Source organism: Myroides albus (genome assembly GCF_009711045.1).
Classification (GTDB): domain Bacteria; phylum Bacteroidota; class Bacteroidia; order Flavobacteriales; family Flavobacteriaceae; genus Flavobacterium; species Flavobacterium album_A.
Window position 1 is genome coordinate 57672 of record NZ_WMJX01000006.1, and the last position, 57671, is coordinate 115342.

Consider the following 57671-nt stretch of genomic DNA (forward strand, 5'->3'; position numbering starts at 1 on the left):
TATTGTTGCGGGTACCTCACACATTATTGCGCCTGACCAAGTAAGTAAACGAATTGCAAATGCGAATTTTGGCAATTTTGCACATCTATTTGGAGATCCTTATACTTTAGGGATCATCTCTGGTTATGCAATGATACTATTTGGTGTATTATTCCTAATCGGTTTTATGGTTAGATATGTTGCTGCGATTTTATTTGTCATACTCATTCCAATAACTATAACTATACAGATGGGAAATGGTTTGCTACATGGACCACTTTGGAAGAATATTGCCCTTTTTGGTGGCCTATTATTTTTTATACTTAATGACTTTAAATCCTGTAGTCTAATTTCTTGGAATAGATTTAAGTAACTCAGAGCTTTACAACCACAAAGTTTTAATATTTCTTGACTAAAGACCTTACTACTTACTGATTGTCTCCTTCAAAAGGAATTTAAACTAAAGATAAAATGCCTTCAATTCTTTAAGTAAGAATATATTCATTTTATTTACTTAGGCTTATATAGATTTAAAATTTGAACGCTATTAGTTTTGTTATATCAAATTAATAGTGTTTTTTTATTCAATAGAAATAGAATTTATTATTTAAAAAAACGATAAACAATGTATGAAGATATAGACTTTGACAATTTAGATCGTCCAATATTATTACAATTTTATGCTAATTGGTGTGCTCCTTGTAAAACCCTGTCAAAATATATTAATCACATAGAAGAAGACATTAAAGCTTATGTCGATTTTATAAAAGTAGATATTGATATAGATAAGGTACTAAAACAAGAGTTCTTTGTTCGCTCTGTACCAACACTTATTTTGGTTAATACAAAAGGAGATATCTATTGGCGCCAAACAGGTGTAGTTTCGCCTCAAGAAATTATTAAACACGTCAGTCAGGTAGAAAGGTAGGTACAAGATACAGGTTAGTAGATAGCTTCTAAATTTATGCTTCTAAAGAATAGTTAGACTTAAAACATTGCAGTGTTGATGAGTTTTCCTATTTTTAAGTAAAGTTAAAATCTTAAGTCTGTTTTCAAGTAAGAACAGCATTTTTATTATGAAATATTCAATACATATTTTTGTACTCACCAGTTTAGCTTTTCTTCTTTTTTCTTGCACAAAAAGCTATGAGTTAGAATCTAAGGATGCAGGAGAGCATGGTTACGAGGTTTGGCAAGGAAACTTTATAGTTCAAGATGGTGTACATATTCCTTTGTTATTTGGCGTTGAAGCAAAAGAAGGTACAAGGCAAGTACGCCTATTTAGTGGACCTGAATTAGCGCATTGGAGTTATTGGATTGATAGAGGAGATTCTATTAGTTTTCAATCTGGTCTACACAGCGAGTTTAAAGGTATTAGACAGGGTGATAAAATATCTGGAATCTATATAGATGGTGTTAGAACTAAGCAAGAACGTGCAAAGTTTGAAGTTCAAAAGGTAGAAAAACAAGAAACACCATTTCCTATCATAACTAATCCAAGTGCTATCTCGCCAATAGGTACTTGGGAACTCAATTTTGGACAGCTAAAAGATTTGAGTGATTCAAAAGAATTATTGAGATATAATATAGATAGAGTACAAACTTTTGATTTGTATAGAAACGGGAATGTTGTAATTGGAAAAGCATATGGAGCTGGCGGCATTCAAGGATTTGATGGAGTGATGACTTCCGATGGTTTTATATGCTCATCATTTCACCATTCTGAACCTTTTTTAATTGAGGCTACTTTTATAGACGAAAACACTTTTGATGTTGAAATTACATCAACTACAGATACATATAAAGCTATAGGAAAACGCAAATCACAAACTATTGAGGATACAGAGCATACAGAGTCTGTACTAAGAGGTATTTACTTAACCTTGAAAGGATTCTTTAGATGGTAATTAGAAGAACAAATCTATATTACATAAGGTCAATATAAGAATAGAAAAAAGATCATAGCTTTTAAGGTCTTGACTTATAGGTATTTATTCAACATAAAAGATTGGCTCAATTTAAGATTGGAACAAAATCACCAAAATTAAAGAACCAGATAACAAATTTAAAAAAAGCAGATTAGCATGTTCTATAAGAGCGGTTTGCTTGCACTTACTAGGGGATTCCTTGCACTTTTCTAGGGGTTTACTAGCCTAAAGCACGTTTTTGTCGAAGAAAGGTGCAAGAAACCCCCAAGCAATGTCTTAGTATATCGGAATAAATATTTAGGATGAATATCAATATACAACTAGATGCAATTAACTGTCAGTATAAAATGAATTGACAGTATTCAATATGATTGATTCTGGGTAGTTCGATTTTTTTTAAAACCTTTTTATATCAGATTATCTTAATTCAATTTATTAGATATTTCCCAGCAGAATTATATAAATGAATAGTATAAAAACTCAAAAAGGGGATGTACAAATAAGACATATAAAAAACCCTAACTATTTACTAATCAATAGTTAGGGTTTTTTATATGGATAATAAGTTGGATACTTTAGACTAATTCTTACTGCATTGAGACGCAGCCATTGATTAATGCTTCAATATTTTTATTCATAGCAGTCTAATTCATTTTCTAACTTTAAGTTTTAGTTATTAATTAGTTGTAAATTTTCTATATAGCTTTTATCCGCATCTAAGCCAAAAGCCTTAAATATCTCTCGTTTTATAGCAAGGTTGGCTGGATTTCTTAGATCAAACTGGGTGTCGTATTTTGCGGCTTCACTCTGCCAATATGGGAGATTCGAGTTTGCCTTGATACAGTCTTCAAGGCTATCGGTATCCAAACCAAAGCCCGAATCCTCTTTGCGATACGGATTTTCTTCATAGCCCAGATAAAGGCTGTCATCTTCATGTAGGAGATAGCGATCAAACACTTGCACATCTAGGGTACGAAACAGCATCCCATATTGAAGATAAACTGTTCGTGGTGAGTCACTACTAATACTTTTACTATAAGAAATCAGCATATCGTACTCCTGTGCTTGTAAAGGAAAATGACCAATTATTGGATTTTGTCCGTAGTAAAAATGGTTATCCATGATAATTTGAGAAGGTAGCGCAGGTGTTTGAGCAAGTGTTTGTAAATCTACGTTTTGAGTATTGCTTATTTTATGGTATATCTTGACAAGAAGACATTTTCCCATGAGATTCGTCAATCCAAAGTGCTCGTCACGCTTTATTTTATTGGTTTTAATCTGCTTTTGAACATCAAGGAGGATACGCCCAAAACCCCATTGTTTTCTTCCAATCTTGAAAGTAAAAAAGTCACCCTCAGCATACTTACAGTGCTGTCGATGGGCTTGGCTAAATTGTTTAATCGCTTCTAACTCTTGAGGAGTGGTATCCGCGATCCATTGGTCTAACCACAGCGGTAGGTCTTTTAGCTTTTGATTGGGCAGCTGTTCGCTGTAAAATGAGGTCTGAGTGGTATAGTTTGACAGCGTTAGGTATTCATTCCAAAAGGAAAAATAAACACCAATACCTTTAAAGGATTGAGAGGCCGTAAAATTGAGCTTTTTGCTCTTGCCTTTAGCTGTTTTAGGCAAGAGGATACTTCGATTCACTGCTGTTTTTTCATTAAGACTACGCTCAGTATAGCCTTGTTCTCCCACGCTTATTTCTTTGCGTATCGTATCTCCCTCAAAGTAATAATATTTGTCAAACAACGAAACGCGTTCCCAATGGGGTTCAACTAGTTCAAGGCCTAAATAAGTACGTTGTTCATTTGAAAGTTCAAAAGTTGGAGTATCCATTCTTTTTCGAATTAATATTTTATTTCTTAGACTTTTCGTAAAAATAAAGATAAAAAAGAAGGTATACCAAGGATTAAATATAAAATGAGGAATCTATATATATTAAAATTAGATATAATCTCTCAAAGTGTGTAGTCTACTGTTCATATTAATATAAAATCGCTTCAAAATAAATATGAATGTAAAAGTATCCCCAGAATAAAAGCGTACAAATCCGAGTATAAAAAAAGCCTAACTATTTACTTATCAATAGTTAGGCTTTTGTTTCTGTGGAGTCGCCGAGAATCGAACTCGGGTCCAAACAAGCAATCAGAAAGCTTTCTACACGCTTAGTTTTTTATTAGATTTTCGACCGTTGGCTTGGCAAAAAACAGCCACCAAAAGCTTAGTTTCTAAAATGTCAAGATGCTAGCGAAACAATAGACATCTCTAGGTTTATTTTACGGTTCCCCTTGACAAAGCGCCACAAACCAAGGCTCTTAAGGAGAATTCAGCTCTTCCACCTGGTGGAAACTAAAGGCAATCTTACTATAATTCAGATTAAGCAGCTAAAGCGTAGTTATTTTCGCCGTTTAAAAAGTTCGTTAGATGATATTTACGAGCAACCTAACAACGCTCGACGTGCTTACTAACTAATTCCACTCGCTGTCAAAACCGATCGACCCCATAGTGTTTTAGTTATCTAAACTTGTGCAAAAATACATTGTTTTTTACTGTTTTCAAAGTATTGCCAAGTAATATATTTTATAATAAAACAATTTTCTCACTAATATACTCTATAATAGTTTATTACTTTTTTGGTTATATTATAAAATGTACATTTTTAACTACAAGAATATGGCTTTTTTTAAAAGCAATTAATTATTTATTCAGAAATAATTCTATATTTGGAGAACCAAGAAAACCTATAAAAAACCAAACAAACTATTATTATGAAAATTGGAATTATTAAGGAGCGGAAGAACCCTCCTGATAGACGCGTTGTGCTTTGTCCTAAACAAGCAAAAAATGCCTTAGCAGCATATAATCAGCTTAGTATAGCTATAGAGCCGTCAGATATCAGGATTTTTTCAGATAAGCAATACATGGATGAAAACTTAGAAGTTAATTCAGATATGGATTCATGTGATATATTACTGGGGGTAAAAGAAGTTCCTGTCCAAGCACTTATACCAAATAAAACTTATATCTTCTTTTCGCACACAATAAAGAAACAAGAACACAATCGCAAGCTACTTCAAGCTTGTTTAGAGAAGAACATAAGATTAATGGATCACGAAACATTTGTTGATCAAAACAATAAGAGGATTATTGGTTTTGGTCGTTATGCTGGAATAGTTGGAGCATACAATACATTACGCGCATTTGGACTAAAGTATGAATTGTACAATATCGCAAAAGCGGAAACACTACTACACAAAGAAGATTTAGTTCACCGTTTAAAGAAGCAATTTTTTCCACCTATTAAAATCGTTGTTACCGGATCAGGTAAAGTTGCTAATGGCATTATAGAGATACTCGATGCTATTAAGATAAAAAGAGTGTCTCCAGAGCACTTTTTGAATCAAAAATACGATAGAGCTGTTTATACTCAAATCGGAGTTACTGACTATTATAAGAGAATAGACGGAAGTCCTGCTATCAAAGAAGATTTTTATGCTGATCCTGAACTTTTTGAGAGTGATTTTGAAAAGTACAGTAGAGTTTCTGATATTCTTATCACAGGCCACTTTTTTAAGAAGGGTTCTCCTGCAATACTTACCAAAGAAATGCTAAACTCAGCGCATAATCAAATAAAAGTAGTAGGGGATGTTTCCTGTGACGTAGATCACGGACCTATTGCTTCTACTTTAAGAGCCTCAACTGTTGCAGATCCTTTCTATGGATATCACCCAGGTAAAAATATAGAGGTAGAATTTGATCACCCAGCTGCTATTACCGTAATGGCTATAGATAACCTTCCTTGTGAATTGCCAAAAGATTCCAGTGAGGGATTTGGGGAGATTTTTGTTCGAGAAATTTTACCTGCTTTTTTTAATGGAGATAAAGACCAAATATTGGAAAAATCAACCATAACTAAAGACGGCAAACTAACACAGAAGTTTAGTTACCTTCAAGATTTTGTAGATGATAAAGAATAGATGTTAAATAAAAAGCCTTATGAAGATGTTTCATAAGGCTTTCTTTATTTTATTGAAGTTTTGTTTTACGCTTATTAAATAACGTTGTTGGAATATGTAGATTTATTTTAGTAGAATCATTTAATTCCTTTCTCTTATTTGAAATATTTGTACTGATTTTTAGAATTTTTTCAGACAATTGAGCCAACCACATTAGCTGTTCAATCACTAAAATAGATTCTTCCATTAAGTTTTTTATTTCCTCATCATCTGAATACTTTTTCTTTAATTCATATTCCCTTAAGTTTTTCAGGTATTCAAGACTGACATTATAGCTCGCAAGGATAGAATCTGTCACTAAATTTTCATGCAAATTAGCTACATTATATTGTTCTAAATACTCCACAGACATATCTAAGTTCTTATCAATATAATCCATAACAATATTAAAAGCTTCCGAAGCCTTAGTGGTGTGTTTGTGTTGAACATAGATACCAATAGAGGCTGCTGTTGATAAAAAAGTGTGATTAAGTACTGCTAATTCGTATATTTCAGATCGTAGAGTCTGCTTAGATTTAGGTTCTTGTATCATTCTTTGGAACGATGCCATTAAATTTCCTATTTCAATAAAAGCGTATTTACGAGCTAATTTATAAGGGAGGGTAACTTCACCTTTCTCATTATATAGTAAAGTAATCTCTTTCACATAATCTTTATTTGCTTTTACAGATTTAGAAAGATGTGTATTGACATTTAAAAACTCCCATGAAGGCCATAATAGATAATTTGCTCCAAAAGCTAAAACAGCCCCAATTACAGTATCTACAATTCTATAGAGTAATAAATCCATAAAATTTGGTGTCAATATAGCATAGATGAGTACAACGTACATGGTAATGAAGGTAACACCTACTTTATAATCAGTATGAGAAAACCAATACCCTATAATCATGGTAAAAATTGTTAAGTAGGCAATTACTGATACATTGTCTATAAATAACAATAATCCCAAGGCAAGTAATCCCCCTATAACTGTACCTATAACGCGTTCAAAGGCGCGCTGTTTGGTCAATCCAAAACCAGGTCTCATGATTACCACAATGGTTAATAAAATCCAATATGCGTTTAATAAAGCAAAAGCTTTACCTATAATAAAACCAACTAAAATGGTTAGTGTTAATCTTGTTGCATGTCTAAAGATCGTTGAAGTAAAGTTTAAGTTTTCTCTCAAAGTCTCCCAACGGTAGTGAACTGGAGTAAGGAACTTTTCCAAATCTTTAAACTTCTCTTTTACATCTGTAGTAAAAGCTTTTTCAATTAGAATCTTCTCTAAGATATGGATTTTAGCAATTTGGCTTTGAGCATAATGAAGAACATTAGAATACATCAGTACTGCTTCCATTTTATTCTCAGAGGTATTTTCTGTTGAAAACTCACTTAATTTGTTTTGTAATAATTCAATTTGTTGGTCTAACTTATACTTTGGTTGATACTTTAACCCCATATTTAACGCTTCACCTAACTCTTGAATTGTTAGAGAAAAGTCTTGAGCCAACTTTTGATAATCTTCGATAATATCAATTCTATCTTTAAAATACTCTCTTAATTTTTTGTGATCGAAAGAAGTAGAAGCTGCAATCTCTAATATTTCAACCAGGGTAGAGAATGCAACCAATAGGCGTCTATTATTTGAGGAGTTACTTGAGTTTGCTTTATTTCTGACTAAAAACTCACGTAAGTTTTCGTGTACTTCGTTCAGACTAACTTGAATTTTTAACTGTTCTTCAACTATCTTTTGAGTATCAGCTTTCTCAGACCACAGCATAGCGCGATACTTTAAGTAATCGGCTGTAAGTGTCATACATTCTGAAGTTTGTAAAACTCCATATCTACGAGGTCTAATAAAGTAAAAAATAACTGCAACCAATAAATAAAGCAATCCACCCAATAATAACATTAAACAGTGCATTAGTAAAGCATTTCCCTCATAGTTGTGAGCCAAACCTAAACTTGCTGCTAATAGGCCAGTAAAAGAGAGCATATTGGCACGATGTCCGTAAACGGAAATCATGCTTAAAGAAAATAGAATAAAGATAAAAATAGGGTAGAAGTACCAATGATTATTCGTTAGAGACAGCACAAGAGTAACAGCAGGGACAGTAAAAGCACCTACAAATAATCCGACTACCTTATCCTTTAAATTACTCGGAATATCTACTGGTGCGGTAAGCATGGCTCCCATAGCTGCAGCAAAGGCCCAGTTAAATTCTTTGTAAGGCATTAAAACCAAAAAAGGAATAACTGCTGATATTGTAATTTTTAATGAATCTCCAAGGTGTGAATTGTCTGTATATTTTCTTGCTTTAGTTAGCATAACTTGTTTGAGGTATTATAGCGTGAGTCTACTTTTTCAGTAAGCAAGATAAAACAATTTAAACATCAAAAATAATTTAGAAGATTATTTATTCGCTTATTTTTCCTTAATTTTGCTACTCAATTTTCGAGAAAAATAATAATTATGATATTGTCAGTAGTTGGGTATGGCGATCCTGTCTTAAGAAAAGTAGGAGAGAATATAACCCAAGATTACCCCGAATTAAAAGAGTTAGTGAATAATATGTACGAAACGATGTATTCTGCAAGTGGTGTTGGATTAGCTGCTCCACAAGTAGGACTACCTATTCGCCTATTTGTAATTGACGCAGCTCCTTTTGCTGAATTAGACGGGAATACAGAGGAAGAAGCAGCATTTTTAAAGACTTTAAAGAAAACATTCATCAATGCTAAGATCTTAAAAGAAGAAGGAGAAGAATGGGTGTTTAATGAAGGATGTTTAAGTATTCCAGATATACACGAAGGAGTTAAACGAAAAGAAAGAATCACCATAGAATATTATGATGAAAATTTCGTTAAACATGAAGAAGTATTTGACGGTTTAGCTGCAAGAGTTATTCAACATGAATACGATCACATTGAAGGTGTGCTGTTTACAGATAAACTTTCGACTTTAAAGAAGAAGCTTATTTCAAAAAAATTAAACAATATTTTGGAAGGTAAAATATTTACTGATTACAAAATGAAATTTGCTCAAAAAAAAGGTAGATAAATTAATTGGAAATTAACTAGTAATTAAGATATTTGTGCATCTTAATGTAAAAATTTAGAATAAAATGAGTTTAGAAAAAGTATTAGCTATTTCAGGAAAGCCAGGTTTATATGAGTTATTAGTGCAAACTCGCACAGGATTCGTAGCTGAATCAATAGCAGATGGGAAAAAAAGTACTGTAGGTTTAAGAAACAATGTTAGCTTGTTGTCTGAGATATCTATTTATACATACAATGATGAGATTAAATTATTTGATGTATTTAAAAATATTGCTACAAAAGAAAATAATGGAGAAGCTATTTCTCACAAAGCATCAAACCCAGAGTTAGTTGCTTACTTTAGAGAAGTTTTACCAGAATTTGACGAAGAAAGAGTATATGCTTCAGATATTAAAAAAGTATTAAACTGGTATAATATTCTTCAAAAAAGAGGAATGATTGCTGATGCTTTTAGCGCTGCAGAAAAGAAAGAAGAAGAAGAAGCTAAATAGTTTATTCTAAAATATAAATTTAAAGCTCGTAGATTTTATCTACGGGCTTTTATTTTTTAACTTGCTAGGTATAAAAACAAATTATGAACAATAGAAAAGAACAATTGGCCGCTGTTGAACGCCTTTTAGATATCATGGATGAATTAAGACTAAAATGTCCATGGGATGCTAAACAGACCTTTGAATCATTGAGAAATTTAACAATCGAAGAAGTTTATGAATTAACCGATAGCATTGATCAAAAAGATTATCCAGAGTTAAAAAAGGAGCTTGGAGATGTTTTAATGCACATTGTTTTTTATGCTAAGATAGGTAGTGAGCAAAACTTATTTGATATAGCAGATATAGCCAATAGCGTGTCTGATAAACTTGTTTATAGACACCCTCATATTTATTCTGATGTTGTAGTAGCTGATGAAAAGGAAGTAGAGTCGAATTGGGAAAAGCTAAAGCTCAAGGAAGGAAATAAATCTGTCTTAGGAGGTGTCCCTAAAGGTTTATCGGCAATGGTCAAAGCCTATAGAATACAAGACAAAACAAGTGGAGTAGGTTTTGATTGGCAGAACAAAGAAGATGTTTGGGCTAAGTTTGAAGAGGAAATCGAAGAATTTAAAGTAGAAGAGGTAAAAGGGGATAAAACACAAATGGAAGATGAATTTGGAGATATTTTATTCTCTTTGGTTAACTATGCGCGTTTTGTGAAAATAGATCCAGAACAAGCATTGGCTAAAGCGAATAACAAATTTATTAATCGTTTTCAAAAATTAGAACAACTTATTATCAAAGACAATAAAGTAATAAGTGACTTATCTGCTGAAGAACTAAATCAATATTGGATAGAAGTTAAGAAAATTGGTTTGTAACTTAAGATTCTTAATTTATTAAGTATAATAAACAAATATTAAAGTAACAATAGTATATAAAATAGAAAGTATCATTTTAGATGGCATATTGCTTGTGAGAACTGTAGTAACAGTAAAAACATGAAATTATGAAAAATCTAAACTTATTATCTGCTATTTTGCTATTTTGTTTTTTTAATATGCTTTTTTGTTATGGTCAGTCTGTTGATACCAAAAGGAATATAACTAAAAACTATGATCCCCAAGAAGCGGAGCTTGTTGCTAATTCCTTAAAAAGAAAGTCTAAGTATGCACGTACAAAAAAGCTGATAGCTATTTCTATTAATAAGCTTGACCCTTTCTTTATCAGTAGAAATGGAAGTTTTGCTGAATTAGTTTCAGTAGACGAATTTGGAAATCCAATTTATTATGAATCTACAAATTCTATCAATAGGGGTATTATTGGAATAGAATCTGTCCAACAAAAAGTATTTGAAGGCATTACTCTTTTAGGTCAGGATATGGAAATAGGCTTATGGGATGGGACTTTACCCTATAAGGAACACAGAGAATTTGAGAATATTCCAAATCGGATATTGTATAAAAATGCCTATCCGGATATCTTAGATAATCGCAATCAATTGTGGTCATATCAATACAGACAACAACATGCTACTCACATTGCTGGAACAATAGGAGCCTATGGAGTTAATCCTCAAAGTAAAGGGGTTGGAAGCGATTATATAATTCACGGTTATGATTGGTTAGATGATACCATTGAAATGCATTATGCCGCGCAGAATGGACTACTGGTTTCGAATCACTCTTATGGTTTAAGTTTCTTTAATTATTTCGGTAGTTTTATTTTAGATCCAAAAATAATTGGGGCATACTATGGACAAGCAAGTGATATTGATCGTATAACTTATGCTGCACCCAAGTATCAACCTGTGGTGTCTGCTGGAAATAATAGGGACGAGCATCGAAGAATTAACAAGAAAAATGGATTTGACATTCTTGTAAATAGAGCTGTTGCAAAGAATATAATCACAGTTGGGAATATTGACCGAGAGCTAAACAATGGTCAAATGGATATTGAGATAAGTAGTAGTTTCGGACCTACTAAGGATTTTAGAATCAAACCCGATATCGCTGCTCCTGGAACTAAAGTATATTCAAGTTTATCGCCCAATACAAAAGAGACTTTTGACAAAAAAGACAACCAAGTATATGGAGAACTTACAGGAACATCAATGGCTACTCCTCTTGTGGCTGCAACCATTGGCCTTTGGCAACAATGGTGTATCTTGAATACTAACAACGCTTATGATTCAGCTACAATGCGCGCTATTATGGCCAATAGTGCCACAAAGATGACACATTATAACGGAGAGTTACTTGCCCCAGGTCCTAATCCTATTTATGGATGGGGAATGATAAATGCTGCTAAAGGACTTGATATTTTAGAAAGATCCTATAGCGAAACAATTGTTATCGAAAGAACGCTAAACAACCAAGAAGAAAGCCTTATTTGGATAACAGGTAAGGATATTGTCAAAAACCTTAAAGCAACACTATCATGGACAGATCCTGCAGGAGAAGTAAGCATGAGTGACATATACTACGAAATATACAAGAACGCTTTAGTTAATGACCTGGATATGAGAATTGTTTCTGGTACTAAAGTTTATTCACCTTGGTACCTCAATAAGGATTTTAATAATCTAAAAGCACTTAAAGGAGATAATAACGTTGATAATATAGAGCAAATAGAAGAAGACTTATTACCTACTAAGACCTTCTTAGTTAGAATTACACATAAAGGCACCTTAGTTAATGACCAGCAAAGGTATTCATTAGTTGTAACAGCTGATACACCTTTAAAACTAACAAAAGTAACTTTCCCAATCGGTACAAAAGAAAGTAAAGCAAGTACAATAAAGCCTCTTCATTGGCCTAACCCTGTTGAAACTACGCTAAATATTCAAACTAACCTTGATACAGGCATTCATCAAGTATTAATTTACAACAATACTGGAAAATTAGTACTTAATCAAAACTTACAAGCTATCGATACAGTCTTACAGGTTGATTGTTCTCATTTAATAAAAGGCTCTTATATAGTTAAAGTTATCAATGAGATAGAAACAAAAGAATTCTTGATTATCAAGAAGTGATGTTTCAAAATTGGAAGTTATAAATAAACAAGGAATATAGAACAAAAGAGGCTGTCCATGGACAGCCTTTACTTATTTCTTAGATAAATCAACTTTACTTAATGGAACTATTTTCGTTTTGTATTTCAATTTATGATACAAATAGAAGAATAAGAAGAAAGGAATACCCATATAAGTAATAATAATTCCTTCAAGATCAAATACTCCTTCGAAAATAAGTTTAGAATCTTGCCCTATGATAACAAGTATACATAAGATCACTGCCAAGATAGGACCAAAGGGAAACCACTTAGCTTTGTATACAAGGTTATTTATATCTTTTCCTTGCTTCACATAAGCTCTGCGGAAACGGTAGTGACTAAGAGCAATACCAAGCCATGCAATAAACCCTGTTAATCCAGAGGCTGCTAATACATAATCTACCGCTTTGTCAAAATTAGCTTGCACTAAGAAGATTAGCAACACAACTAACGCTGTAGCACCAAGGGCCAAGATTGGTACTCCGTGTTTATTTGTTCCTTGAAAAGATTTATGAGCCATTCCGTCTTTTCCCATTGCATATAGCATACGAGTTGAAGCGTACATTCCCGAATTGCCTGCTGATAAAATAGAAGTAAGGATTACTGCATTCATCAAAGCGGCTGCAAAAGTCCAATGTGCCTTTTCAAATACCAATGTAAATGGCGATTTTGCAATCTCACTTACATCTGCTCCTAATAGTTGTGGGCTTGTATATGGGATTATCAAACCTATAACAAAGATGGCAAGAATATAGAAAATCAATATTCTCCAAAAGACTTGTTTGATTGCTTTAGGGATGTTCTTCTCCGGATCTTCAGATTCACCTGCTGTAATTCCAATTAGTTCAGTACCTTGAAAAGAGAATCCTGCGATTAAGAAAACACCTAATATGCTTAAAAATCTTCCTGAAAAGCCATCGCCTAATAAAGGAGCTTCTCCTAAAGTAAAATTCTTAAAGCCAATATATTCACCACCCATTATACCGAAGATTGTCAATAATCCGACTATTAAAAAGATAATAACGGTAACTACTTTAACAAAGGAAAACCAATATTCAGACTCACCATAAGCCTTTACTGATAACATATTTAATAATACGATTATACTAAAAAAGATTAGACTCCATCCCCAAGTAGGAATAAAGGTCATCGGTGCCCAATACGAAATAACAATGGCGGCGATAGATACATCAACAGCGACAGTAATAACCCAGTTGAACCAATAGTTCCAACCTAAAGCAAAACCAAGTGAAGGATCCACATACCTGGCTGCATATGTACTAAAAGAACCCGATACTGGTAGATAAGTTGCCATCTCACCTAAAGAGGTCATTAAAAAGTAAACCATTAGGCCAATAGCAGCATAAGCTATCAAAGCTCCACCAGGTCCTGCTGAACGTATAGCTTCGCCACTTGCCATAAATAAACCTGTACCTATACATCCTCCAATGGCTATCATTGAGAGGTGTCTTGCTTTTAATCCTCTTTTTACTGTATTATTAGTGCTCATTATTTAATTTGTTTGCGGGCAAAGTTAAATATTAAAAATTCAATATAACACATAAAATCATAAATATCATTTTGAAAACAAACCATATTATTATTCAAAACGCATATTTAAAGACAAATATCAAAATAGAAAGTAAATTATATTCTACATATTGACTATTAAAACAAAAATAGTTCGGCACGGTGGTGATAATACAGAATAATATTTGCTTTTAAGATTATCTTTAAAATAAACTTTTTTAACCTCTAATTATTAATAATAGAGAAGACACAACATCTCTTATCTGTATTTAAAACTCAATTTGACTTTTAATTCTATTGAATGAGTTCGATAAAAAGTGTGAATAAAATGATAAATTATTGACTTAATAGTATTCAAAGTCATTGAAACTCAAAGTTTATAAGTACTTTGCGTGTTTTAGTTGTATTTAAAAATAGCATTAACAATGCCTTTTATTATTGACTAAAGCTGTTTTTAGGTCTATTAAAATTAGAAGAATAGTTCTAAAAGTTGTATTTTTGCCCCGTTTTATTCTTAACAACACAACAAATTAAAATCTAAATGAAACAAACAAAGTATATTTTTGTTACTGGAGGAGTTACATCTTCACTAGGTAAAGGAATTATTGCAGCGTCCCTTGCTAAACTATTACAAGCGAGAGGGTATTCGGCTACTATTCAAAAGTTTGACCCATATATTAATGTTGATCCAGGAACACTTAATCCTTATGAACATGGGGAGTGCTTTGTTACAGATGATGGAGCTGAGACAGATTTAGATTTAGGGCATTATGAAAGATTCTTAAATGTACCTACATCACAGGCTAATAATGTTACAACAGGGCGTGTATATCTTTCTGTAATAGAGAAGGAGAGAAGAGGTGAGTTTTTAGGTAAGACTGTACAAGTAGTCCCTCATATTACAAATGAGATTAAAGAACGCATGCAGCTTTTAGGCAAATCAGGAGATTACGATATCGTAATTACTGAGATTGGTGGTACAGTAGGAGATATTGAATCGCTACCTTATATAGAGTCTGTACGTCAGTTATTATGGGAATTAGGAGACAATAATGCAATTGTTGTTCACTTGACATTAGTGCCTTATTTGGCTGCAGCTGGTGAACTTAAAACGAAACCAACTCAACACTCAGTAAAAACACTGATGGAAAGTGGTATTAAAGCAGATATTCTTGTTTGTCGTACTGAGCACAACTTAACTACAGAAATACGTCAAAAATTAGCACAATTTTGCAACGTAAAACCTGAAGCAGTTATCCAGTCTATTGATGCAGACACCATTTATGAAGTGCCAAACTTAATGCTTCAAGAAGGTTTAGATAAAGTAGCACTTAAGAAATTAGATCTACCTGAGAAGACTACACCTGATTTAATTAAGTGGAATGAGTTTTTACATAGATTAAAAAACCCAAAACACGTAGTAAATATTGGTTTAGTTGGTAAGTATGTTGAACTACAAGATTCATATAAGTCAATCTTAGAAGCTTTAGTACACGGTGGAGCAGAGAACCAAAGTAAAGTGAATATTATTTCTATTCAATCTGATAATATCAATGCTAATAATGTAAGTGAAAAGTTGAATAACTTAGATGCTGTATTAGTAGCACCTGGTTTTGGTTCAAGAGGAATTGAAGGAAAGATAGAGACAGTAAAATTTGTTAGAGAAAATAAAATACCTTTCTTGGGAATTTGTTTGGGAATGCAGATGGCTGTCATAGAATATGCTCGCAATGTATTAGGATTTGCTGGAGCAAATACTACAGAAGTGAATGAAAGTACTCAGTATCCAGTGATTACTTTTATGGAAGAACAAAAAAATATTACAGATAAAGGAGGTACAATGCGTCTTGGAGGATGGGATTGTAAATTAAAAGAAGATTCTAAAGTATTTAATATCTATGGTGAGAGTTTAATTAACGAACGTCACCGTCATAGATATGAATTTAATAACCAATACTTAGAAGAATTCGAAAAAGGTGGTATGACAGCAGCTGGATGGAATCCTGAAACAGGATTAGTAGAAGTTGTTGAGATAGAAAATCACCCGTTTTTTATTGGTGTACAATTTCACCCAGAATACAAAAGTACTGTGGCAAAACCACATCCTTTATTCGTTAGTTTTGTGAAAGCAGCAATTGAGAACAAGAAATAATATTCTACTCTTAATTCGCTCTTTAGATAGATAATTACAAAAATCATTTGATCAATTACAAATTAAGTAATGGAAGAAAAAAAATTAGATCGTAACAGTATTGTCGGCTTTATTATTATAGCTGGTTTGCTTATTTGGATGATGTTAAACAACATCAATAATGAGAAAGAATCTATTAAAAAAGATGCTGAAGTAGCTCAAAAAGAAGTTGTAGCAAAGGCAGAGTCTGAAAAAATTGAAACTGCTATTTCTACGCATACTCAAAGCGATTCATTAATGAATGAATCTCTTCGTGCAACATTAGGCCAATTTGCATACAGTGCTACGTTACCTTCTGCACAAGGCGGAAATACTGAACTTAAAAGTGAGTTCCTAACTCTTGTAGTAGAGAATAAAGGAGGAGCTTTAAGTAAAGTTATTGTTAATGACGAAAAGAGATTTAGTAAAACATCAGATGAGATTGTATCTCTAATTAGTGATAACAACTCTAATTTCAACTTAGAGATTCACACAACTGATAACAGAGTATTCAATACAAAAGATTTATACTTTGAACCAGAATTAACTAAAGAAGGAGAGAATCAAGTATTATCAATGAAATTAAAAGCATCTGATAATCAATTCTTAGAATATCGCTATGTGCTTAAACCAAGTGATTATATGATTGACTTCTCAATCCGTACTCAAGGTTTAAATAAGATAGTTGATTTAAGCAAGACTCCTCAATTAAACTGGGAATTGAAGTCATTTAGAAATGAGAAAAGTATCTCTTATGAAAATAGATATACCCGTTTATACTACGAGTATGAGAAAGGTAAAGACAATGACTTAAGTCCTACAAGTAAATTAGATGAGAAAACAGTTAAAGATTTAACTTATGTTGCTTACAAACAACACTTCTTTACTTCTGTATTATTAACAGATAAAGCATTTACTTCTGCTAATCTTGTTTCTAAAAATTTAGTAAATGACGAGAAGGTAGATACTGTGTTTACAAAAGCATTTGCTGCTACAATGCCTTTAGAGTATACTAATGGGGAATTAAACTATGATATGAACTGGTTCTTTGGACCATCTGATTACAAGATTTTAAAATCTTATGATAAAAATCTTGATAATATTGTTCCACTTGGTTGGGGGATCTTTGGATGGTTAAACCGTTTCTTATTTATTCCAGTATTTGGATTATTAAGTTCTTTCCTACCATATGGTATTGCAATTATTATTTTAACTGTTTTAGTAAGATTGCTAATTTCTCCATTGACATATAAATCGTATTTGTCTCAAGCTAAGATGAAAGCTATTCGCCCAGAAGTTACTGAGTTGAATGAGAAATACAAAAATGACCCAATGAAGAAACAGCAAGAGACAATGGCTTTGTATTCTAAAGCTGGTGTGAATCCAATGGCTGGATGTATCCCTGCTATATTACAGATTCCAATTTTCTATGCTTTATTCCAGTTCTTTCCGTCTGCATTTGATTTAAGACAGAAATCATTCTTGTGGGCAGATGACTTATCATCTTATGACTCGGTATTGCATTTACCATTTAGTATTCCTTTTTATGGTGACCACGTAAGTTTATTCCCATTATTGGCTTCGATTGCAATTTTTATTTATATGAAAATGACTACAGGAGATCAACAAATGGCTGCACCTACACAAGAAGGTATGCCTGATATGGGGAAATTAATGAAGGTGATGATTTATATTTCTCCAATTATGATGTTATTCTTCTTTAATAACTATGCATCTGGTTTGAGTTTATACTACTTTATTTCTAACTCTATTACAATTGGTATTATGTATGTAATTAAAAACCATATTGTAAAAGAAGACAAGATTAAAGCAATCATTGAAGACAATAAAACAAAAAAACGTCCAAAAGGAAGGTTCCAACGTAAAATGCAAGAGATGATGGAACAAGCTCAAGAACAGCAAAAATTAAAAGAGCAACAAAACAAAAAGAAATAATCAATTATATTTAATATTTTTAACACCTCTGATCAAATTCAGAGGTGTTTTTTTTTATGAAAATTGCAATTGTAGGAATGGGAAACATGGGCAGTACTTTTGCCAATGGTTTTATAAACTCAAGGTTTATTAACCCAACAGATGTATTGATTTATACACGTTCAAAAAAGGTTTTAGAGGATAATAGAAATATTCACAAACTATCTTATCGATATGAATTGGATAGTGGTATCGCTACTTGTGATATTGTAATTTTAGCAGTAAAACCCCAAGACTTTTCTACATTAGCTGATGATTTAAAAAAATTTATACATCAAGATCAGATTATAGTTTCGGTAATGGCTGGAGTCTCAATTGATCGCTTGAAAAAGGATTTACTGGTAACTAAAATAGTACGCTCGATGCCAAATCTGCCAACACAAATAGGAAAAGGAATGACTGTGTTTACTGCTTCAGAAGAGTTGGATAGAAAAGAGTTGTTCATTATACAAAATTTGATAAATACAACTGGTAAATCTGTTTATGTATTAGAAGAGCATAAAATAGATGCGGCAACTGCTATATCAGGTAGTGGTCCTGCTTATGTATTTTATTTTATGGAAGCAATGATACAAGCTGCAATTTCTTATGGTTTTGAACCTTCACAAGCCGAGTTATTAGTAAAACAAACCATATCAGGTGCTCTTGGTTTGTATGAGGCAAACTCGTTATCTACACAAGATTGGATTGCTAAAGTATCTTCTAAGGGAGGGACTACAGAGCAAGCAATTAAATATTTTAATGAAGAAGATATCTTACAAAAGTTAGTAGAAGGAGTTAATAGAGCAAAAGCACAGTCAGAGTTACTGGGCAAACAAACTAAGTAAGAAAAATAGATTTTATCTATAGTTAAATCATAATTATAAGATAAGATAAATTCAAAAGCTTTTTGTATTGCGGCATTTCTTGTAAATTTGCCACAATATTTTTATTATGAAGAAAAGAGTAGTAGTAGGTCTTTCGGGAGGTGTAGACTCAAGTGTCGCAGCTTATTTACTGAAAGAACAAGGGTATGAAGTTATTGGGCTCTTCATGAAAAACTGGCACGATGATTCTGTGACAATTTCTAATGAATGTCCATGGTTAGAAGATAGCAACGATGCTTTAATGGTCGCTGAGAAGCTTGGAATTCCATTCCAAACAGTAGACTTAAGTGAACAATATAAAGAGAAGATTGTAGATTATATGTTTAAGGAGTATGAGAATGGTCGTACCCCTAATCCAGACGTATTGTGTAATCGCGAGATTAAGTTTGATGTATTTATGAAAATTGCATTGAGCTTAGGAGCGGACTACGTAGCTACAGGTCATTATTGTCGTAAGGATGAACAAGTGATAACAAAAGATGATGGTACACAAGAGACAGTGTATAAATTATTAGCAGGAGTAGATCCTAATAAAGACCAATCTTATTTCTTATGTCAGTTATCACAAGAGCAATTAGCTAAGGCATTATTTCCTGTAGGGGAGTTGTTAAAGCCTGAGGTCAGAGAGATAGCAGCCAAGATGAATTTAATCACAGCTGATAAGAAAGATTCTCAAGGATTGTGTTTTATTGGAAAAGTGAGATTACCTGAGTTCTTGCAACAACAGTTGCAAAGAAAAGATGGTCTTATCTATGAAATAGCAAAGGATTCACCAATTTACAATAAAGAACAAGCAGAAGCTGAGGCTGTATCTCTAGAAGAGACGCTGTATAATGAAGCTAAATCTATTGTATATGCTCCTGAGATGGGTAAAAAAGTAGGAGAGCACTTTGGAGCTCACTTCTTTACTATCGGTCAACGTAAAGGGCTAAATGTAGGAGGAACAGCAGAACCCTTGTTTATTATAGGTACTGATGTGAAAGAGAATATCATTTATACTGGACAAGGAAGCGATCACCCAGGGTTGTTTCACAAGGCATTATTTGTAAAAGAATCGGAAATACATTGGATTAGAGAAGATCTGGCATTGCAAGAAGGAGAAACAATGTCTATATTAGCACGTATAAGATATCGCCAACCGTTGCAAAAAGCAACATTACACAAAGTGAAAGAGGGGATGTATGTGCGTTTTGACCAACCGCAATCTGCAATTACAGAAGGACAATTTGTATCTTGGCATATCGAAGACGAACTTATCGGTTCGGGTGTAATTTCGAAACTATAATCAACCAAAATACAATGAAGAATAAAATAGTAGAACTTTTTAATATCCAGTATCCTATTGTACAGGGGGGGATGATATGGAATAGTGGCTATAAATTGGCCAGTGCAGTGAGTAATGCAGGTGGTTTAGGACTTATAGGCGCGGGGTCTATGTATCCAGACGTATTGCGAGAGCATATTCAAAAGTGCAAGAAAGCTACAGATAAACCTTTTGGGGTAAATGTCCCTATGCTATATCCTAATATCCAGGAGATTATGGACATTATTGTAGAGGAAGGCGTGAAGATCGTTTTTACTTCTGCAGGTAATCCTAAAACGTGGACTTCTTTCTTAAAAGAGCATGGTATCACTGTGGTACACGTAGTTAGCTCCTCTAAATTTGCTTTAAAAGCACAAGAGGCCGGGGTGGACGCTGTAGTAGCAGAGGGCTTTGAGGCTGGAGGTCACAACGGTAGAGAAGAAACTACAACACTGACATTAATCCCAATGGTGCGAGAGAAGATTGATATCCCTTTAATTGCAGCAGGTGGAATAGCTACAGGTAGAGGAATGTTAGCTGCTATGATATTAGGTGCAGATGGAGTACAGATGGGAACGCGATTTATAGCATCCGAGGAGAGTTCTGCACATGACAACTTTAAGAATCTACTCTTAAATGTACAAGAGGGAGATACGACTTTAACTTTAAAAGAACTTGCTCCTGTACGCTTAATCAAGAATGAGTTTTATACAGGGTTACAAGAATTATATGCAAGATGTGCTACTGTTGAAGAATTAAAAGAATACTTAGGCAGAGCAAGAGCTAAAAAGGGAATGTTTGAAGGAGATTTAGTAGAAGGGGAGTTAGAAGTCGGACAGATCTCTGGATTAATTCACAAAATCGAACCTGTTGCTGATATTGTAAAGAATGTTATTGCAGAGTTTGAAATAGCCAAAAAAGAAGTAGCTCATTTTTAGTGAGAAATGAATAATAGAGAGTCATACAGTGTTTTTTATTAATAAAAACATTGTATGACTTTTTGCTATTTATTACTAAAATCATATATTTAGGAGCTTAAAAAAATATAACATAAAAAAATCACAACTAAAATATGAGTTATTATAAAATAGAGAATTTAGAACAATACTTTAAACACTATAAAAAATCCGTACGAGAACCTCGTAAATTTTGGGGTAAAATAGCAGAAGAAAACTTTGTTTGGTATCAAGTATGGGACAAAGTATTTGAGTTCGATATGGAAGAATCAAAATTTCAATGGTTTGTCAATGGTAAGCTAAATATTGTCAAAAACTGTATTGATCGTCATTTAGCAAAAAGAGGTGAGAAGCCAGCGATACTATTCGAACCTAATAATCCAGAAGAACAATCTGAAACGATCACCTATAATGACTTATATAATAGAGTGTGTAAAATGGCCAATGTTCTAAAAGAACAAGGAGTTAAAAAGGGAGATAGAGTATGTATCTATTTGCCGATGATTCCAGAGTTGGCAATCTCTATGTTAGCCTGTGCTCGTATTGGGGCTATACACAGTGTTATATTTGCAGGATTTTCTTCTTCTGCTGTATCTAAGCGTATTAACGACGCTGAATGTAAATTCGTAATCACCTCAGATGGAAGCTACAGAGGTAGTAAAACGATACCTTTAAAACCAATTATAGACGAAGCCTTAGAATCTTGTCCAGGTGTAGAGAAAGTTCTTTTAGTAAAAAGAACCGGAGCTGAAATAGCTTTTAAAGAGGGTAGAGATATGTGGTTGGCACCACTTTTAGAAGAAGCATCAATTAATCACGTTGCACAAGTAATGGATGCAGAAGATCCTTTGTTCATTCTTTACACTTCTGGATCTACAGGATCGCCTAAAGGCATGGTACACACTACAGCAGGATATATGGTACAAACTGCTTATTCATTTAAAAACATCTTTGATTACAAAGATGAGGATATATTTTGGTGTACAGCAGACTGTGGGTGGATTACAGGACATTCATATATAATCTATGGACCATTGCTAAACGGTGCAACAACAGTGATGTTTGAAGGAGTTCCTTCTTACCCAACTCCAAGTAGATTCTGGGATATTATAGACAAATATAAAGTAACCCAGTTCTATACAGCACCTACGGCTATTCGTTCATTAATGACAGAAGATTACAGTTATGTAAATTCTCATGATCTTTCAAGTCTTAGAGTTATAGGTTCAGTAGGAGAACCAATTAACGAGGAAGCTTGGCACTGGTATAATGACCATGTAGGAAAGAAAAGATGTCCTATTGTAGATACGTGGTGGCAAACAGAGACAGGAAGTATCTTAGTATCTCCACTGCCATTTATTACACCTACAAAACCTACCTATGCAACTTTGCCACTACCTGGTATACAAGCAGTGTTAATGGATGAGAAAAGAAATGAGATTGAAGATAATCAAGTGGATGGCTCGTTGTGTATTAAATTTCCATGGCCTTCGATGGCACGTACTATTTGGGGAGATCACGAAAGATATAAAGAAACTTACTTTAGTAAATTCCCTGGAAAGTACTTCACAGGTGATGGTGCATTAAGAGATGAAGTTGGATATTACAGAATCACTGGACGTGCTGATGATGTTGTTATTGTATCTGGTCACAACTTAGGTACAGCACCAATTGAAGATGCAATTAATGAACATCCAGCTGTTGCAGAAAGTGCTGTAGTAGGATATAAACATGATATAAAAGGAAATGCTCTTTATGGATTCATCACTTTAAAAGTAGAAGGGGAGACCAGAGATAGAGAGAATTTAACAAGAGAAATTAATCAGTATATCTCAAGTCACATTGGACCTATTGCTAAATTAGATAAAATCCAATTTGTAGAGAGTTTACCTAAAACGCGTTCGGGTAAGATTATGAGAAGAATACTTCGTTCTATTTCTAATGGAGAAACTAAAGAATTTGGAGATGTATCAACATTAATTAATCCAGAAGTTATTCAAAAAATAATAGATAGTAAAAAGTAAATATAAAAAAGCCCTAAGTAATGAACTTAGGGCTTTTTTATGATAATTAAACTCAAACATTAATTCAATTAGATCAAAATAACTAATATTGATACGATTACCAATGCTAAACCTATGAGGTTTTGCTTTGATAGTTTTTCTTTAAACCCAAAATAACCTATTAGCGTTCCCAGTATAATTACTCCAAAGTTCATCCCTGCAAAAACAGTAGTAGGACTTTGAGCGAAAACTTGATGTGCTTTCATATAGAACAAGATATTGATAAAATTGAGTACTCCCAATAAAATACCGTATACTAATGTATTCTTATTCACTGTAAACAAAGAATTTCTTTTGTAAATAGTAATAATAAAATAATAAAGTAAAGTGAGTATTAACGCGCTAAAGAAGACATAAAACAAAGAACTTGTATAAGGAACTTCACTATAAAGTGCTAACTGCTTAAATAAAATATCAATTACTCCAAATCCTATAAAAGTTAATAGAGGAAAAATAATATTCTTTTTATTTTCTGACAATGTTTCAGAAACCGAATTAGGTCTTTGCAATATTAAGTAAACAGAAGCCAATCCTATAAATAAAGCAATATAGCGCTGGGTAGAAATCTGTTCTTTAAAAATAAAAATTGCTGCAAGAATTGGTATAAACAATGACATTCTTTGAGCTATATCAGTTCGTATTATACCAGAATAAAAAATAGATAAGTATTGAACTACAAAAATAGTTGGCAATAATAAACCTAAAAGAATAATAGTTAAAATTGGTAGATTTAAAGAAAGCTGATTAAGTTCTACATTAAAATTAAAATATGATAGCAAGACAGTTATAATATAATTTAGTAAAACCATTTGCATTATATTTGCATTTGTCTTCTTGCTGAATTTGAATAAGATACCTACAGAAACACTTCCTAAGATACTCAATATTAGGTATAACATGAGTTTTTAAATTAAATTCATCAAATTTAGCATTATTCATTACAAATTATACCATAATCTACCTGTTAAAATTAAATTGCAATTATTACGATAATACATATTATGTAAAATAGACTTTTGAGAATACTCCTGACTTCAACTTCTTTCATTTAAAAATATTAAATATCTTAGCAACTTAAAGCTTTTAAACTATGACTAAAAAAGAAAAAGTTCAATTCGTTATTGATACTTTAGATGCTATATATCCTGAAATCCCTGTACCATTAGATCACAAAGACCCGTATACTCTTTTAATTGCTGTATTACTATCTGCACAATGTACTGACGAACGCGTAAACAAGATAACACCAATATTATTTGCAAAAGCTGATAATCCTTTTGATATGATTAAATTATCAGTTGAAGAGATTAAAGAAATTATCCGTCCTTGCGGTCTATCTCCTATGAAATCCAAAGGAATTTATGGATTGTCAAGAATCTTAGTAGAAAAATACGATGGACAGGTACCTGCAGATATGGAAGCATTAGAAGCATTGCCAGCTGTAGGACATAAAACAGCAAGTGTTGTAATGTCACAAGCTTTTAATATACCAGCCTTCCCTGTAGATACTCATATCCATAGACTTATGTATAGATGGAATTTCTCAAACGGAAAAAGTGTACAGCAAACCGAAAAAGATGCTAAGAGATTATTTCCTAAAGACAAATGGAACAGACTACATCTACAGCTTGTTTGGTATGGTCGTCAATATAGTCCTGCCCGTGCATGGAACCTTGAAATAGATATAATTACAAGTGTTATAGGTAGAAAAACGGTGATTAACGATTACTACAAAAAGAAAGCACCTAAGAAAAAATAATCTTAGGTGCTTTTTGTTTAATTTCTATTGTTAATAATTAAACAATTTGTTTTAATGCCATTTAAACTTAAGTTATTAAGACTTTTTGAATAGTTGAGTATAAAATCAATTGTCTTTTGTTTCGGCATTAAAACATCTTGTTTTCTTGAATAGTAGATGTTTTTCATAAGCGAAAATGTTTTATTGTTTATATACTAAACGATAAAACTCATCACTTTATTATTGTTCACTCAAAATAATATTATTCTCATTGATTAACTTTCTCAAATTGAGCAATGCATATCGCATTCGACCTAAAGCAGTATTAATACTAACATCAGTCTGTTCTGCAATTTCTTTGAAGCTTAAATCTTGATAAATTCTCATAAAAACAACTTGTCTTTGATCTTCAGGTAATTCATCGATTAAAGAGCTCAAATCTTTTTCAATTTGTTCTTTTATTAAAACACTTTCAATCGTATCGCCTTCATCTCTAATCATTGAAAAGTAAGAAAACTCATCTGTGTCATTGACAACTTGAGACCTCTTCTCTCTCCTATAATGGTCCATGACAAGATTATGAGCAATTCGAATTACCCAAGGAAGGAATTTACCTTCTTCGTTATATCTTCCTGATTTAAAAGTATGGATGACTTTAATAAAAGTATCTTGAAAGATATCATCTGCAAGTTCAGAGTTTGATACTTTTGAAAAAATGAAACCATATAATTTCGCTTGGTGTCTTTTAATAAGTACTTCCAAAGCATTCTCCGCGCCGTCAACATATAACTTTATAAGTTTAGCGTCTGGCATTTCACTGTATACCATAACAATTTCTTTTAATAGCAATATTTATATTTCTAATCTAAAAGTAATTATGTTTAATAGGCACTGATTGTTTATGATTTCAAAGCAAATATAGAAAAATTTTGTTAAAAAAAATAAAAATAGTTTAAATTTTAATCTTGTAGAAACTATACCTATATAAAAGTACTATTATTTGCTAAATTTCTTCTTCTACTCTACTTTAAATAGTGTAAAGAATCATTTATCTTTGTATTTCTAACTTTCAAAAGTATAATGAAGAATATACAAAAAGATCTTTCATTAGTAGATCCTAAAAAAAATATAATCATAAAAGGAGCACAACTTCACAATTTAAAGAATATTGATGTTGTTATCCCAAGAAACAAATTTGTTGTTATAACAGGATTATCTGGTTCTGGAAAATCGAGTTTAGCTTTTGATACTTTATATGCTGAAGGACAGCGACGTTACGTTGAAAGTCTTTCTTCTTATGCAAGACAATTTCTTGGCCGTATAGATAAACCTAAAGTTGAGTATATCAAGGGGATTGCACCTGCTATTGCAATTGAACAGAAAGTGAATACCACTAATGCAAGGTCCACTGTAGGAACATCCACAGAGATTTATGATTACATGAAATTGCTCTATGCTCGCGTTGGTAAGACCTACTCTCCTATCTCAAATCAACTTGTAAAAAAAGATACAGTTACAGATGTATTAGACTATATCAAAACATTTGAATTAGAAGCTAAGCTATTGTTATTAGCTCCTATTAAGCTTGAGAACGATAGGCTTTTAAGTGAGCATCTAAATATTTTATTACAACAGGGATACGCCCGTATTTTAGTTGATAATAAAATGAATAGATTAGATCAGTTTCTTCAAGATAATTCAGCAGAGAATATTGATCAAACAGCTATTGAAAAAGTCTTTTTAATTGTTGACCGTCTTGTAGTTAAAGAAGATGAAGAGTTTTTTAATCGATTAGGTGATTCTGTAGAATCTGCTTTTTTTGAAGGAAAAGGCGAATGTTTTTTACAAGATTTGTCAAATCAGAAAACACAACACTTTTCTAATCGATTTGAATTAGATGGCATCACTTTCTTAGAACCTAATATTCACTTATTTAGTTTCAATAACCCTTATGGTGCTTGTCCTTCTTGTGATGGATATGGCAATATTATTGGAATAGATGAGGAATTAGTTGTGCCGAACACTGTTTTGTCAGTTTATGAGAATGCTATATTTCCTTGGAGAGGGGAATCGATGGGCTGGTACAAAGATCAATTAGTGAACAACGCTTATAAGTTTGACTTTCCTATACACAAACCTTATTTTGAATTGAGTGAAGAACAAAAACAGTTAATTTGGAATGGGAATGAATTTTTTACTGGATTAAACGATTTCTTTACTGAATTAGAAGAAAAGAATTATAAGATTCAAAATAGAGTACTATTATCACGTTATAGAGGGAAAACAAAATGTCCTCACTGTAAAGGCAAAAGGCTTAGAAAAGAAGCTAATTACGTTAAAGTTGGGCAAAAGACCATATCAGAATTAGTAGATCTGCCTATAAAGCAATTAATACCTTTCTTTAAACAATTAGAATTAAATGCTTATGATGCTCAAGTTGCCAGTCGTTTACTATTGGAAATAAATAATAGACTTGGGTTTTTAAGTAATGTAGGATTAGAATATCTAACCCTAAATAGAAACTCAGCTTCTTTATCAGGTGGAGAATCACAGAGAATTAATTTGGCCACTTCACTGGGAAGTAGTCTTGTTGGTTCAATGTACATTTTAGATGAGCCAAGTATTGGCTTGCATCCAAAGGATACAGAAAAACTTATCGACGTTTTAGAAAACTTAAAAAAACTGGGAAATACTGTAATTGTTGTTGAACACGATGAAGATATAATGAAAGCTTCAGATGAAATTATAGATATTGGCCCCGAAGCTGGTACACACGGAGGGCAACTTGTTGCTCAAGGTGATTATAATTCCCTCTTAAGTTCTGAGGATTCCTTAACTGCAAAGTACTTAAGTGGAAGGTTATCTATTCCTATACCTCTAAAAAGGAAAAAGTATAAGTATTTCATCGAAGTTGTTGGAGCAAGAGAAAATAACTTAAAGAATATTGATGTTACTTTTCCATTAGAGTGTTTGACTATAATCACAGGAGTTTCTGGCTCAGGTAAATCAACTTTAGTTAAGAAAATCTTATTCCCTGCCCTTCAGAAAAAGCTGACTGGAATGAGTGATAAACCTGGACAATTTACTGAGTTAAAAGGAGATTTTTCAAATATAAAAGCAGTTGAATATGTCGACCAAAATCCTATTGGTAGAAGTTCTCGATCTAATCCTGTTACCTATATCAAGGCCTATGACGATATACGAGATTTGTTTTCAAAACAACAATTATCTAAATTAAGAGGTTATCAACCTAAGCATTTTTCTTTTAATGTTGACGGTGGTCGCTGTGAAACTTGTAAAGGAGAAGGAACTGTTACAGTTGAAATGCAATTCATGGCTGATGTTCACTTAGATTGTGAAACATGTCATGGCAAGCGTTTCAAAAAGGAAATCTTAGAAGTAAACTTTGAAGGCAAAAATATAGACGATATATTAACGATGACAATTGACGATGCAGTTGCCTTCTTCGACTTGCACAAGCAAAGCAAGATTACGACTAAACTAAAGACTTTACAAGATGTAGGATTGGGCTATGTTCAACTTGGTCAATCTTCGTCAACCCTATCTGGGGGTGAAGCACAGCGAATCAAATTAGCTTCTTTCCTCTTAGCTGGTACTACACGAGAAAAAATGTTATTTGTATTTGATGAACCGACAACAGGACTTCATTTTCACGACATTAGAAAACTATTAAATTCATTTAATGCTCTAATAGATAAAGGACACTCTATCATTGTGATTGAACACAATCTGGATATGATTAAATGTGCTGATTACATTATCGATATAGGACCTGAAGGCGGTGATAATGGCGGTAATTTAGTTGCTTTTGGAGCTCCCGAAGATATTGCCAAAAATAAGGAATCTATAACAGGTAAATACCTTGCTGAAAAGCTTAAAGCATAAAGATAAAAAAAGAGGGGATTTTTCAATCCCCTCTTTTTTTATAACTTATCTATAATTGCAGCTAACCTTTCAGTCAAACGCTTTCTGCTAAAATATTGCAAGCCCATAGCGTATACTTGTAGTTTATTCTGTTGATATAAATCGAAGTACGCTAAGATTATATCTCTAATTTTATCTTTCTCACTATAGAGTGCAATCTTACCTGTATTGGTCTGTTGTATAATTTCAAAGAAATCTGATTCTTCTGGACCAATAGCCAATATTGGACGCTCAGAAGCCATATATTCAAAAAGTTTTCCTGGAATAATAGACTTAGTATCATCTGAATCAATCTCAACAAGTAATAAAACTTGAGATGATCTCATCTGAAGTAATGAATCTTTATGATTTATATATCCTTGATTATTTGTACATGAATCCAGTTTAAACTCTTTGATCGTTTCTAAAATATCATCACTTACTCGACCAACTAATTTTAATTCAAAAGCATCTTTAAAGGCTTTATTCTCTTTTCTAAGTTCACTTAAAGCTTTCCAAAATACTCTTGGATTTCTATCTGATAGAAATGAGCCGATGTGTGCGATGGTAAACTTTTCATCCAAGGCAACCTTTGGCACATCAGTTATATCATACCCATTAGTGATGATAGAAATAGGTTTATTAGTCTTGGTTTCAAACTCCTTTCGAGTACCTTTGCTGGTTACTATGATGTGATCAGCTGTATTTAAAACCTCAATCTCTAATTGTTCATGAGCAGCCTTCGAGCGCTTTGACAGCTTTAATTCTTTGTGATATCCAATAGTAGTCCAAGGATCTCTAAAATCAGCAATCCACTTAATATTCAAATCTTTCTTTAGCCCCTTGCCAATCAAGTGCATACTATGAGGTGGCCCTGTTGTAATCACTTTAGTTATATCGGGATTATTCTTTAAATACTCTTTCAAATATTTAATTGAAGGTGTAACCCACCCTACTCTTGAATCAGGAATAAACATATTACCTCTAATCCAAAGTAGTATTTTCTCTAATTTAGTTTGATTACGGTGATTTGAAATCATTCCAGCACTCATTGCTTTTGCTTTCTTACTACCAAATAAATCAGCAAATCGATAAGGCTCTTTTATACTATTTCTAAGGATGGTAACCTCCTCCTTAACCTCTTTACTTATTTCTGAATCAATAATAGGATAAGTCGGATTATCCGGAATATACACTATTGGTTCTATATTAAAGTCAGGCAAATATTTTACAAATTTAAGCCATCTTTGAACCCCTGGTCCCCCTGCAGGTGGCCAATAATAACTTATAATTAAAACTCTTTCCTTCATCTTTTTAATCTCTTCTTTTCTGTTGATAAGCAATTAATCCAATTGTTAATAAAATTATGACAATAAAGCTAATTAACGAAATTTTACTCCCTTTTTTAATTACTTCAGGTTCAAATGTAAATTCTATCTCATGTTTCCCTTTTGGAATTTCTAATCCTCTTAAAACATAATTTACTCCCACTAAGTTATTTACTTCTTTTCCATCTATTTTAACAACCCATCCTTTTGGATAGTATATTTCAGAGAAAACAGCAAAACCATCGTGTGAATTATTACTCTGATAAACTATTTTATTTGCTGCGTAACTCACTAAGTTAATTTGACTAAGTGAATCAACTGTATAATTATCTTTTATGGAAACTTGATCAAATGCCGTTGAATTTAAAATAGCATTGGTTTTAGATTTAAAGCCTGAAAGTGCCTTCATTTCCTCATCTGCAGTCTTTACTTTATCAATAGTAGATACAAACCAAGCATTTCCATTAACTTCTTGATTAACTAAAGGTATATCGTTATTATCTTGATCTTTCTGGATGATATACTTAACATTCAACATATTGAGTATCTCCATATTACTTTTACTAATCTGATAATCCATTAATTGCTGCATTCTCATCGGTTTTGCAGCGTGATAACCTCCAAGAGAATTGTGAAAGTACGAAGATCTTGCACTACTAAAGCCACCCTGAACTTCAAAAACTCTAAAATGTGCTGGATCTGACAAAATAGCCTTATCTGCTTCTGTTGGCATAAAAGGTTCTTCCATTTGTCTTTTTGCTACAAATTTCGAGTCATTTACATATTTTCTATCTACTACTACAAGGTCAACAGTAATTAAAAAACCAATGATTATCAAAGCGTAGTTCGCTGCTAACTTTCCTTTATTAACAACAAATAAAACTACAGCAGTTACAAGTACAAAAAACAAGCTTCTAAGTAAATCACTGGTATAAATAGATTTTCTATCCTCTATTAAAGCCCTTACAAAGCTATTGCCATACTCACCGTACATTTGCTTATAAGCAGCGTCATTCAATCCTGAGAAACTCAATGTTCCCTTTATAGCAAATAAAAATAATAACACCCCTCCACTAATAGCTGTGGTATACTTAATTGCTTTTAATTGTTCTTCTTTAGTCACCTTTGAAAAACTGTATAACCCCAACATTGCCAATGCAGGAACACATAGCTCCAAGATAACTTGAATTGAGGAAACAGCTCTAAACTTGTTGTACAAAGGAATATAATTAATAAAGAAATCCGTTAGTAAAGAAAAGTTCTTTCCCCAAGATAGTAGAAGAGATACAAGAGCTCCAGCTATAAAAATATACTTGATCTTTCTCTTTTCAACGAAAAACGCCAATACAAATAAGAAAAAGACTACTGCTCCTATGTATGCTGGGGCAGCGACAATGGGTTGATCTCCCCAATAAGTTGGTGCTTGTTCTGAAAATTGTTTAGCTTCTATTGGATTAGCACCAATTGAAGTTGCAAACTTAAACATACTTGAACTCTCATCTAACTTTTCGGCATTTCCACCGCCAGTTAGACGAGGCACAATAAGATTCAAACTTTCAAACTTTCCATAACTATATTCCGTAATATAGTCATAAGACAATGAATGTGAAGTGTCTATTTTACTTCCATCTGGATTAAAAGTAAGTTCATTCTGACCCCTTGTACTAAACTTTGTATATTCTGAAGTTGCCAATAAATTGGTAGCATTGGCTCCTATACTCAATATACCAGTAACTATAAAAATACCATAGGCAATACCCAGGGATTTAAAATCTTTTGCCTTGATGTATAAAACAGTATAATAGGCTGTAACAATTAGCAATAACAACAATAAGTAATAAGTCATTTGAAAGTGATTTGCATTAATTTCTAATGCAGCTGCAAACACAGTCAATATGGATCCAACTACCCATTTCTTTCGGAATACTAACATTACTCCTGCTAACACCATAGGCATATAAGCAATAGCATGTGCCTTTGCATTGTGCCCAACTCCTAAAATAATGATTAAATATGTTGAAAAACCAAAAGCCAATGCACCTATAAATGAGCGCAGTGGCTTTAACCCCAAGGAAATCATTAAAGTATAAAAACCAATGAAATACAAGAAAAGATAATCTGCTGGACGAGGTAAACTACGCAGTGCAGAATCAATCTTTTTAATATAATTATGTGGATATTTAGCTCCTAATTGATAAGTGGGCATTCCACCAAATGCACTATTTGTCCAATAAGGTTCTTCACCAGTTTTCTTGCGAAATTCAATCTGCTCTTTTGCCATACCCGTATATTGAACAATATCAGATTGACTAATAGTCTTACCGGATAATACTGGAGAAAAATAAGCTAATGAAATAAAAACAAAACCAATAACAATTAGCAAGTGAGGTAATATCTTCTTTATGGTGTCCATCTTTAATTAGGAGTTTAATTTTTTTATGATTCGCTAAATTAAATAAATTAAATGGAGCAATGAAGAATCACCTATAAAATTAGACACAAAAAAAGGTTCTGATAATCAGAACCTCTATTTTTTATCTATCTCTTCAAATTCAATGTATTCGCCTACAATTTTTGTTGATCGAGGCACCTTACCTCCAGTATCATCATTATTTGTTGTTTGATTAGACGAAGTTGAACTATTATTTTGTTGATAGAAATCTTGTTGTCGTTGTTGAAAATTCTCACTTGCTTTCTTTGCCGCCTTAATGACAAGCATCGGAAACAAATATCGCATAGCGAATTTAAATGCATAATAAACTAAGATTATTATACATAATGTTTTTAGAAAACCTGTAAAAGAAGCTGTATCCATAACCTTTTCATTTTTTTCAAAAATAGAAATTATAATAAGACTACTACAAAATATAGTCTTAAAATATTGATAAAACTATTTACTTTATGAGATTAATATAACTTATTCTTCTATCCATTTAGTATATCCTCCGTCAAGTTCATACACTTGTAGAAAACCTTCATTGACCAATGCTTGTTTTGCCTTTGCACTTCGCTTTCCAGATTTACAGAAAATGTAAATAGGCTCTTGTTTATCGAATTGTTTCATTTGATCAATGAAATCTTCTTTTAAGAAGTCAATGTTTTTTGCCTCTCCTATACTTCCCTCACTAAATTCTTTCGCAGTTCGCACATCTATTACATTGCTTTTATTATCTTTAGATATAACTTCAAAAGATTCTTTATTCAATAAAAATTTATCATTATTCTCCTGTGCATAACTAGCAGATAACGATAAACTTGACAGCATTACCGTTAAAAAAAGTGTTTTAATCATCATACATTTGTTAATAGTGGTTTAAAAAAATGACAAATGTCATTGTAATAGGCTTGCTATTCAATTACATTTGTTTCAAATATACTAAAAATGACTATATCTCTTATACAAAAATATAATGTTCCCGGTCCAAGATATACCAGTTATCCCACTGTTCCCTATTGGGATCAAGAGACTTTTAAAAGAAATCTATGGATAGATTCTTTTAAAAAAGCTTTTAGGGAATCAAATGCAAATGAAGGAATAAGTATCTATATACATCTTCCTTTTTGCGAAAGCCTTTGTACTTTTTGTGGTTGTCACAAAAGAATTACGAAAAGACATGAGGTTGAACAACCTTATATTCAGGCTTTGTTGAAAGAATGGGAGTTATATTGTAATGAATTTGACGAAACGCCAATTATAAAAGAGATTCACTTAGGAGGAGGTACTCCTACGTTTTTTTCTACAGAACACTTAACAATGTTAATCAATGGGATTACCTCTAAAGCCAAAATCGCGGATAACCATGAGTTTAGCTTTGAAGGACACCCTAATAACACAACAAAAGGTCACCTTCAAACCCTTTATAATTTGGGCTTTAGAAGAGTTAGTTTTGGCGTGCAAGATTACAACCCTGAAGTACAAAAAGCAATACATAGAATACAATCCTTCCACGATGTAGCAAGAGTTACTGTATGGGCCAAAGAAATAGGATATACTTCTATATCACATGATATAATTTATGGATTGCCATTCCAAAAGTTAGAGCACATCATCGACACAATCGAAAAGACAAAATCGCTATCTCCTGATCGTCTTGCCTTTTATAGCTACGCACATGTACCTTGGATAAAAGGAAGTGGTCAACGTGGATTCAAAGATTCTGACGTTCCTAAGGATGATGAAAAACGCCTTTTATATGAAAAAGGGAAAGAATTACTGCTAAAAAACGATTATGTAGAAATAGGTATGGATCATTTTTCTCTTAAAAGTGATTCTCTCTACAAGTCTTTAAACAATGGCAATATCCACAGAAACTTTATGGGGTATACTTCTTCTAAAACGATGTTAATGGTAGGTTTAGGTGTATCATCTATTAGTGATAGCTGGTATGCATTTGCACAGAATGAAAAGGACATAGAGAAGTATTACCAGCTTTTAGATCAGAATACAATACCTGTGGTTAAAGGTCATATTCTCAATGAAGAAGATTTAATTATACGAAAACATATATTAAACTTGATGTGTTCACTTTCAACGGATCTTACAGAAGATTTAGACAAGGTTGATTTTTCAACGACACTTAGTGAGATGAAAGAGTTTGAAAGTGATAAACTCATAGAAGTAAAAGGAAATACTATTAAAATTACAAGAAAAGGCAGAGCCTTTGTTCGAAACATCTGTATGGCCTTCGATTTGAGGTTACAGGCGAATAAGCCAGATAGACAGTTGTTTTCAATGACAATTTAGTATATTTATAATAGTATTTTAAAGTATCAGATAATGAAAATAGAAAAAATAATCACCTTTTTAGTCCTATTGGTCTTTGTTTATGGAATTTATAGCTTGGATGCTTCCAATTTATGGTCAGTTCAAATCAACTGGTTTTCGCATTTAAGCTTTATCATCTTTGCTGTATACCTTGTGTATTCTTTAAAGAAAGCGGCAAGACAACAAGATCAGGAGAACGCAAAGAAAGGAGAATAAAAATTGTCATTTGTTTATTGCTAAATGTTTATTTCAAAGCATTAGCTATTCAAAAAGAGGGAACCAATGGTTCCCTCTTTTCATTTTGTTATTTACAAATATTTTATAACCACTCCATTAAAGAAATTCCAATTCCTATATTGGTTTGATTCCAATTGTAATCAATCATAGAATCCCCGTAGCCATTGCTAATTGCCAGAAATGCCTTTAAGTGATTCTTTATCGGATATGACCAGGTAAACTCCGTATAGCCTTTATGGTGTTCATTAAACCTAAAATTAGTTCTGAAATTCAAGGTAAATACATGACCCCAATTGGCATACACAGCATTAAACTCACCTTTTCCTACATATTCTGTAATCTGAGGGTTATCATCTGCATTAGCCTTTTCTCTCAACCTTAACCATGGTCTTACAAAGAAAGTCCATCGGTCGTATTCCATTCCCAAATGCATTGTAAAGCGATTCCAACTTCGGGACTCTGGTAGACTCTGACCATTAGACTGATGATTAAACCCAAATCCTATCATTTTAAATTTCAATCTATTCCAACTTAAATTCAAAGGATAATTAAACAAGAGCTCTGGTTCATAATTTAACTCTCTAAAGGGTCTTGATAAATCGCCATTATACGCCTGCCAATTGGCAGTCTGTGTAAAAGCAACCCATAGATCACCTTTTCCGAAAAACAACCCTTGAACCACCTTAGTCTTAAAGCTAATCTGAAATTTAATCTCTAAATTATCATAATCTTTGTGTTCGGTAGAAACATTTGGCTCACTTAAACTTGCAGGCAATTCATTAGGCTTATTCACATAGCGAAAAGGCAAAATATAAACTGGCTTATAGGGACTAATCGTAAAAGTTCTTCCTCTTGTCTCTGGGGTTAATTCCCATCTTTGATCTAATCCTTGATTTTGCCTATCTTGACTAAACAGCAAATCATCAGCTTCTTGAGCATATATACTATAGCTACTTAAAGCAAACGAGATTAATAGTATTCTTTTAATCATAATTAGATCTCTTTTAAGAATTAGAATAACAATGTTCCTTGACCATCCTCATCTACGATAGTATCAGGTAGATCCTCATCAAATGAATAATCTACTACTTCCTCTTCCTCCTCCTCTTCCTCTTCATAAGGTAGAGATTCGAGAAGATTGATAAGTTTAATCTTGTCTGCAGTCAGCTGATTACCAAGTGCTTTAATACCCTTTACAGCAATAAAATCTTCTATATTTACTTCCAGATTGTCCTTTTGAACTCCCTTCACCTTGCTAAAGACAACCTCTACCACAGGTCTAAAGTCCGTAGATACCAATTCCAATCTTGAATTAGCGTGATCTGAAATAAATGTTTCTTCTTTGTTCTCATTCTCAATTAAAAAGCGCTTAATATAGTAACGCTCTTTTTCTCCTTCAAAATAAATAGCAGAGATAGGCTTGGTCGGTTTCCATTTTTCTAAGACAATCATATCTTCTTCGAAGTGCTTACTTAGATCAGGAACGATAGTTTTTACTTTACCACTTTGTGTTATTACTAACAACCTATCTTCAGCTTTAAACTCACCTAAAAGCTCTCCTCTACCATCGACATTTAAACGGTGAACAGTTTCATCAAACCATATTTTGCGCGGGCGAAGTGTTGAAATTCCTTTTTCTTTGAGTTCAATTTTTTTAATGGCGTATTTAGTTACCACGTTTCCTTTGGCAGCTCGGCCTTTAATTAACATCTCTGCAAAATCTAAATCAAACTTGAGTTTCTTAACATTACTCAATTGTCTTAATAAGATTGTGACTACTTCTGCCTCTCCATTTGGATTTGCAGAAAAATATAATATTTGAGAGCCTGGCTTGTCTTGTGTCAACGGATATACCTTATCTCGAGTAATACCCGTCACGTTAAATCTCTTTACAAAAGAAGAACCTGACTTACCATCTCTGTAAATTAAATTATAGATTGTGCGTTTGTCATTCTTATCCCATACTGCAATATGAATAATATCTTTACCCACAAACTTCTTCTCATCTACTTTAGAGACTACCATTGAGCCATCTCTTAAAAAGACGATAATATCATCAATATCTGAACAGTCACATACATATTCATCTTTGCGCAAACTCGTACCAAAGAATCCTTCTTCTCTATTTACATAAAGCTTCGTATTGCGCAGCACAACTTTTGTCGCTTCAATTGTATCAAAGCTTTTTAGCTCCGTTAAGCGCTCTTTGCCTTTTCCGTACTTTTCTTTTAATCGCGTAAAATAGTCAATAGCAAACTCAATTAAATGCGCTAAGTGGTATTTTACTTGTTCGATATCATCTTCCAAAGACTCGATGATCTGATTAGCTTTATCAATATCAAATCTCGAAATTCGCTTAATCTTTATCTCAGTCAGTCGAACAATATCATCAGTAGTCACATCGCGTTTTAGATTAGTAACAAACGGTTTTAAACCTAAGTCGATTGCGCTAATCACTCCCTCCCATGTTTCTTCTTCCTCTATTGCACGGTAAATTCTATTTTCAATAAATATGCGTTCTAAGGATAAGAAATGCCATTTTTCTTCTAATTCACTTAATTCAATCTCTAATTCGCGTTTAAGCAAATCAACGGTTTGATGTGTTGACATGACAAGCATATCACTCACACCTGTAAACAAAGGCTTATTATCTTGAATAATACACCCCAAAGGAGCAATCGATGTCTCACAAGCCGTAAAAGCATAAAGTGCATCAATCGTCTTATCTGGAGAAGTACCTGCTGGTAAATGAATAAGTATCTCTACTTCCGCAGCTGTATTATCTTCAATTTTCTTAATTTTTATTTTCCCTTTTTCATTTGCCTTTAAGACACTATCAATCAAAGAAGTTGTTGTAGTTGAAAAGGGAATTTGAGTTACGACAAGCGTATTCTTATCTAACTGTGATATTTTGGCGCGTACGCGAACTCTCCCTCCTCTTTGTCCATCGTTGTAGTTGGATACATCTGCAATACCAGCAGTAGGAAAGTCTGGATATATAGTAAAAGGTTTACCCTTTAAAATATTAATCGAAGCTGTGATTAACTCGATAAAGTTGTGAGGTAAAATCTTAGTTGATAATCCAACTGCAATTCCCTCTCCTCCTTGAGCCAACAACAATGGAAACTTCACTGGTAAATTAACTGGTTCATTGCGACGACCGTCATACGAAGCCTGCCAAGTTGTAATCTTTGGCGAATAAAGAACATCTAAGGCAAATTTACTCAGACGAGCTTCAATATACCTCGAAGCAGCTGCTCCATCTCCAGTTAAGATATTCCCCCAGTTTCCCTGCATATCGATCAGCAGTTCTTTCTGACCTAACTGTACGATAGCATCTCCAATACTGGCATCCCCATGAGGGTGATACTGCATCGTATGACCTACAATATTGGCAACCTTGTTATAGCGCCCGTCATCCAATTCTTTCATTGAATGCATAATACGGCGTTGAACTGGCTTAAAACCATCTTCAATTGCAGGTACAGCACGTTCTAAAATTACATAAGAAGCATAATCTAAAAACCACTCTTTATACAATCCTGTTACCTTGGTAATAGTCTCAGATTGTACTTCCTCTTGTGAAGACGTAGCATCTTCACTCGATTGGCTTTCTATATTATGATTTAATTCAGGATCAAAGTTTTCTTCGTGGCTCATTTTATTTTTCTTCTACAACGTCAAGTTCTACTTTAAGATTATCGATAATAAATTCTTGTCTATCTGGCGTATTCTTACCCATATAAAACTCTAACATTTTCTCAATAGACATTGCTTTATCAAGCATTACAGGGTCTAATCTAATATCATCTCCGATAAAGTATTTAAACTCATCTGGTGATATCTCCCCTAACCCTTTAAATCGCGTAATCTCTGGCTTTGGTTTTAACTTCTCAATAGCGTTAATGCGTTCCTCCTCACTGTAACAATAGATTGTTTCTTTCTTATTTCTAACTCTAAAAAGAGGTGTTTGTAAGATGTATAAATGTCCATCTTTAATCAACTCTGGAAAAAACTGTAAAAAGAAAGTAATTAACAACAATCTAATGTGCATACCATCCACATCGGCATCGGTAGCAATTACGATATTATTATATCTCAAGTTCTCAAAATCGTCTTCTATATCTAAAGCAGCTTGTAGTAAATTAAACTCTTCATTCTCGTATACGATTTTCTTTGTCATTCCGTATGAGTTCAAAGGTTTACCTCTCAAACTAAACACTGCTTGCGTATTTACATCACGTGATTTGGTAATTGACCCTGATGCAGAATCTCCCTCTGTAATAAAGAGTGTACTATCTAAGTAACGCGGGTTCTTTATATCCGTCAAATGTACTCTACAGTCCCTGAGTTTTCTATTGTGAAGACTGGCTTTTTTAGCTCGTTCTTTAGCAATCTTTCTAATGCCTGAGAGTTCTTTTCTCTCTTTCTCTGCTTGGAGAATCTTTTTCAAAAGAGCCTCAGCTACATTGGGATTCTTATGTAAAAAGTTATCTAATTGCGTCTTGACAAAGTCATTGATAAACGTTCTCACTGTTGGCAAATTCGGCCCCATATCGGTTGAACCCAACTTTGTCTTAGTTTGAGATTCAAAAACAGGTTCTTCTACCTTCACGGAAATTGCACCAACAATAGACTTTCTTACATCAGAAGCTTCAAAATTCTTGTTGAAAAACTCTTTTATCGTACGAACCAAAGCTTCTCTAAAAGCAGCTAAATGCGTTCCTCCTTGTGTAGTGTTCTGACCATTGACAAACGAATAGTACTCTTCTGAATATTGCGTTCTACTATGTGTAATAGCAACTTCTATATCTTCCCCCGTCAAATGGATAATTGGATAGATTTGATCTTCTTCATCTATGTTTTCTCCCAACAAATCCTTTAATCCATTTTCAGAGTAAAATTTTTCACCGTTAAAAATAATTGTCAAACCTTTATTCAGGTAACAATAGTTTTTAAGCATTTTCTCGATGTACTCTGTACGGTACTTGTAATTTTTGAAAATAGTCTCGTCTGCAATAAAAGTAACTCGGGTTCCCTTGCGTTTAGTTGTTTCTTGAATATCGTCTTCCACAACTAAATTTCCACCCGAAAACTCAGCTCCTTTTTGTTGGCCATCGCGAATAGATTCAACTCTAAAGTAGTTAGACAAGGCATTCACTGCCTTAGTACCTACCCCGTTTAATCCTACTGATTTCTTAAATGCACGAGAGTCATATTTCCCCCCTGTATTCATCTTAGATACTACTTCTACGACTTTTCCCAAGGGAATACCACGTCCGTAATCGCGAACAGTAACTGTTTTGTCTTTTAAGGTAACTTCGATAGTCTTACCAGTACCCATAACAAACTCATCAATACTGTTATCAATCACTTCTTTGATAAGGATATATATACCATCATCAGGAGAAGATCCATCTCCTAATTTTCCAATATACATACCCGGACGCATACGGATATGTTCTCTCCAATCTAATGAACGAATATTATCTTCTGTATACTGACTTTGATCTTGCATAAAAACGTAAGGAATTTGCGCTAAATTACTATTATTTAGCTTAAAATAAAAATTTATAAAAGCTTGTAATTACTGTATTTTCTGTACTATTGAGTTTTATTTTCTCTTTTCATTACATTCTTATCTATTTCAATAGAATATTCTCCTGGGACTATTTTATTCCCAAAAATTAAAGCATAATTCTTTGTAAATTCTGCTCCAAAATATAAAATCATTGCAGAGTAATATACCCAAATTAACATCACTATGATAGAGCCTGCTGCGCCATAAAGTGAAGAAGTTGCGGTGGTACTTAGATAGAAACCTATCCCAAATTTCCCAATCATAAATAATACTGCAGTGAAAGCTGAACCGACAAAAGTCTCTTTCCAACCAATCTTACCATTAGGCAAAGTCTTAAATATTAAAGCAAATAAAAATGTAATAACGATAAAGATAACGATATTATTAATAAAGTAAACAATATCCACTAATCCTTCATCAAACCACGAAGCTATGTAATCGTATAAAATCCCGACAAAAGAATTGACCATCAAGCTGACCAACAGTAAAAAACCTACTGAAGCAATCATTGCAAAGGACAGCAATCTATTCTTGACAAAGCGAACAATACTCTTATTGGGCTTTGCTGCCAATCCCCATATATAATTAATTGAACTCTGAATCTCCGCAAAAACTCCTGATGCACTAAACAAGAGCATTCCCACGCCAATAATAGTAGGTAATGTACCAGATCGACTCACTGTCACCTTCTCCATCGCCTTACGCACTTCAATGGAAGTATTCTCGCCAACCAAATCGTTTAGTTGACTATAGAAAAAATCCGCCACCTCCTTTTGCTCAAAAACAAGCCCACTGGCTGTAATGATAAGAATAATTAGTGGTGGTAAAGCAAAAATAGTATAATACGACAAAGCCGCACTGAACTTCATTGCATTATCATCTAAAAAATCAAATACTGAGATCTTTAGCAGCTCAATCACTCGTTTAAATAGTCCTTCTTTTTTCATTATTTTTTCTCAACAAAATCACTCAAGAGCAATAAACAATACTTTGTTTTTTTAACCTTTTATGATGTAAAAATAGTTTAATTTAAATTTAAGCAACACTTTTTATTGCTAAAAATACTAACAACTATTTAATAAAAACAAAAAGCCCTCAATTAAACAATTGAGGGCTAATCAAATATTATCAGTATAGAATTATACGTTAAAGCGGAAGTGCATTACATCTCCGTCTTTTACGATATACTCTTTTCCTTCTACTCTTAACTTACCTGCTTCTTTTACTTTAGCCTCAGAACCAAAAGCGACATAATCATCATAACCAATTACTTCCGCACGGATGAATCCTTTCTCAAAATCACTGTGGATTACTCCAGCTGCTTTAGGTGCAGTATCTCCGACTTTAATAGTCCAAGCTCTAACCTCTTTTACACCAGCTGTAAAGTAAGTTTGAAGATTTAATAACTTATAAGCCGAACGGATCAATTTAGATACTCCTGGCTCATCTAATCCTAAATCCTCTAAGAACATTTGTCTTTCTTCGAAAGTCTCCAATTCCATGATATCAGCCTCCGTACCTACTGCTAATACGATTACTTCAGCATTCTCATCTTTTACAAGCTCTTTTACTTTAGCCACGTAATCATTTCCATTCACAGCCGCTCCCTCATCTACGTTACATACGTACAACACAGGTTTAGTCGTAATTAATTGAAAATCTTCTAATAATTCTTCCTCATCTTGATTCTTAGCCTCCACTACACGTGCAGATTTACCTTCTAATAAAGTCACTCTGATACGTTCTAATAAATCAGCCTCTACTTGCGCTTCTTTATTTCCTGTCTTAGCTGCTTTCTTTACTTTCTCTAATCTCTTTTCTACAGTTTCAAGGTCTTTTAACTGTAATTCGATATCGATAGTCTCTTTATCTCTGATAGGGTTAACATTTCCATCTACGTGAATAATATTATCATTGTCAAAACAACGCAATACGTGGATAATAGCATTACACTCTCTAATATTTCCTAAGAATTGGTTTCCTAAACCTTCTCCTTTACTTGCTCCTTTTACTAATCCAGCAATATCTACGATTTCAACAGTAGCAGGTAATACACGCTCTGGTACTACTAACTCTTCTAATTTAGACAATCTTGGATCTGGTACATTCACAACCCCAATATTTGGTTCTATTGTACAAAATGGGAAGTTAGCACTCTGTGCCTTAGCATTAGATAAACAATTAAATAATGTTGATTTACCTACATTTGGCAATCCTACTATACCTGCTTTCATATTTTAAAATATATTGTGAATTTTTAATCGTTTGCAAATATATTGAAAATTATAGAAGTTCATAGTCTTAATATAAGAATAGAATAAATAAAAAAGCCACTCAATTGAGTGGCTCTTTTATATAGATTATTTGTTAATCTTCGTCGTCGGCAATTTCCAAGTCTTTCAATGCATCTAATGAGTCTTCTGAAGGATCTACATAATCTTCTTCTTCATCGTCAAAATTCTCAATTCTATCTGCTAACTTAGTACTTACTTTTACCAGGTAAATAGTATCCTCAGTTCTTACTTCAACTGCTTCTACAGTTTCGTTTTTAACGTTTTTAAAACGAATAATATCTGAATCGTCATACCCGTCAGGAAACTTTTCCACTAATAGTGTCAAGATTTCGTTCGTTAACTTTGCGTAATCAACAATTACTCTTTTCATTCTTTGTTCTTGCTTTATTTCAGTTTCAAATGTAATAGGTATATTGTAAAATACAAATAAAAAATCACATTATTTAGCTGCTAAAAATTAAAAAATTAATTACCAAGAATATAAGCGAAAATTAATGGCGCAACGATTGTAGCATCTGACTCCACAATGAATTTTGGCGTGTCGATATCCAATTTACCCCAAGTAATTTTCTCATTAGGAACTGCTCCTGAATACGATCCGTAAGATGTAGTAGAATCTGAGATTTGGCAGAAGTATGACCAGAAAGGTACATCTTCCCACTCTAAATCTTGATACATCATCGGAACCACACAGATAGGGAAATCTCCAGAGATACCTCCTCCAATTTGGAAGAATCCTACTCCGTGTCCTCCTGAGTTAGCTCTATACCACTCTGTTAAATAAATCATGTACTCAATACCTGTTTTTACAGTGTGTACATTTAGTTTTCCTTTGATTACATTAGATGTAAAGATGTTACCACAAGTTGAATCTTCCCATCCTGGACATACGATTGGAATATTTTTCTCAGCCGCAGCGATAATCCAAGAGTGTTTAGGATCGATCTCATAGTATTGCTCTAATACACCAGAGTTTACTAATTGGTATAAATATTCGTGTGGGAAATAGCGTTTTCCTTCAGCTTCAGCTGCATGCCATACGTCTTCCAAGTGTTTTTGTAAACGACGGAATGCCTCTTCTTCAGGAATACATGTGTCTGTCACACGGTTATAGTGGTTATCTAATAACTCTCTCTCTTGCTCTGGAGTCAAATCTCTATAGTTTGGAACTCTTTTGTAGTGAGAGTGAGCAACCAAGTTCATCACGTCCTCTTCTAAGTTAGCTCCTGTACAAGAAATGATATGTACTTTATCTTGACGAATCATTTCTGCTAAAGAAATCCCTAACTCTGCAGTACTCATAGCACCTCCCATAGAGATTAACATTTTACCTCCTGCGTTTAAGTGTGCTTCATACCCTTTTGCTGCATCTACTAAAGCTGCTGCATTAAAGTGTCTGTAGTTATGCTCAATAAACTGACTAATTGGTCCTTTACTCATTTTATTATTACTTTTATATATTAATATTTATTTTAATTCTTATTTGTTATACCCCAAGATATTCAACACTTGCTCTGCTGTCTGTTGTTCTGAGAACAATTCTGTTGCGATAATTCCATTCTCATCTTTGTCAATTAAGATGTGTTTTGGTTGTGGAATCAAACAGTGGTGAATACCACCAAATCCTCCAATTTGATCTTGATAAGCTCCTGTATTAAAGAAACCAATATACAATGGTTTTTCTTTATTGTACTTAGGCAAGTAAATAGCGTTCAAGTTTTGCTCAGAATTGTAGTAATCATCGCTATCACAAGTCAATCCACCCAACAAAATACGCTCATAAGTATCATTCCATCTGTTGATTGGCAACATGATAAAACGCTTGTTAATCGCCCATGAATCAGGTAAAGTAGTAATGAATGAAGAATCAATCATATTCCACTTCTCTCTGTCATTTTGCTGTTTTTGATATAAGATCTCATAGATTGCTCCTCCACTTTCTCCTACTGTGTATGAACCAAACTCTGTAAAGATGTTCGGTACAGGCACTTCAGCTTCATCACACACAATCTTAATTTGATTGATAATCTCATCTACCATATATTGGTAATCAAACTCAAATGCCAAAGAATCTTTAATCGGAAAACCTCCACCGATATTCAAACTATCTAATGTAGGACATTCTTTCTTTAAAGTAATGTAAACTTTTAGACATTTCACTAATTCGTTCCAATAGTACGCCGTATCTCTAATACCCGTATTGATAAAGAAGTGAAGCATTTTAAGCTCTACATTTGGATTCTCAGCTATTTGCTTTCTGTAAAAAGGTAAGATACTCTTATATCCAATCCCTAAACGCGATGTATAGAACTCAAACTTAGGTGACTCCTCAGACGCGATACGGATACCAATCTTAAACTTCTTATTGATTTGCTCTTGTAATAGATCTAATTCTTCGTAGTTATCAATAATAGGAATAGTATTCTCGTGTTTATTATTGATTAAATTGGCAATATTATCAATATACTGCGCGCGTTTAAACCCATTACACAACACATAAGTATCTTTGTTAATCTTACCTGTTTCCAATAAGTTTTCAACAATATTAACGTCAAAAGCAGAAGAAGTCTCTACATGAATATCATTCTTAAACGCTTCGTTTAATACATAAGAGAAGTGAGAACTCTTTGTACAATAACAGTAATAGTAATTTGCTTTATACTTATTCTTCTCCATTGCTTTTCTAAAGATCGTCTTTACATTGCTAATGTTTTCAGAGATTTTAGGTAAATAAGTAAATTTCAATGGAGTACCGTATTTTTCAACGAGTCCTAATAAATCAATATTGTGAAACTGAAGGTTATCTTTGTTTAATTTGAATTCTTCTTGTGGAAAGTAAAAAGTTTGGTTGATTAAGTCAACATATTTTGTGTTCATGTCTTTTCTTTTAATAAAGGTTAAAAAAATTCTTTCTCAATTAACTCCGATCACGCAGCAATTATAATCATTAAAATATAAAGATAATAATTACTAATTACTTTGAGCGAAATCTGGCTTCTAACTTAATCGATTTTCAAACTCTAATATTAGCAAATACTATCGGCAACTTATCTCTAAATCTAAACGAATTAAGTGCCTGCTTAGAATACTTGATAATGCCAAATACATAATTGGCCTTTTGCCTTTTGACAAAACGCCTTACTTTGTGCCTTGCAGACACACAGAATCTAATATATAAAACATCTATTTTCACGAGCGCAAATGTAACAAAATATTGCAATGAAAAAGCAAAAAGTGATTGTTTTTGAATCTTAATTCAAATATGAATTTAACCCACTAATTATCAACTCCTTACTTACCTCAATATCATAGACAGACTCCCCTATTTTATTTAATAAGACACAGCGTATATTTCCACTGTAGTTCTTTTTATCAAACTTCAACCATTCCAGCGAATTTAGGATGTCGTCTTCTGACAAATCAACCACCCCATAGATGCTTTGAATCGCGTGTTTAATATTCAAGTAGTCTTGTTCATATAATTGGGCTAACTCTTTTGAAATAAAAGCCTCTACAACCATTCCCAAAGCTACAGCTTCGCCGTGTAGTAGTGTCTGTTTACTTTCATTAGTCAAAAAATAACTCTCCACTGCATGACCTACCGTATGTCCAAAATTCAATATCTTTCTCAACCCTTGTTCTTTAGGATCTTGTGTCACAACCGTATTTTTGATTACAACTGAATGATGAATAAGTGCCTGTAAATCACCAAAATCAACATTTGCTATATCCTTCAAATAATTGTAATAATTAGCATCAAATATCAAGCCGTGTTTTAGCATTTCAGCATATCCTGCTTTAATTTGCCTCGCCTCTAAAGTCTCTAAGTAATTTACATCGATAATTAGCATTTTAGGCATAGCAAAAACACCTATACAGTTTTTAATACCATTTAGATCTACTCCTGTTTTTCCTCCTACAGAAGCATCAACCATAGCAAGCAACGATGTTGGTATATTGATAAAATCAATCCCCCTCATAAAAACAGATGCAATGAATCCGCCCATATCCGTGATTACACCTCCTCCTACAGTAATTAAAATACTCTTGCGATCTCCTGCTAACTCTAACATAGTCTGTATCACACCTGCACAAGTATCCAATACCTTGTTTTCTTCTCCTGGCTCAACTTCGATGATTTCAAATGGCACTTCGGTTGGCAAATTACTTAAGAAATAAGGCAAACAATGTTCGTAACAATTTGAATCTGTCAAGATAAAAAGCTTGCTATAACCATTGTTATTTAGATATGTCCCCAATTGTCCATATGCTTCTTGTCCAAATAAGATGTCGTAATGTTCTGTTTTTATGTTTTCCATGCTACTGTTTTTATTCAACACAAAATAAAGTATAAATATTTGAAATATGCCCGCTTAAAATCTTTTTTAACGATTTACCACAAATCAAATTTCAAAACATCTTTTATTGTTAAAAAAAGTTGGCTTTTAAAGATATTCGACCAAATATATCTTTAGATAAATTAGAAAAGAATTCCCTTTCGTAAATCTAATGCAATCAGAGATCCCTAAACATTAATTCATCTAACGTCTCGATTTTTACACTTTCTCTTTTCAAACAAAACAAAGCTTAAACCAACTTTGAGAAATACGCCTTTTCCAAAGTAGTTTGTAAATAAGTCAAGCTCCTCGATATAAACAACTATTAAACCTGTTTACTTGACGATAACCAATCGCTATTTACAGATACTTAAAAAGCTATTCTTCCAAGTTTGTTCGGGCTTTAGTCGGGGTTAGTTGCGATAATTGGCGCTAAACCCAGTAAAAACCGTACTTGATCCGAGCAATATCCGAACAAATGACATTGATTATATGCAGCAAAAAATAGCCACCCCTTTATTTATAAGGCTTTAAAGGGAAGCTCGCTCAATAAACAACCTATCTAATTGTGCTATTTTGTGTTTATTTATTCCTTTTTTGTAATCATTGCGGATTTGGTAAATATAGATTAGAAACACCTGTTCAAAAAGGACTTTATAAGAGGAAATTTCTATTCTAACTAATAATAGTAAACAACTAAGTACTCTCAACGACAACTGCTCTTATCTCGATCAAGAATGTCAAAGTCATCCCTAACCAAAACACGATAGAAAAAACTAAAGTATTTAAACTCAAATAGTTTAAACAATCAGTGAGTAGCACATAAATGACAAGACTAAAATTAGCCTGAAGTAAATACATGATTAGTAATATAAATACTGAAAACTATTAAAATATTACTAAAAGAGTATTTATATTTGCCTAACGAATTTACTTTTTATAATGGAAAATTTATTTAACAATACAGAAGTTGCTTTTGCACTTAAAAATAATAAAGAATTAAAAAGAGCGCACTTTCTTTTTAATATGATCAGCAAACCCACTTTAGTAAAAATGGGATCTGCTCTGGCAAATTTTGCTATTAAAACACACCTACCAGTAACAGGATTAATTCGTTCAACTGTTTTCGACCACTTCTGTGGAGGAATCAGTGAAGATGATTGTTTATCAGTAGTTGACAGAATGTATTCTCAAGGAAAAGTGGCTTCCGTTTTAGATTACTCTGTGGAAGGAAAAGAAACAGAAGAACAATTTGACGTGGCTTTAAACATGACTTTAAAGACAATTCAATTTGCACAAGAAAGGCCAGATTCTATTCCATTTGCCGTATTCAAACCAACTGGTTTTGGTCGTTTTGATATGTTTGTAAAAAAAGGTGAAAAGAAAGAGTTTACAGCAGAAGAAGCAAAAGAATGGGAACGCATTGTTTACCGTTTTAACGTGGCATGTCAATATGCAGCTGAGAGAAAAGTTTTACTTTTAATCGATGCAGAACACAGCTGGATGCAGGATGCTGCGGATGAGATTGTTTTAGACATGATGCGCAAGTACAATACTGAAAAAGCATATATATATAATACAGCACAGTTATACCGTTGGGATCGTTTGCAATACCTTAAAGACTTGCACCAAATCGCAAAAGCAGAAGGCTTCCACATTGGGATGAAAGTTGTAAGAGGGGCTTATATGGAGATTGAAAGAGAGCGTGCTGCACAAAAAGGATACAAATCACCTATTTGCGTTGACAAAGCTGCTACAGACATCAACTATGATGCTGCTGTGACTTTTATGCTTGAAAATATGGATTGCATGGCTTTATTCGCTGGAACACACAACGAGAAAAGCTCTTACTTAATGATGCAATTAATGGAGCAACATAATATAGCACACAGTGATAAGAGAATGTATTTTGGACAATTATACGGAATGAGCGACAATATTAGCTTCAACTTAGCAAAAGCTAATTACAATGTTGCTAAATATTTGCCATTTGGACCTGTTCGAGATGTAATACCTTACTTAATCAGAAGAGCTGAAGAAAATACTTCTGTTGCTGGTCAAACTAACAGAGAGTTAGACCTTATTAAAACTGAAATGAAGAGAAGAAACCTGTAAGCAAACAAAACAGGTCTATAATATAAAACGGGGAACTTTAAAAAGTTCCCCGTTTTTATTTTTTATCCTATGCTCTTTTAGTTCATTGGAATTAACCCTAAGTTCTCTAAGCAATACAGTATAGTATTCCCTATTTCATCTTATCGACATTGTGAGAATAACTTACACTTGCCAATCAATCTCTTTTAAACCTTTCGCACTCAAGTAAGCGTTGGTTTTAGAAAATGGCTTACTTCCATAAAATCCTCGGTAAACTGATAATGGTGAAGGGTGAGCAGTCTCGATCACTAAATGTTTATTTCGATCAATTGCCTTCCCCTTTTTCTGAGCATAACTCCCCCATAAAATAAAAACAACGTGTTCGCGCTGCTCAGCAATAAGCTTTATGATCGCATCTGTAAAGATCTCCCAGCCTTTCTTTTGATGAGAACCTGCTTTTTTTTGCTCCACGGTCAAAGTAGCATTAAGCAACAAGACTCCTTGTTTTGCCCAAGGGGTTAAATCTCCATTTTGTTTGTTATTAATACCTAAATCATCTTGTAACTCTTTGTAAATATTCACCAGACTTGGAGGAATTTTTACCCCTTTATTCACAGCAAAAGACAACCCATTGGCTTGAAACAGCCCATGATAAGGATCTTGCCCCAAGATAACAACCTTTACGTCTTCAAAGCTCGTCAAGTTCAAAGCATTATAGATCAAGTCTTGTGGTGGAAAGATAGTTTTTTCTTTATACTCATGTTCTACAAATTTTGTCAAAACTGAAAAATAGGGTTGATTAAACTCGCTCTGTAGTTTATCTTGCCAATCACTACTCAAATTACTAATCATGATTCAAAATATTAGGTGGACAAAAATAAAAAGATTAGTACACACTGTACTAATCTTTCTAAATAATAAACGTTTTTTAATAAAGTTAATCCCCAATATTTTTAAAGTTAGGTAAAAACGAACCTCTGACGCAGAATATCTCTCTGATATCTTCAGGACTTACTTCTAAGTTTTCGAAGTTTGTATTATCACTAATGAAAAGCAATTTGTTATCCTCAATCTGACGTTTAAAACGATAGATCATTATTCCCCTTCCCTCCAGTGTAAATAAATACAAATGCCAAGGGTGGATATCTCTAAGCTCAATTCGCTTAGTGATTACGTATGAACTTACTTTTATCGTAGGATACATATTCTCTGTAGCTACTTGAAAAGCGGTATCTACTTCTTCCGTTGTTGGAAAAATAAAACTTGGAGCAGAAGCCAACGTTTTTTCAGGATCTAAGAAATACTCAAAATGATGATCTGCTGAAATCATCTTGACTTTTCTCTTTTGGTAATTGCTGTTGTAAATAGTCGATGAATCTGTAAAGAATAATTCATTCAAATCTATCTTGTGCTCTTTACACAAAGCGATAATACTATCGTATTGTAAACTATCTCTCTTTTTCCAAGAAGATATAGTATTGGGTTTAACATTTAAAATGTTCGATAATTCTAGATCTGTCTTGATGCCTAGCATCTTTTTCAATCTCTTAATTACTGCAGTAGCATTTTGCATTTCTAACAATTTTTAATTTTTCTTTCTTTTTCTATTTCAATTTTTTATAAGACATAATGACTTTTTTAGTCACTATTTTGCCTTATCACATTACAAAGATAGTTCGCATTTATTCAATTGCAATTACAACAATCAAAGCCTTTTATGTTAATTAATACTATTACAACATAAAAAACCACCAAAATACAGTTAATTACAAAATAAATAACCTTTTTTATTCTTATATATACATATTATGATCTATAAAACAGACAATATGTGAAATTTATATTTTGCATCAAAATAACCTAATTTAACATTTAATTAATAAAGATTAACCAATAAGGATAAACTCTTAATATCAATATTGGGCTTAAAATCATTTTACTTGATTCATTTTATGCGCACTTCTATACAATTATTTTGCCAAAACACTTTCCACATGATTTGTTTGTACCTTTTTTTTAAATCATGACACTATATGTGAATAACAAAAACAATCTATTTTTTTGTTATTCAACAAGTTACAAAAAAGAATATTTTTTTTCAATTTCTCATACTATGTATTTATGCAGTTTAATCAATAATTGTGTGAAGTTATACTCAACTCTTGAAGTTGCAAATGAGTATGTAATTGTTAAAATATAAGCTATACATTCTGTGCAGACTACACAGTAAATAGTACTAATTCACACTTTCCAAACTTTGGAATAAAAGTTGTAAGACTATAATAGAGAAATGAGAAGAAAAAACTCTAATCAAATTCTAATGTAACATTAATAGAGCTTTAATCTGAATCAAATCTGCTTATAATCAGAATAACATACTTTTGAAATTGTTAAAATCACAGAAAATGCTTAAAAAGTATCTTTACATCGTGGCTTGCATAGCACCTATTGTTATAGGTTATAGCCAAGAGCAAGTAATTAGCTTGACAAGAGAAGAATTAGAAGCTAAGTTTTTAGAACAGAATTTAGATTTATTGGCACAGCGACTTGAAATTTCACAAGCAGAAGCCCAATTAATACAAGCCAGATTATGGCCTAACCCTACTTTTGAAATTTCGGAAGTCAACCTCTGGAAGACAACAGATATAGAAGAACAACCTATCATATTTAAAAACTGGGGGGAAGCTCAACAAATCTCACTTCACTTAGAGCAAGAAATTCAAACAGCTGGAAAAAGACGCAAGAACATCGCCTTGCAAAAACTAACCATTGAAGAAAAGGAAAAAGAGTTTGAAAGTATCCTACGTGAAGCTAAGCTGGAGTTGAGAAAAAACATCAGTCAATTGCAATTGCTACAAAAACAATTAAATATATACAATCAGCAAATTGACAAAACTAAAAGCCTTAATAAAGCTTATGCTACTCAGTTAAATCACGGCAATATCAGTCAAGCTGAGTATATGCGACTAAAAGCTGCTGAACTTCAATTAAAAAAGGAATACTTCGAATTGAAGAAAGACTATGAAGAAACACTCAAAGAACTAAAAAACTTCATTAGCATAAGTGAAAACTTGACCATTCAGATCAGTGAAGAACTTAGTTTACCTGTCAAAGAAGTCTCTGAAATGCAATTACAAGATTGGGTAATTGACGCTATGGAACTTAGACCAGATGTGTTGTTAAGTAGAAATTTAGAAAAGCAATCTATCAAGCGATTAGAGATTGAAAAAGCAGAAAGAGTACCTGATTTCACAGTGGCAATTGACTATGATCGAGGAGGTAATATCATGAGAGATTTTGTGGGATTAGGCCTTTCCTTTGACCTACCAATATTCAATAGAAATAAAGGAGGAATTAAAGAAGCTAAACTCGAAATAGAAAAGACAAAATTAGAAACGCAATCCAAGGTAAACGAGATAACCAATGAGATTATTGAGGCTTTTAGAAATTATAACAACGCTTTGAGTCTGTACCAGGAAATTGACAAAGATTACGAAGTCCAATTAGATAAGATTATCGAGGCTTATTTTAGAAATTTTGAAAAGAGAAATGTAAGCCTAATAGAATACTTAGATTTTGTAGAAGCTTATTTAGATAACAAAAACCTTATTTTAGAAACGAAGAAAGATGTTATTGATTACTTCGAAGTTCTTCAATACGCTATAGGAAAAGAATTATAATAAACTAAAAAGATACAATCATGCACAAATATATATATCCCCTATTTCTTCTTACTGCCATAAGTTTGAGTTCTTGTAAGAAAGAACAATCAGTATCAGAGATTCTAGACAAACCTTATTGCGTTCCAGCTGAAGTCAAAGAAGGTCTAAAAATAGAGAAAGTTGTTAATCGTCCTATCGAAAGATCAATTACCTTAAACGGAACTATTGACTATAACAAAGACAAAACTGTTCCTTATATCAGTCTTGTTGACGGCGTTATTACCCATGTTAACTTCTCTATTGGAGATTACGTAAAGAAAGGACAAATATTAGCAGAAATAAACAGTACCGATCTGAGCGAGTTACAAGATGACCTTAAGTCAAGTGAAAGAGATTTACTACTGGCTAAAAGAGAATTAGAATCTACAATGCAAATGTATGAAGACGGCATCTCCTCTCAGAAAGAGTTAATTGAAGCTCAAAGTGAAGTAAGCGTTTTGGAAGCCAAAGTCAAAGCTACCAGATCGAATTTAAATCGATATGAAGCTAATGCTTCAACAGGTTCTTTTTTAATCAAGTCGCCTATAACTGGATACATTGTCAGCAAAGATATTGCCAATGGCTCAACTGTTTCTGCTGGAGAAGAAGCTTTGTTTACAGTAGCAGATCTAAGTGATGTATGGGTAATGATCAACGTCTATGCGACGAGTATGAGACACATCAAGAAAGACTTAAAGGTACAAGTAAGTACACTTGCCTATCCAGATGAATACTTTGCAGGGACAATTTCGTTAGTTTCACAAGTTTTTGATAGTGAAGAACGCGTCTTGAAAGCGCAAGTAACCATGAATAATACCGAAATGAAATTAAAACCTGGTATGGCAGCTGATGTAATTATTCAATTAGACGACAATCAAGGAAATGCTCTTGCTATCCCAAATAACGCGATCATATTCGATAATAATCAAAACTATGTGGTAGTCTATAAAGACGACTGTCATCAGGAAATAAGAAGTATATCTCCTATCGCCAAGAATAATATATATACTTATGTCAATGCTAACATAGATGAAAACGATAAAGTCATTACTACAAATGAATTATTGATCTATGAGCAATTAACAAACAAACTATAAAGTAGAAGAAAACATGCAAAAATTTGTTAGAAATATAGTTTCATTTTCTCTTAAAAACACTTTTATCGTCCTTTTTGGGGTTTTAATCTTGCTTTTTGGAGGAATCTATAGTTATATACACACTCCTATTGAGGCATTTCCTGATGTGACTAATACCAGAGCACGTATTATTACGCAATGGCCAGGAAGAAGTGCTGAAGAAATAGAAAAATTCGTCACTCTACCTATCTCGAAAGAGATGAATACCATACCAAATAAAGCAGAGGTACGCTCTATCTCCTTATTTGGATTGTCTGTAGTGACCGTTTTATTCAATGATGAAATAGACGATTTCTATGCGCAACAATACGCATCAAATCGAATGGGCAATGTTAATCTGCCTGAGGGTGCAGACTTTGAAATAGAACCTCCTTCAGGGGCAACTGGCGAAATTTTTAGATACATTATCAAAAGTGACTTGCCGATCAAAGAAGTTACGTCAATTCAAGATTGGGTAATTGAACGCGAATTACTTTCTGTTCCAGGTGTTGCTGATATTGTGAGCTTTGGTGGGGAAGAAAAAATATATGAGATTCAGATCAACCCAACTGAACTGGTTAACTATGATCTTTCGCCATTAGATGTATATGAGGCCGTTGAGAAAAGCAATATAAATGTAGGTGGCGATGTGATTCAACGCGGCGATCAGGCTTATGTTGTTAGAGGGGTTGGCTTATTAGATAACGTGGAGGATATAGAAAACATCCTTATCGAAGTAAAGGGAAATACACCTATATTAGTCAAACACGTTGCTAATGTGAGTATCAGTGCCAAACCAAGATTAGGACAAGTAGGTTTTCAAGATGAGGACGATGTGGTACAAGGGATTGTAGTTATGCTACGCGGAGAGAATCCAAGTGAAGTGATTACTGGTTTGAAAGATAAAATAGAAGAACTCAACGAGCGCATTCTACCTAAGAATGTAAAAATAGAGCCTATCATAGACCGTACTGATTTAGTTAATACAACAGTTCACACAGTAACTAAAAACTTGGTAGAGGGAGTTATACTTGTTTCTATCATCGTATTTATTTTCTTGTACAACTGGCGCACAACTTTTATAGTAGCTTCAGTAATTCCCCTTGCCTTTTTATTCGCTATCATAATGCTAAAAATACAAGGACTCCCTGCAAACCTTATCTCGATGGGAGCTTTAGACTTTGGATTATTACTCGAAGGTACTTTAGTAATTGTGGAGCACGTATTTGTAGGATTAGAGAAAAAAGCAAGTATGGTGGGCATGCAGCGATTCAATAAGATGTCCAAATTAGGTACTATTAAGAAAAGTGCAGGAAGCGTAGCTGGATATATATTCTTTGCGCTTTTAATCTTGATTGTTGCTTTAATGCCAATATTTTCTTTCCAAAAAGTAGAGGGTAAAATGTTCTCTCCACTCGCCTTTACATTGGGATATGCCTTATTAGGATCACTGATTCTGAGTTTAACCTATGTTCCTGCAATGTGTAAAATTCTTTTGACAAAGAATATTGAAGAAAAGGAAAATATGATCTCTCGTTTCTTTAAAAAGAATATATACAAAATGTTTGAGGTAGCTTTTAAAAACAAGAGAGTAACCTTCAGCTTATTTGCAGTACTATTAGTGATTTGCGGCGTGCGTTTTCACTACTATGGATCAGAGTTCTTACCGAAGTTAAATGAAGGAGCGATTTATGTGCGTGCTACTCTCCCAAGTAGTATTAATCTTGATGAATCTGTTCGATTAACCAAAGAAATGAAAGGTATACTACGCGAGTTTGACGAAGTTAAGTTTGTTCTTACTCAAACCGGTCGCCCTAATGATGGTACTGATCCAACAGGATTTTTTAATATTGAATTTCACACCGAACTCAAACCAGAGAGCCAATGGAATAGAAGTATTTCCAAGGATGAATTATTAGAAGAAATGCGCGTTGCACTTGAAAAATACCCAGGTATTAACTTTGGGTTCAGTCAACCTATTCAAGATAACGTTGAGGAATATGTTGCAGGAGTTAAGAGTTCTTTGGTTATCAAGATATTTGGCAATGACTTATTTGAACTGGAGGATTATGCTAATCAGGTAGCTAAGAGCATAAAAGACGTACCAGGTGTTACTGACTTAAATATCTTTAAGAATATCGGATTACCAGAATTGAGAATTTCTCTTCACGATCACAAGATGGCAAAATACGCCGTTACTACTGCCGATGCACAAGCAGTGATAGCTATGACTATCGGTGGACAGGCAGCTACTACTTTTTATGAAGATGAGAGAATGTTTGATGTGGTTTTGCGATTCGATAAAAACTATCGTGATTCAGCGGAGAAAATTGGAGATATTCTTATTCCATCCTTAGATGGTAAACAAGTTCCCTTGAAGGAAATAGCAACAATTGATTATCATACGGGTCCTGCTTTTATTTACCGAGAAGGGTCAAGTCGCTATATTGGGGTTGGCTTTAGTATAGAAGGTAGAGATCTTGGAAGTACAATAGCAGAGGCAAAACAAAAAGTAGAAGCCAATGTACACTTGCCTAAATCAAATAAAATCGAATGGGCAGGTGAATTTGAAAGTAAAGAAAGAGCGGCAAATCAATTGATGTTAGTCGTTCCTGTATCTCTTGTATTGATATTATTCTTGTTGTACTTCAACTTTGGCAATTTTAAGGATACTGCCATTGCCTCCATCACAATTCCATTTGCCTTTATAGGAGGTTTCTTATCCCTATGGATGACAGGAACAATATTTGGAATCTCTGCTGGTATTGGATTCATTATCCTATTTGGTGTGGCGACGATTGACGGTATAGTCCTTATTGGTGTCATGAGAGAAAATATGCGCAAACAAATGGATCTAATTGACGCTATTAAAGATGGGGTAAAAAGTAGAATCAGACCTGTAATTATGATTGCCTTGATGGGATCTATGGGATTACTTCCTGCAGCACTATCTCATGGCATGGGATCTGAGATACAAAAACCCTTGGCAATTATGATTGTTGGTGGACTTATTGTATGTATGATTTTATCATTTACAGTATTGCCTTTAATATTCTACTGGGCATATAAGAATAAAGAAAAACAATAACATTATTTTATTTAAGTAGCTAGTTTGAAAGAGGAGATTGACATTTTTGTTGGTCTCCTTTTTTTATTTGTTTGTTTTAATAGAAATC

General features: G+C 33.3%; 41 protein-coding genes, 1 other RNA gene and 1 pseudogene (1 of these 43 only partly in view). 22 read left to right on the plus strand and 21 right to left on the minus strand.

Annotated features, from left to right (window positions below):
- The 3 genes from GJV76_RS04630 to GJV76_RS04640 form a co-directional block, all read left to right on the plus strand.
- Window positions 1–352, plus strand: the 3' portion of a protein-coding gene (locus GJV76_RS04630; RefSeq protein WP_155091473.1) for a DoxX family protein. 68 nt of this gene lie to the left of the window's left edge; 352 of the gene's 420 nt are visible here — the last part of the coding sequence; the start codon falls outside the window, past its left edge; the stop codon is at window positions 350–352.
- A 252-nt stretch (window positions 353–604) separates the two neighbouring features.
- The gene (locus GJV76_RS04635; RefSeq protein ID WP_155091474.1) at window positions 605–907 is read left to right on the plus strand and encodes a thioredoxin family protein; all 303 of its coding nucleotides are present in this window, start codon (window positions 605–607) and stop codon (window positions 905–907) included.
- Window positions 908–1055: 148 nt separating this feature from the next.
- Window positions 1056–1886, plus strand: a complete 831-nt coding sequence (locus tag GJV76_RS04640; protein WP_155091475.1) for a hypothetical protein — start codon at window positions 1056–1058, stop codon at window positions 1884–1886.
- 690 nt (window positions 1887–2576) lie between these two features.
- Here GJV76_RS04640 and GJV76_RS04645 read toward each other — a convergent pair.
- Both GJV76_RS04645 and ssrA read right to left on the minus strand, forming a co-directional pair.
- Window positions 2577–3743, minus strand: a complete 1167-nt coding sequence (locus GJV76_RS04645; RefSeq protein WP_155091476.1) for an immunity 26/phosphotriesterase HocA family protein — start codon at window positions 3741–3743, stop codon at window positions 2577–2579.
- Window positions 3744–4010: 267 nt separating this feature from the next.
- Window positions 4011–4409, minus strand: a transfer-messenger RNA (tmRNA) gene (gene ssrA / locus GJV76_RS04650).
- Between the two features lie 266 nt (window positions 4410–4675).
- Here ssrA and GJV76_RS04655 point away from each other — a divergent pair.
- On the plus strand, window positions 4676–5884 hold the full coding sequence (locus GJV76_RS04655) for an NAD(P)-dependent oxidoreductase (RefSeq protein WP_155091477.1): 1209 nt from the start codon (window positions 4676–4678) through the stop codon (window positions 5882–5884).
- A gap of 49 nt (window positions 5885–5933) precedes the next feature.
- On the opposite strand, the gene GJV76_RS04660 is transcribed toward GJV76_RS04655, so the two are convergent.
- Window positions 5934–8237: an FUSC family protein gene (locus GJV76_RS04660; protein ID WP_155091478.1), complete on the minus strand. Its 2304-nt coding sequence runs from the start codon at window positions 8235–8237 to the stop codon at window positions 5934–5936.
- Between the two features lie 144 nt (window positions 8238–8381).
- Between GJV76_RS04660 and def the strand changes: the two genes are divergently transcribed.
- From def to GJV76_RS04680, 4 genes are all read left to right on the plus strand, one after another.
- Window positions 8382–8969 carry a peptide deformylase gene (gene def, locus GJV76_RS04665; RefSeq protein WP_155091479.1) on the plus strand — a complete coding sequence of 196 codons (588 nt, stop codon included), beginning with the start codon at window positions 8382–8384 and terminating at the stop codon, window positions 8967–8969.
- Between the two features lie 64 nt (window positions 8970–9033).
- Window positions 9034–9459 carry a DUF5606 family protein gene (locus GJV76_RS04670; protein ID WP_155091480.1) on the plus strand — a complete coding sequence of 142 codons (426 nt, stop codon included), beginning with the start codon at window positions 9034–9036 and terminating at the stop codon, window positions 9457–9459.
- An 83-nt stretch (window positions 9460–9542) separates the two neighbouring features.
- On the plus strand, window positions 9543–10322 hold the full coding sequence (gene mazG / locus GJV76_RS04675; RefSeq protein ID WP_155091481.1) for a nucleoside triphosphate pyrophosphohydrolase: 780 nt from the start codon (window positions 9543–9545) through the stop codon (window positions 10320–10322).
- A 128-nt stretch (window positions 10323–10450) separates the two neighbouring features.
- On the plus strand, window positions 10451–12478 hold the full coding sequence (locus tag GJV76_RS04680) for a S8 family serine peptidase (protein WP_155091482.1): 2028 nt from the start codon (window positions 10451–10453) through the stop codon (window positions 12476–12478).
- A 72-nt stretch (window positions 12479–12550) separates the two neighbouring features.
- Here GJV76_RS04680 and GJV76_RS04685 read toward each other — a convergent pair whose 3' ends face one another.
- Window positions 12551–14008, minus strand: a complete 1458-nt coding sequence (locus GJV76_RS04685) for an amino acid permease (RefSeq protein ID WP_208103218.1) — start codon at window positions 14006–14008, stop codon at window positions 12551–12553.
- A 561-nt stretch (window positions 14009–14569) separates the two neighbouring features.
- On the opposite strand from GJV76_RS04685, the gene GJV76_RS04690 reads away from it, so the two are divergent.
- The 6 genes from GJV76_RS04690 (at window position 14570) to acs (ending at window position 23342) form a co-directional block, all read left to right on the plus strand.
- Window positions 14570–16180, plus strand: coding sequence for a CTP synthase (locus GJV76_RS04690; RefSeq protein ID WP_155091483.1), 1611 nt, complete (start codon window positions 14570–14572; stop codon window positions 16178–16180).
- 69 nt (window positions 16181–16249) lie between these two features.
- The gene (gene yidC / locus GJV76_RS04695; RefSeq protein WP_155091484.1) at window positions 16250–18154 is read left to right on the plus strand and encodes a membrane protein insertase YidC; all 1905 of its coding nucleotides are present in this window, start codon (window positions 16250–16252) and stop codon (window positions 18152–18154) included.
- A gap of 56 nt (window positions 18155–18210) precedes the next feature.
- A complete protein-coding gene (gene proC / locus GJV76_RS04700) occupies window positions 18211–19020 on the plus strand; it encodes a pyrroline-5-carboxylate reductase (RefSeq protein ID WP_155091485.1) in 810 nt (269 codons plus the stop codon).
- A gap of 106 nt (window positions 19021–19126) precedes the next feature.
- The gene (mnmA, locus tag GJV76_RS04705; protein ID WP_155091486.1) at window positions 19127–20344 is read left to right on the plus strand and encodes a tRNA 2-thiouridine(34) synthase MnmA; all 1218 of its coding nucleotides are present in this window, start codon (window positions 19127–19129) and stop codon (window positions 20342–20344) included.
- On the plus strand, window positions 20344–21300 hold the full coding sequence (locus GJV76_RS04710; RefSeq protein ID WP_258204735.1) for an NAD(P)H-dependent flavin oxidoreductase: 957 nt from the start codon (window positions 20344–20346) through the stop codon (window positions 21298–21300). Before mnmA ends, GJV76_RS04710 begins: the two co-directional genes overlap by 1 nt.
- Window positions 21301–21434: 134 nt before the next feature.
- Complete coding sequence (acs, locus tag GJV76_RS04715; RefSeq protein WP_155091488.1) at window positions 21435–23342, plus strand: acetate--CoA ligase; 1908 nt, start codon at window positions 21435–21437, stop codon at window positions 23340–23342.
- A gap of 68 nt (window positions 23343–23410) precedes the next feature.
- Here the strand turns inward: acs and GJV76_RS04720 are convergent, their stop codons facing one another.
- Window positions 23411–24280 carry an EamA/RhaT family transporter gene (locus tag GJV76_RS04720; protein ID WP_155091489.1) on the minus strand — a complete coding sequence of 290 codons (870 nt, stop codon included), beginning with the start codon at window positions 24278–24280 and terminating at the stop codon, window positions 23411–23413.
- A gap of 191 nt (window positions 24281–24471) precedes the next feature.
- On the opposite strand from GJV76_RS04720, the gene GJV76_RS04725 reads away from it, so the two are divergent.
- Entirely contained in the window at window positions 24472–25140 is a 669-nt protein-coding gene (locus GJV76_RS04725) for an endonuclease III domain-containing protein (RefSeq protein WP_155091490.1), read from the plus strand.
- Window positions 25141–25359: 219 nt separating this feature from the next.
- Here GJV76_RS04725 and GJV76_RS04730 read toward each other — a convergent pair whose 3' ends face one another.
- On the minus strand, window positions 25360–25947 hold the full coding sequence (locus tag GJV76_RS04730) for an RNA polymerase sigma factor (protein WP_155091491.1): 588 nt from the start codon (window positions 25945–25947) through the stop codon (window positions 25360–25362).
- Between the two features lie 252 nt (window positions 25948–26199).
- On the opposite strand from GJV76_RS04730, the gene uvrA reads away from it, so the two are divergent.
- Window positions 26200–29025: an excinuclease ABC subunit UvrA gene (uvrA, locus tag GJV76_RS04735; RefSeq protein WP_155091492.1), complete on the plus strand. Its 2826-nt coding sequence runs from the start codon at window positions 26200–26202 to the stop codon at window positions 29023–29025.
- A 38-nt stretch (window positions 29026–29063) separates the two neighbouring features.
- Here uvrA and GJV76_RS04740 read toward each other — a convergent pair whose 3' ends face one another.
- The 4 genes from GJV76_RS04740 to GJV76_RS04755 all read right to left on the minus strand — a co-directional run bounded on the left by GJV76_RS04740 (window position 29064) and on the right by GJV76_RS04755 (window position 33666).
- On the minus strand, window positions 29064–30362 hold the full coding sequence (locus GJV76_RS04740) for a glycosyltransferase family 4 protein (protein ID WP_258204736.1): 1299 nt from the start codon (window positions 30360–30362) through the stop codon (window positions 29064–29066).
- The gene (locus tag GJV76_RS04745) at window positions 30358–32784 is read right to left on the minus strand and encodes a YfhO family protein (protein WP_155091494.1); all 2427 of its coding nucleotides are present in this window, start codon (window positions 32782–32784) and stop codon (window positions 30358–30360) included. Before GJV76_RS04745 ends, GJV76_RS04740 begins: the two co-directional genes overlap by 5 nt.
- Before the next feature lie 114 nt (window positions 32785–32898).
- Entirely contained in the window at window positions 32899–33186 is a 288-nt protein-coding gene (locus tag GJV76_RS04750) for a DUF4834 family protein (protein WP_155091495.1), read from the minus strand.
- A 102-nt stretch (window positions 33187–33288) separates the two neighbouring features.
- A complete protein-coding gene (locus GJV76_RS04755) occupies window positions 33289–33666 on the minus strand; it encodes a rhodanese-like domain-containing protein (RefSeq protein ID WP_155091496.1) in 378 nt (125 codons plus the stop codon).
- An 87-nt stretch (window positions 33667–33753) separates the two neighbouring features.
- Between GJV76_RS04755 and hemN the strand changes: the two genes are divergently transcribed.
- Both hemN and GJV76_RS04765 read left to right on the plus strand, forming a co-directional pair.
- On the plus strand, window positions 33754–35115 hold the full coding sequence (gene hemN, locus GJV76_RS04760; RefSeq protein WP_155091497.1) for an oxygen-independent coproporphyrinogen III oxidase: 1362 nt from the start codon (window positions 33754–33756) through the stop codon (window positions 35113–35115).
- A gap of 33 nt (window positions 35116–35148) precedes the next feature.
- Complete coding sequence (locus GJV76_RS04765; protein WP_155091498.1) at window positions 35149–35352, plus strand: hypothetical protein; 204 nt, start codon at window positions 35149–35151, stop codon at window positions 35350–35352.
- Between the two features lie 103 nt (window positions 35353–35455).
- Here GJV76_RS04765 and GJV76_RS04770 read toward each other — a convergent pair whose 3' ends face one another.
- The 9 genes and pseudogenes from GJV76_RS04770 to aroB all read right to left on the minus strand — a co-directional run bounded on the left by GJV76_RS04770 (window position 35456) and on the right by aroB (window position 47567).
- Window positions 35456–36364, minus strand: a complete 909-nt coding sequence (locus GJV76_RS04770) for a phospholipase A (protein ID WP_155091499.1) — start codon at window positions 36362–36364, stop codon at window positions 35456–35458.
- Window positions 36365–36384: 20 nt separating this feature from the next.
- Entirely contained in the window at window positions 36385–39033 is a 2649-nt protein-coding gene (locus tag GJV76_RS04775; protein WP_155091500.1) for a DNA gyrase/topoisomerase IV subunit A, read from the minus strand.
- Window position 39034: 1 nt separating this feature from the next.
- Window positions 39035–40891: a DNA topoisomerase IV subunit B gene (locus GJV76_RS04780; protein WP_155091501.1), complete on the minus strand. Its 1857-nt coding sequence runs from the start codon at window positions 40889–40891 to the stop codon at window positions 39035–39037.
- An 86-nt stretch (window positions 40892–40977) separates the two neighbouring features.
- Window positions 40978–41901: a YihY/virulence factor BrkB family protein gene (locus tag GJV76_RS04785; RefSeq protein WP_155091502.1), complete on the minus strand. Its 924-nt coding sequence runs from the start codon at window positions 41899–41901 to the stop codon at window positions 40978–40980.
- A 192-nt stretch (window positions 41902–42093) separates the two neighbouring features.
- A complete protein-coding gene (ychF, locus tag GJV76_RS04790; protein WP_155091503.1) occupies window positions 42094–43188 on the minus strand; it encodes a redox-regulated ATPase YchF in 1095 nt (364 codons plus the stop codon).
- Window positions 43189–43324: 136 nt separating this feature from the next.
- Window positions 43325–43618 (minus strand): annotated as a pseudogene (locus GJV76_RS04795) (hypothetical protein); the annotation flags it as partial.
- 95 nt (window positions 43619–43713) lie between these two features.
- Window positions 43714–44688, minus strand: a complete 975-nt coding sequence (locus GJV76_RS04800; RefSeq protein ID WP_155091505.1) for a deoxyhypusine synthase family protein — start codon at window positions 44686–44688, stop codon at window positions 43714–43716.
- A gap of 39 nt (window positions 44689–44727) precedes the next feature.
- Complete coding sequence (locus GJV76_RS04805; RefSeq protein WP_155091506.1) at window positions 44728–46125, minus strand: type III PLP-dependent enzyme domain-containing protein; 1398 nt, start codon at window positions 46123–46125, stop codon at window positions 44728–44730.
- 374 nt (window positions 46126–46499) lie between these two features.
- A complete protein-coding gene (aroB, locus tag GJV76_RS04810; protein WP_155091507.1) occupies window positions 46500–47567 on the minus strand; it encodes a 3-dehydroquinate synthase in 1068 nt (355 codons plus the stop codon).
- Window positions 47568–48527: 960 nt separating this feature from the next.
- Between aroB and GJV76_RS04815 the strand changes: the two genes are divergently transcribed.
- Window positions 48528–49700 carry a proline dehydrogenase family protein gene (locus tag GJV76_RS04815; RefSeq protein WP_155091508.1) on the plus strand — a complete coding sequence of 391 codons (1173 nt, stop codon included), beginning with the start codon at window positions 48528–48530 and terminating at the stop codon, window positions 49698–49700.
- Between the two features lie 162 nt (window positions 49701–49862).
- Here the strand turns inward: GJV76_RS04815 and ung are convergent, their stop codons facing one another.
- Both ung and GJV76_RS04825 read right to left on the minus strand, forming a co-directional pair.
- Complete coding sequence (ung, locus tag GJV76_RS04820; protein WP_155091509.1) at window positions 49863–50531, minus strand: uracil-DNA glycosylase; 669 nt, start codon at window positions 50529–50531, stop codon at window positions 49863–49865.
- 85 nt (window positions 50532–50616) lie between these two features.
- Entirely contained in the window at window positions 50617–51252 is a 636-nt protein-coding gene (locus tag GJV76_RS04825) for a LexA family transcriptional regulator (RefSeq protein WP_155091510.1), read from the minus strand.
- 832 nt (window positions 51253–52084) lie between these two features.
- Between GJV76_RS04825 and GJV76_RS04830 the strand changes: the two genes are divergently transcribed.
- The 3 genes from GJV76_RS04830 to GJV76_RS04840 are packed head-to-tail and all read left to right on the plus strand — an operon-like array spanning window position 52085 to window position 57583.
- Window positions 52085–53359, plus strand: coding sequence for a TolC family protein (locus tag GJV76_RS04830; RefSeq protein WP_155091511.1), 1275 nt, complete (start codon window positions 52085–52087; stop codon window positions 53357–53359).
- A gap of 20 nt (window positions 53360–53379) precedes the next feature.
- Window positions 53380–54477: an efflux RND transporter periplasmic adaptor subunit gene (locus GJV76_RS04835; RefSeq protein ID WP_155091512.1), complete on the plus strand. Its 1098-nt coding sequence runs from the start codon at window positions 53380–53382 to the stop codon at window positions 54475–54477.
- A gap of 13 nt (window positions 54478–54490) precedes the next feature.
- Window positions 54491–57583 (plus strand): efflux RND transporter permease subunit, encoded by a 3093-nt coding sequence (locus GJV76_RS04840; RefSeq protein WP_155091513.1) that lies wholly within the window; start codon window positions 54491–54493, stop codon window positions 57581–57583.
- Window positions 57584–57671 lie beyond the last annotated feature (88 nt).

Bases quoted from the DNA above. Each gene is read 5' to 3' on its own strand.
- GJV76_RS04635 (WP_155091474.1), top strand. From the start codon at position 605: ATGTATGAAGATATAGACTTTGACAATTTAGATCGTCCAATATTATTA.
- GJV76_RS04640 (WP_155091475.1), top strand. From the start codon at position 1,056: ATGAAATATTCAATACATATTTTTGTACTCACCAGTTTAGCTTTTCTT.
- GJV76_RS04645 (WP_155091476.1), bottom strand. From the start codon at position 3,743: ATGGATACTCCAACTTTTGAACTTTCAAATGAACAACGTACTTATTTA.
- GJV76_RS04655 (WP_155091477.1), top strand. From the start codon at position 4,676: ATGAAAATTGGAATTATTAAGGAGCGGAAGAACCCTCCTGATAGACGC.
- GJV76_RS04660 (WP_155091478.1), bottom strand. From the start codon at position 8,237: ATGCTAACTAAAGCAAGAAAATATACAGACAATTCACACCTTGGAGAT.
- def (WP_155091479.1), top strand. From the start codon at position 8,382: ATGATATTGTCAGTAGTTGGGTATGGCGATCCTGTCTTAAGAAAAGTA.
- GJV76_RS04670 (WP_155091480.1), top strand. From the start codon at position 9,034: ATGAGTTTAGAAAAAGTATTAGCTATTTCAGGAAAGCCAGGTTTATAT.
- mazG (WP_155091481.1), top strand. From the start codon at position 9,543: ATGAACAATAGAAAAGAACAATTGGCCGCTGTTGAACGCCTTTTAGAT.
- GJV76_RS04680 (WP_155091482.1), top strand. From the start codon at position 10,451: ATGAAAAATCTAAACTTATTATCTGCTATTTTGCTATTTTGTTTTTTT.
- GJV76_RS04685 (WP_208103218.1), bottom strand. From the start codon at position 14,008: ATGAGCACTAATAATACAGTAAAAAGAGGATTAAAAGCAAGACACCTC.
- GJV76_RS04690 (WP_155091483.1), top strand. From the start codon at position 14,570: ATGAAACAAACAAAGTATATTTTTGTTACTGGAGGAGTTACATCTTCA.
- yidC (WP_155091484.1), top strand. From the start codon at position 16,250: ATGGAAGAAAAAAAATTAGATCGTAACAGTATTGTCGGCTTTATTATT.
- proC (WP_155091485.1), top strand. From the start codon at position 18,211: ATGAAAATTGCAATTGTAGGAATGGGAAACATGGGCAGTACTTTTGCC.
- mnmA (WP_155091486.1), top strand. From the start codon at position 19,127: ATGAAGAAAAGAGTAGTAGTAGGTCTTTCGGGAGGTGTAGACTCAAGT.
- acs (WP_155091488.1), top strand. From the start codon at position 21,435: ATGAGTTATTATAAAATAGAGAATTTAGAACAATACTTTAAACACTAT.
- GJV76_RS04720 (WP_155091489.1), bottom strand. From the start codon at position 24,280: ATGTTATACCTAATATTGAGTATCTTAGGAAGTGTTTCTGTAGGTATC.
- GJV76_RS04725 (WP_155091490.1), top strand. From the start codon at position 24,472: ATGACTAAAAAAGAAAAAGTTCAATTCGTTATTGATACTTTAGATGCT.
- GJV76_RS04730 (WP_155091491.1), bottom strand. From the start codon at position 25,947: ATGGTATACAGTGAAATGCCAGACGCTAAACTTATAAAGTTATATGTT.
- uvrA (WP_155091492.1), top strand. From the start codon at position 26,200: ATGAAGAATATACAAAAAGATCTTTCATTAGTAGATCCTAAAAAAAAT.
- GJV76_RS04745 (WP_155091494.1), bottom strand. From the start codon at position 32,784: ATGGACACCATAAAGAAGATATTACCTCACTTGCTAATTGTTATTGGT.
- GJV76_RS04750 (WP_155091495.1), bottom strand. From the start codon at position 33,186: ATGGATACAGCTTCTTTTACAGGTTTTCTAAAAACATTATGTATAATA.
- GJV76_RS04755 (WP_155091496.1), bottom strand. From the start codon at position 33,666: ATGATGATTAAAACACTTTTTTTAACGGTAATGCTGTCAAGTTTATCG.
- hemN (WP_155091497.1), top strand. From the start codon at position 33,754: ATGACTATATCTCTTATACAAAAATATAATGTTCCCGGTCCAAGATAT.
- GJV76_RS04765 (WP_155091498.1), top strand. From the start codon at position 35,149: ATGAAAATAGAAAAAATAATCACCTTTTTAGTCCTATTGGTCTTTGTT.
- GJV76_RS04770 (WP_155091499.1), bottom strand. From the start codon at position 36,364: ATGATTAAAAGAATACTATTAATCTCGTTTGCTTTAAGTAGCTATAGT.
- GJV76_RS04775 (WP_155091500.1), bottom strand. From the start codon at position 39,033: ATGAGCCACGAAGAAAACTTTGATCCTGAATTAAATCATAATATAGAA.
- GJV76_RS04780 (WP_155091501.1), bottom strand. From the start codon at position 40,891: ATGCAAGATCAAAGTCAGTATACAGAAGATAATATTCGTTCATTAGAT.
- GJV76_RS04785 (WP_155091502.1), bottom strand. From the start codon at position 41,901: ATGAAAAAAGAAGGACTATTTAAACGAGTGATTGAGCTGCTAAAGATC.
- ychF (WP_155091503.1), bottom strand. From the start codon at position 43,188: ATGAAAGCAGGTATAGTAGGATTGCCAAATGTAGGTAAATCAACATTA.
- GJV76_RS04800 (WP_155091505.1), bottom strand. From the start codon at position 44,688: ATGAGTAAAGGACCAATTAGTCAGTTTATTGAGCATAACTACAGACAC.
- GJV76_RS04805 (WP_155091506.1), bottom strand. From the start codon at position 46,125: ATGAACACAAAATATGTTGACTTAATCAACCAAACTTTTTACTTTCCA.
- aroB (WP_155091507.1), bottom strand. From the start codon at position 47,567: ATGGAAAACATAAAAACAGAACATTACGACATCTTATTTGGACAAGAA.
- GJV76_RS04815 (WP_155091508.1), top strand. From the start codon at position 48,528: ATGGAAAATTTATTTAACAATACAGAAGTTGCTTTTGCACTTAAAAAT.
- ung (WP_155091509.1), bottom strand. From the start codon at position 50,531: ATGATTAGTAATTTGAGTAGTGATTGGCAAGATAAACTACAGAGCGAG.
- GJV76_RS04825 (WP_155091510.1), bottom strand. From the start codon at position 51,252: ATGCAAAATGCTACTGCAGTAATTAAGAGATTGAAAAAGATGCTAGGC.
- GJV76_RS04830 (WP_155091511.1), top strand. From the start codon at position 52,085: ATGCTTAAAAAGTATCTTTACATCGTGGCTTGCATAGCACCTATTGTT.
- GJV76_RS04835 (WP_155091512.1), top strand. From the start codon at position 53,380: ATGCACAAATATATATATCCCCTATTTCTTCTTACTGCCATAAGTTTG.
- GJV76_RS04840 (WP_155091513.1), top strand. From the start codon at position 54,491: ATGCAAAAATTTGTTAGAAATATAGTTTCATTTTCTCTTAAAAACACT.